Below are 57,671 nucleotides of genomic sequence, written 5' to 3' on the forward strand. Positions count from 1 at the left end.
CCGGTCCCCGGTCCCCGGTCCCCGGTCCCCGGTCCCCGATCCCCGATCCCCGATCCCCGATCCCCAGTCCCCGGTCCCCGGTCCCTGGTCCCTGGTCCCGAGTCCCGAGTCCCGAGTCCCGATACATTGCATTGCCCCCACCCCGCCCCCATAGTGATCGGCTGGGCCATCCGGCCCACCCCTCCCCCTCCCAGCCTCAAGGTGACCCGCCGTGGATGTCATGGACCGCATCAAGCAGACCGTCGAATCGCAGCCGATCGTGCTGTTCATGAAGGGCACGCCGCAGTTCCCGATGTGCGGCTTCTCCAGCCGCGTCGTCCAGGCGCTGAAGGCGGTGGGTGCGGAGTTCGGATCGGTCAACGTCCTGGAGGACCCGGAAGTCCGGGCCAGCCTGCCGCGCTATTCGGACTGGCCGACCTTCCCGCAGCTGTTCATCAATGGCGAGCTGATCGGGGGTTGCGACATCACCATCGAGCTCTATGAGAAGGGCGAGCTGGCGCAGATGGTCGCCGAGGTCGCGCGCAGTTGAGCGGTCCCGGCCTTCCCGGGCTGGCCTGCCCGGCCGGGCTGGGCGAACCGGCGCCGGACCTGTCCGGCAAGGTGGTGCTGCTGGTCGGTGCCGGCGGCGGCCTCGGCCAGGTGCTCGCCCGGAAGCTGTCGGCTGCGGGCGCTGAGGTGGTCCTGCTCGGCCGTCGCGTCGCACTGCTGGAGCGGCTGTTCGACGCCATCGAGGCCGAGGGCGGCAAGGCCGCGATCTATCCGTTCAACCTGGCCGGTGCCGGTCCGGACGACTACGCCCAGCTGGCTGCCACGCTGCACGAAAAGTGCGGTGGACTCGATGCCCTGGTGTTCGCCTCGGCGCACCTGCGTGGCCTGAGCCCGGTGGACCACACGCCGCCGGACGACTGGCTCACCGCCCTGCACGTCAATCTGGGCGCGCCGTTCCTGCTGGCGCAGGCCTGCCTGCCCTTGCTGCGTGAGCGTCCCGGCTCGGCGCTGCTGTTCACCGTGAACGGTCCACAGACCGTGGCGCGCGCCTACTGGGGTGGCTATGGCGTGGCCCAGGCCGGCCTGGCGCAGCTTGCGGCGGTGCTGGCCGATGAGCTCGAGCAGGGCCCGGTCCGCGTGTTCGCCCTGGATCCCGGGCCGATGCGCACGCCCCTGCGGCAGAAGGTCTGGTTTTCCGAGGATCCGTCCGCCGTGCCGTCGCCGGAGGCCGCCGCCACGGCGATCACCGGACTGCTCGGTCCGCAGGGCGCGGCGCTGGCCGGTCACCTGCTGCGGCTGCACGACGCCTGATCCGGGTGCCGCCCTGGCGCGGCGCCCGGCGGATACGCCGTGGTCCGCGCCCCGTCATCGGGCTGCGGCACGGTGAGGAGATCGCCGGCCAGGGTGGCGGCCTCAAGGATCATCCCGGCTAGACTGCCGGCCATGGATGTCCTGTCGGCCGCCCTGCTGCTGTTCCTGATCATGGATCCGCTGGGCAACATCCCGGTGTTCCTGGGTCTGTTGCGGCCGCTGCCGCCGCGCCGGCGGCTGTTCGTCCTGGCCCGCGAGCTGGTGATCGCCCTGGCGATCCTGTTCGCGGTGCTGCTGGCCGGCCAGTGGGTGCTTGCGGCGCTGCACCTGCGCCAGGAATCGATCAGCATCGGTGGCGGCATCGTGCTGTTCCTGATCGGACTGAAGATGATCTTCCCGCCGGCCAACGGCCTGTTCGGGGAGATCCCCGAGGGCGAGCCGCTGGTGGTGCCGATGGCGGTGCCGCTGATCGCCGGGCCGTCGACCATGGCGGCCCTGCTGCTGCTGGCCAACCAGGATCCCGCCCGGACCGTCGACTGGAGCCTGGCCCTGCTGCTGGCCTGGATCGCCAGCGCGGTGATCCTGTTCTCGGCGACTTCGCTGTACCGCTGGCTGGGTCCGCGCGCGCTGGGGGCGCTCGAGCGCCTGATGGGCATGCTGCTGGTGGCGCTGTCCGTGCAGATGGTGCTGGACGGCGTGGCCGCCTATCTGCGCGGGATGAACTAGTTCGATGCGCCTCGTGCTGGCGGCGATCGGACAGCGCATGCCGGCCTGGGTCGAGGCCGGCTTCGGCGAGTACGTGCGACGCATGCCGCCGCACCTGCGCCTGGAACTGGTCGAGCGTCCGGCATCGCCATGGGCGGCACGCGGCGACGCCGAGCGTGGCCGTCGCGAAGAGGCGCTGTCGTTGCGCGCAGCCGTGCCTGCCGGCGCCCGGCTGGTGGCGCTGGACGAACGCGGCAGCGCCTGGTCGACCCGCGAGCTGGCCGACCAGCTGGAGCGCTGGCAGTCCGACGGCCGCGATGTCGCCCTGCTGGTCGGCGGGCCGGACGGCCTCGAGCCGGACCTGCGCGCGCACGCCGACCAGCGCTGGTCGCTGTCGCCGTTGACCCTGCCGCATCCGCTGGTGCGGGTGGTAGTCGTGGAGCAGCTCTACCGGGCCCACACCCTGCTGGTCGGTCACCCCTACCACCGGTCGGGCTGAGTTGGCGGGCCGCCGGTCCTCCGGAGCCGGCGGCCGACGCCTCTGCGGCGCTATTCTTGGCCGATGCCGGAAAACCCCCCGCAGCCCCGCCTGTTCCTCGCCTCGCGATCGCCGCGCAGGGCCGAGTTGCTGACCCGCCTCGGCGTGCCGTTCGAACTGCTCGATGTCGAACTGGCGGAATCGCCCGGACCGGGGGAGGCAGCGGCCGACTATGTCCGGCGCCTGGCCCGCGAGAAGGCCGGGGCCGGATTGCTGCAGGTGGCGGCGGTGCCGGGCGTGGTGGTGCTGGGGTCCGATACCGAGGTCGAGCTGGATGGCCAGGTGTTCGGCAAGCCCGCCGGTCCGGCCCAGGCGGTGGCGATGCTGCGGCGCCTGGCCGGCCGCAGCCACCGGGTTCTCACCGCCGTGTGCCTGGTCAGCGCCGGCCGCGAGGCCGAGGCGCTGTCGGTGTCGGAACTGCGCTTCGCGCCGCTGGACGAGGCGCAGATCGCCGCCTACGTGGCCACCGGGGAGCCGTTCGGCAAGGCCGGCGGCTATGCCCTGCAGGGGCGTGCGGGCGCCTTCGTCCAGCATCTCTCGGGCAGCAGCTCCGGCGTGATCGGGCTGCCCCTGTACGAGACCTCCCGCCTGCTGGCCGAATTCGGCATCGCGCCCGGCCCCGCCTGAGGCGGCGATCCCGGTCGCGCGCAGCGTGCGGTGCGATGGACCCGCCCGGTCCGTCCGCCGGACGTCGACCACCGAAGGCGCGGCCCCGGCCAGGTCGTGTTCGGATCGGGCACAATCCCGCACGAACGCGAGGAATTCCTGTGTCCGAAGAGCTGTTGATCAATGTCACGCCGCGCGAGACCCGGGTCGCCCTGGTCGAGAACGGCATGCTCCAGGAAGTGCTCGTCGAGCGCAGTGCCCGACGCGGCTGGTACGGCAATGTCTACAAGGGCAAGGTCGTGCGTGTGTTGCCGGGAATGCAGGCGGCCTTCATCGAGATAGGTCTGGAGCGCACCGCGTTCCTGCACGCCTCCGACATCGTGCGGACGGCGCCTGTGGAGCCGGAGCCCGAGCCGGACGACGGGCCCGCCGCGCCGGTGGCGCCGGCACCGGCGCCCACGCCACCGATAGGCGAGCTGGTCCGCGAGGGCCAGGAGCTGGTCGTCCAGGTCATCAAGGATCCGATCGGCAGCAAGGGCGCACGACTGACCACGCAGATCAGCCTGCCCTCGCGCTACCTGGTGCTGATGCCGCGCAGCCGCACCCTGGGCGTGTCGGCGCGCATCGAGGACGAGACCGAGCGCGGCCGCCTCAAGACGATCATCCAGGGTCATGCCGAGCGCACCGGCTGCGGCTACATCGTCCGGACCAATGCCGAGGGCCAGCCCGCCGAGGCCCTGGACGAGGACGTCGCCTATCTGGCCAAGGCCTGGGCCGAATTGCAGGCGGCGGCGCCCAGCGCCAGGGTGGGCGCCCGCCTCTACGAGGACCTGGGGCTGCCGCTGCGTGCGCTGCGCGACCTGATGCGGGCGAACATCGAGAAGGTGCGGATCGATTCCCGGGAAACCTGGGAGAAGGCCCTTGCATTCGCCCGCATCTACATGCCAGGTCAGGTCGAGCACATCGAGCATTACCCCGGAGAACGACCGCTGTTCGATCTGTACGGCATCGAGGACGAGATCCAGAAGGCCCTGCACAAGAACGTGCCGCTGAAGTCCGGGGGGCACCTGGTGTTCGACCAGACCGAGGCGATGACCACGGTCGACGTCAACACCGGCGGCTACCTGGGCCATCGCAACCTCGAGGAGACCGTGTTCCGGACCAACCTCGAGGCGGCCCAGACGGTCGCCCGTCAGCTTCGCCTGCGTAATCTTGGCGGCATCATCATCATCGACTTCATCGACATGGAGGACGATGAGCACAAGCGCCAGGTGCTGAGAACCCTCGAGAAGGGCCTGGCCCGCGACCACGCCAAGACCACGGTATACGCCATGAGCCCGCTGGGCCTGGTCGAGATGACCCGCAAGCGCACCACCGAGAGCCTGGCCCGGCAACTGACCGAGCCCTGTCCCGCCTGCGAGGGCAGGGGGGTGGTCAAGACCGCCGAGACCGTCTGCTACGAGGTGTTCCGCGAGATCACCCGGGCGGTCCGCCAGTTCGAGGCCGACGCCCTGCTGGTGCTGGCCAGTCCGCGCATCGTCAACCGCATCACCGAGGAGGAATCGGCGGCGGTGGCCGAACTGGAGGAGTTCCTGGGCAAGAGCATCCGCTTCCAGGCCGAGGAGCAGTACGGACCCGAGCAGTACGATGTCGTGCTGCTCTGATCCCCGGCTGCGCGGCCGCAGCGGCATTCAGGCCTGCGGTAGCGTCCGGGCCGCCTGATGGCCTGGCGTCGCCGCCTGAGGCGCACCGTGCTGTTCGCGGTGGCCGGACTGCTGATCGGCCTCGCCGTGCTGGTCGGCCTGGTGCAGTTGGCGCTGCCCTGGTGGGCCTCCGACCCGGACCGGGTCGCCCGGCTGTTGTCCTCGCGGCTGGCCACGCCGGTCCGGATCGACGCGGTGCAGCCGGTCTGGAGCGGGCGCGGCCCCCGCATCGTGCTCGATGGCGTGCGCCTGGGCACCGGCGATGCGGAGGTGGTGCTCGGCCGCGCCGAATGGGCGATCGACCTGGCCGGGGCCCTCCTGCCCGGACGGCACCTGAGCGAATTCCGGCTTGATGGCCTCGATCTGGTCCTGGAGCAGAGTGCCGACGGCACCTGGGAGGTGCTGGGCCTGCCCGAGTTGTTCAAGGGACCGACCCGCCCCTTGCGGCAGATCCTCGACACCTTGCCGGCCTTCGCCCTCTACGACAGCCGGCTGACGGTGCGCGGCCCGGACTCGGGCGCCGCGATGGTGGTCGAGCTGGCCTCGCTGCGCCGGTTGCCCGGCAGCGGCCCGGTGCGCTGGCGGGGCCGCGTGCTGTCCGGGGAGGCCGGGGCCGCGCAGGGCGAAGGCCTGACCCTGGCGCTCGACCTGCAGGGTACGCGCGGCCTGCTGCACGTCAGGGGAGAGCGCCTGTCCCTGTCCGACTGGCTGGCGCCCTTGCCGATGGCGGGGCTGCGTCCCGCGGACGGCCAACTCGCCGTGGATGCCTGGCTGCGCCTGGAGGGTTCGGGCATCGAGTCGATCCGGCTCTCGGTTCGCTCCCGTGGCAGCCGCTGGACCTCGCGCACGCCGGTCATGGGCCCCGACGACGGCACGCCGGCCGGCGTCAGCCTGCCGGCACTCCGCCTCGACACGCACTGGTGGCGCAGCGGCGCGGGCGGCGAGCTTGCCGGCGAACTGGTGCTGGGCGAGGGTCCACCCGCCAGACTGGCCGGCAGGACGGCGGAAGGCCTGCGAAGCCTGCATGTCCGCGACCTGCCCCTGTCCGCGTGGCTGCCGGTCCTCGCCCAGGTCGATGCGCTGCCACCGCTGATGCGCCAGTGGCTTCGCGAGAGCGGGGCCGATGCCCGCATCGACGGCGTCGATCTGCATTTCGAGGGTCCGGCGATCCGGCAGTACGCCGTGCGTGTGACCGGACTCAGGGCGGCACCGGCTGCCGGCCTGCCGGGCCTGGACGGCCTGGGACTGCGGATGCGTGGCGACCCAGCGGGCCTGGTCGCCTGGCTGGAGCCGGATCCTGTTGTCATCGCCTGGCCGGGCGTGTTTGCCGCGCCGGTCCAGCTGGTGGCCGGCCCAGGCGTTCTGGCCGGATGGCAGCATCCCGAGGGCGGCTGGACGTTCGGCAGCGACGGCCTGGTGTTGCGCCTGGGCGAGGGGGAGGTGGAGCTGGCGGGGGCGGTGGATCTGCACGCGGGGCAGGCACCCCTGGTCGATGCCGGTGCGCGGGTTTCGGCGACTTCCCTGCAGTCGGTCAAACCGTTCTGGCCACTGAACCGCATCCCCAACACCGCGGCCTTCCTGAACCGGGCGCTGACCGCCGGCGAGTTGAGCGGCGGGCGGGTCTGGCTGCGTGGACCGGTGGACCGCTTTCCGTTCGCCGGCAACGAGGGTCGCCTGGATGCCTCGGCCTCGGTGCGCGGCGCCGGTCTCGACTACCACCCGGACTGGCCGGCCCTGTCGGGCATCGACGCCGACCTGCAATTCGAGAACCTGGTGCTGGACATCCAGGGTCGCCGCGCCCAGGTGATGGGCATGCGACTGGCACGGGCCAGCGCGCGCGTCGACGACCTGCGCGATGCGGTTTTCAGGATCCAGGCCCAGGGCCAGGGCAGCGGCGAGGCCTTGATGGCAGTGTTGCGCGCCACGCCGGTGCAGTCGCTCTACGGCGACCAGATCGCCGGCATGGCGCTGGCCGGCGAACCCCGGGTGGACCTTGAGGTCGCCGTGCCCAGCAAGCCGGAGCTGGGCAGGACCGAAGTCGATGGCCGGGTCGTGTTCAGCGGAAGCGAACGCTACACGGACAGTGTTCGGGGCCTGGTCTTCGGGGATCTGCGCGGCAGCCTGGCCTTCACCCGCACCGGCCTGTCCGCCGAGCAGCTGGCGCTCAGCCTGGCTGGCGAGCCGGCGCAACTCGCCCTGCGCATCGGCAGCCCGACCGTGGATCCGGAGGCCGCCGTGGAAGCCGAGCTGACCGGGCGGGTGTCGGCATCAGCGCTGTTCGCCCGGGTCCCCGGACTTGCGCCATTGCTGACCGCGGCGCGCGGTAGGGCCGATTGGCGGGTGCGCCTGCACGTGCCCGACGAGGGCGATGGCTGGCTGCGCGCGGAAAGCGACCTGCGCGGCATCGCCTTGCGCCTACCTGCGCCGCTGGCCAAGGAGGCCGACAGCGTCCTGCCGCTGCGCCTGCAGACCGGCCTGGCAGAAGTCGACCGGCGCATCGACCTTCGCCTGGGACCGCTGCTGCGCCTGCGGGCGCGCCTGCCGGGGCCGGGTCAGCCGCTGGCCGGCGCACTGGCACTGGGCGGGGCCGAACCCGAGCAGATTCCCGACAGCGGCTTCGTGGTGACCGGCCAGGTGCCTGCGCTCGATCTCAGCGGCTGGTTGGCCTTCGAGGAGGCCAGCGGCCCACCGCCTGCGCCCGTTGGCACCGGGGACGATGCCGACGCGGACGCCGGCCCCGTCGTCACCCGGTCGCCGCCGGAGGACGCCGTGCCCGTCCAGTGGCCCCAGGTCATCCTGCGCGTCGGCGAACTCGGCGTACTCGGCCGCTCCTTCCGGGAGGTCGATGTGCAGATGCGTCCGGGCGAGGGCCAGGTCCGGGTCGATCTGCGCGGCCCCGACATCGATGGCCAGGTGCTCTGGTCCAAGGCGGCTGCCGGCAGGGTGGTGCGCGGGCAGCTCGCCCGCCTGCATGTCCCGGAAGGACCAGGCGGCGCGGCTGGCGGCGTGGGTGCGCCCGACGCGATGCCCGGCCTCGATCTCGCCATCGACGACCTGCGGGTCGGCGCCGTTGCCCTGGGCCAGGCCCGTCTCGAGGCGGCGGTCGCCGGTGATGCATTCGAGATCCGCCGCTTCGAGACGCGCAGCCCGGCGTTCGACATGGACGCGACAGGCAACTGGCGACGCAGCGATGGCCGCGACCTGTCGACGATGCGTATCGACCTGGCCGCAGAAGATCTTGGCCGGATGCTTGAGGTGTTCGGCTTCGCCCGGCTGGTCGAGGGCGGCAGGACGCGGATCGGCATCGAGGGAAGCTGGCGCGGATCGCCGGCCGCGTTCGCACTGGAGGTGGTCGATGGCCGCCTGACGGTCAAAGTCGAGAGCGGCCGGATCGCCGAGCTCGATCCCGGGGTGGGCCGGCTGTTCGGACTGCTCAACCTGCGCGAGATTCCGCGACGGCTGATCCTGGATTTCCGCGACTTCTTCAGCCAGGGCCTGCGCTTCAACTCCATCGAGGGCGAGTTTGCCCTCAATGTCGGCGAGGCATACACCGACAACGTGGTTCTCAAGTCCTCGTCGGCGGACATCCTGTTCACCGGTCGCACCGGCCTGATCATGCGCGACTACGACCAGATGGTCGAAGTGACGCCACGGCTGGGTGGTACCCTGCCGGTGGTCGGCGCCATCGCCGGCGGACCGGCCGGCGCGGCGGCCGGCCTGATCGCCCAGGGCATCCTGCGCGTCGACCAGGCGACCAAGGCCGTCTACCGCGTATCCGGCTCCTGGGACGAGCCGGTGATCGTCAAGCAGGAGCCGGCGCGCGAGCAGCGCGGCCGGCGCGCCGACCCCGACCCCCGGCCCGGAGCCGACCCGGGCACCGCCAGAACCGACCAGGAACGCCGTCGACCATGACCGACCCGTCTTCCGCATTGACCCGTGCCGAGCAGGCGCTGCTGGCCCCAGGCGGCCTCGACAGCGGCGACCTGGAGCGCGTCTTCGGCATCGTCATGGGCCCGGGCATCGACGATGCCGACCTGTACTTCCAGCGCAGCCGCAGCGAGTACTGGGGCCTCGAGGACGGTATCGTCAAGGAAGGCAGCCACTCGATCGAGCAGGGCGTCGGCGTGCGTGCGATCAGCGGCGACCGCACCGGCTTCGCCTATTCCGACGAGATCGTGCTGCCGGCACTGCGCGAGGCGGGCGAGGCCGCACGGGCGATCGCCCGGGATGGCCGCAGCCTGCCCGGCCGGGCGCTGACCGCCCGCCATGGGCGGGCGCTGTATGCGCCCCTCGATCCGATCGACAGCCTCGACAACGAGGCCAAGGTCAATCTGCTGCGCGAGATCGATGCCTTTGCCCGGGCCCTGGATCCGCGTGTCCGACAGGTCATCGTCAGCCTCGCCGGCAGCATCGAGACGGTGCTGGTGGCCGCAAGCGACGGCACCCTGGCCGCCGACGTCCGTCCCCTGGTTCGCTGCAACGTCCAGGTGATCGTCGAGTCAGGCGGCCGCCGCGAGCAGGGCAGCGCAGGCGGTGGCGGTCGCCACGACTACCGGCACCTGCTGGCGCAGGAACTGCCGTTCGCCTTCGCGCGCGAGGCGGTGCGCCAGGCCCTGGTCAACCTCGAGTCGGTCGATGCGCCGGCCGGCGAGATGGCGGTGGTGCTCGGGCCGGGCTGGCCGGGCGTGCTGCTGCACGAGGCGGTCGGGCATGGCCTGGAGGGCGACTTCAACCGCAAGGGGACGAGCGCCTATGCGGGCCGGATCGGCGAGCAGGTGGCCTCGCCCCTGTGCACGATCGTAGACGACGGCACCCTGGCCAGCCGTCGCGGCTCGCTCAACATCGACGACGAGGGGACGCCGACCGCCTGCACGACGCTGATCGAGAACGGCGTCCTGGTCGGCTACCTGCAGGACCGCCTGAACGCCCGGCTGATGGGACAGGCGCCGACCGGCAACGGCCGCCGCGAGTCCTTTGCCCACCTGCCGATGCCGCGCATGACCAACACCTACATGCGCGCCGGCGAAAGCGACCCCACCGAGATCATCGCCTCGGTGCGCCGGGGCCTGTATGCCGTCAACTTCGGCGGCGGCCAGGTCGACATCACCTCGGGCCGTTTCGTGTTCTCGGCGTCCGAGGCCTACCTGATCGAGGACGGCAGGGTGACCGCGCCGGTCAAGGGCGCCACCCTGGTCGGCAACGGCCCGGAGGCGATGGCGCGGATCAGCATGGTCGGCAACGACCTGGCGCTCGACGCCGGGGTCGGCGTCTGCGGCAAGGAAGGCCAGAGCGTGCCGGTCGGGGTCGGCCAGCCGACCCTGAAGATCGAGCGCATGACGGTCGGCGGCACGCGGTCGTGAGCCGGGTCGCGCGCTGGATCGCCTGCGCCGCGCTCGCCTCGGCGGGCCTGTCCGGGCAGGCCCGCGGCCAGGCGCCGATGGAGCAACGGGCGGCCGGCACCTTCGAGGTCGAGCTGACCGTCGAGCAGGACGAGGACGAAGGCAGCACGCGTCTGGGCCGGATGCGACTGGACAAGCGGTACACGGGCGGCCTCCAGGCGACTGCCGTGGGCAGCATGCTGACTGCCATGTCGCCGGTCGAGGGTTCCGCTGCGTACACCGCCATCGAGCGCGTCTACGGCATGCTGGAGGGCCGCAGCGGCAGCTTCGTCCTGGTCCACCTGGGCACCCTGGAGCGCGGTGCCGGCGAGCTCGACATCCGGATCGTTGCCGATTCCGGGACCGGCGAGCTGGAGGGAATCCGCGGACGGATGCTGATCGAGGTCGACGGCGGGCTCCATCGCTACGTGCTGGACTTCAGCTTCCCGGACATCGCCGAGTGAACGGCAGCGGGCCGGGCCCGCTGCCGGCCTGGCAGGCGAGCGCCCGCGCGGCTGCCCCGTGCCGCTACTCGAAGGGCGCGAACAGCAGGGTATCGAAGCGCGCCGCGAAGAAGTTGTCGTACAGGTTCTGGACCAGCACGTCGTAGCCGGCCGGGCGAAGGTGGAAGCAGTCCCGGCCGATCAGCAGGTTGCGCATGGACTCCAGGGGACTCGGACGATCCAGGTCGCCCGGCGGCAACAGCGTTCCGGGTGCGATGCCGGCGCCCGGGAAGCCATAGGTGTACTGCATGAGGCCGGCGTGGCGGACGTAGCTGACCCGCGGATGGGCGGCCAGTTCGGAATAGGCGGTCTCGAACTCGATCAGCGCCTCGTTGATCTGGCGTGGCGTGGGCTGGCCCAGGCTGTCGTGCAGGGGTCGGCAGAACAGCGGACCGACGATGCCGCCGAGCGTGTTGACGAAGTTCGGATAGTCGTAGAGGCTGATCACCACGACCATGTCCGGCCGGTGCGCCAGGATGAAGGCCACCACGGTCTCCAGGTCGAGCCGGATCTGCTCCTTGAGCGCCTCCACCTGGGCCGGCGTCATCTGCGTCGACCAGGCGTTCAGGAAGTCGTTGCCGCCAATGGTGACCTGCACGGTGTCGACGCCCGGGGCCGCATCGAGGGCCTGCTGGATGGCGGCCAGGCGGGCCGGTTGCGCCCACTGCGCGGCGGTCGAGCCGCTCTCCGTCGTCGCCGCCCCGAGTATCCCGACCGTGGTCGCGCCATTGGCGTCGAACACCAGCCGGTGGGAACCGTCGCCCCACTGCTGGGCCGCCCAGCTGTCGCCGACCAGCAGGACCCGCGGGACGACCTGGGCCCCGGCCGGCGCGGCCAGCGCAAGCGCCATGACGATGACGCAGGCGCATCGGTGCAGGGACATCAAGGTCATCGCGGCTCCTCCCGGGGCAAAGGATTGCAGGCTAGCAGCGCGCTTGCGCGCGGCCCAAGGACTTCACGTGTGCGCCCGCAGCACGCGGCGCGCACGACGCGACTATGCTCCTCGCTCATGGACGAGGAGAGCGATCAGACCCAGCCGGTATTCAGCGCCCGCGGGCTCACCAAGGTGTATCGGATGGGCGATGTCGAGGTCCACGCACTGCGTGGCATCGATCTCGATCTCATGGCCGGGGAGTTCGTGGTCCTGCTGGGTGCGTCCGGCAGCGGCAAGTCCACCCTGCTCAACATCCTGGGCGGACTGGACACGCCGAGCGCGGGCACGGTGACCTGCCGCGGGCACCTGCTGACCGGCGCCGACGAAGCCGGGCTCACCCGCTTCCGGCGGCGCCAGGTCGGCTTCGTCTTCCAGTTCTACAACCTGGTGCCGAGCCTCACCGCGCGCGAGAACGTCGCGCTGGTCACCGAGATCGCCAGCGACCCGATGTCCCCCGAGCAGGCGCTGGCCATGGTCGGCCTCGCCGACCGCCTCGACCACTTTCCGGCCCAGCTTTCCGGCGGCGAGCAGCAGCGCGTCGCGATCGCGCGGGCGATCGCCAAGCGGCCGTCGGTCCTGCTCTGCGACGAACCGACCGGCGCCCTGGATTCGCGGACCGGGATCCAGGTGCTTCAGGCGCTGCTGCGCAGCAACCAGGAGACCGGCGCGCTGACCGTGGTGATCACCCACAACGCGGTGATCGCCGGGATGGCCGACCGGGTCATCAACCTGAGCGACGGACGGATCAGTGCGGAGCATCGGAACGCGGTGCGCGCCGAGCCTGGGGACCTGCACTGGTAGCGGCCGGCCAGGTCCCGTGATCGCCATGCAAGGCCCGGTTTTCGGTAGAGTGCATCCGTGCACGGATCACAGGACCGGGAGGACGGGATTCGACAGCGCGATGCGGCGGGCGCCGTATCCGCGCGTCCGGCCGCGGCGGTCGCCTGGGGTCTGCTGGCGTTCCTGATCGGCGCCACGATGAGCGTCCTGGCCGGCATCTGGCATCAGCGCACGCTCGCGGAGGAGCGCAGCCAGGACCTGGTGCGGGGGGCTGAGCGCGCGATCGACGGCATCCGCCTCGAGCTGGAACTGGCCGGCCGGCTGGTGAGGTCGGTGCAGGCCGTGTTCCTGGCATCGGAGGACGTCAGCCAGGCCGAGTTCGAGCGGCTCCTCCGTGGCATAGAGACGGACGGCGGCTTTCCTTCCCTGCAGGCACTGGCCTTCGCGGAAAGGGACGTCGACGCCGGGGGCGCCACCCGCTACATCACCCGCATGGTCGCGCCGGTGCGCGGCAACGAACGGATCCTCGGTCTGGACGTCGCCAGCCAGCCGGAGAACCTCGAGGCCCTGGAGCTGTCGGGTCGGATCGATCGCCCGGTCATGTCGGCGCCCTTCCGGCTGCTGCAGTTCAGCGATGCCGAACGACGGGGCATGACCATCCGCCTGCCGGTGTTCTCGCCCGGCGAGCCGCCGGCGAACCCCGAACAGCGCCAGGCGCGCATGCTCGGCTCGCTGGCCGCATCGTTCGACCTCGACGGGCTGCTGGCCAGTGCCGTGGCCTCGGAGCTGCGCACCGTCTTCCGCATCCGCGTGCTGGACATCACCGGCGGTGGCAGCGGCGTGCTGCTTCACGATTTCCGGCCCGATGCCGGCGACCGCAGCGCCGGCGTGGCGGTCACCGAGGACATCGAGTACGGCGGCCGGCGCTGGCGGGTCGAGCTGGTCGCGGTGCCGTGGGACAGCGTGCTGTTCGGCTTCCCGCTGCTCACCATCGCGATCGGCGTGCTGGGCAGCATCCTGCTGGCGCTGCTGATCTGGTCCCTGGTCGGCACCCGCGCGCGCGCGCAGTCGCTGGCCAGCCGCATGACGGCCCGCTATCAGGCCAGCGAGGCGCGATTCCGCACCCTGAACGAGCGGCTGCCCGTCCTGGTCGCGCTGGCGCGCGCCGACGATGGCCGCATCGAGTACCTGAATGCCGCCGGACGACGGCGCCTGGGCGTCGATCCGGACCGCGGCATCGGTATCGGGCTGGAGGCGATGCTCGCCGATCCGGAATTGCGGGCGAGGGTGCTGGCAGTGGCCTCAGGCGCGCCGGCCCTGGTCGAGGAGGCCGCCCATATCGGACCGGGGCGCGGATTCTGGGCCAGCCTCTCGGTCGCGCGCGTCGCGTTGGACGGCGCGGACCGGCTGCTGATCGTGGCGAGCGACGTCACCGAGCTTCGCGAGCTGGCCGAGCGGCTGCGCTACCAGGCCAGCCACGACGAACTGACCGGGCTGCTCAACCGGCGCGGCTTCGAACAGGCGCTCGACGAGGCGATCGCCCTGGTCGATGCCGGTGGCGCGCCGCGCGCGCTCCTGTACCTGGACCTGGACCAGTTCAAGGTCGTCAACGAGAGCGTCGGGCACGCCGCGGGCGATGCCCTGCTGGTGCACCTGGCGGGCCGGCTGCAACGGTGCCTGATGCCGGGCGACCGCCTCGCACGGCTGGGCGGCGATGAGTTCGGCGTGCTGCTCGCCGACGGCCGCGAAGAGGTCGCAAGGATCGCCGCCGAGCGGATCCGGCAGGCGATCGCCGAGGTCGTCTGGAACCACGAGGACCGCAGCTACCCGGCCAGCGCCAGCCTGGGACTGGTCCTGCTCGATCGGCCCGGGCTGGGCCGCCAGGAGCTGATGTCGCTCGCCGACACGGTCTGCTTCCTGGCCAAGGAGGGCGGTCGCAACCGGCTGCGCATCTATCGTGCCGACGACGTCGAGAGCGCCGGCCGGCGCGCCGCGCTCGCCTCCGTGGGGCGCGTGCGCCAGGCGCTGGCGGACGGCCGCCTGGAGCTGCACTACCAGGAACTGATACGCATCGGCCGGGGCCACGAAGGCGGCGGGCCGCACATCGAGCTGCTGCTGCGCATGCGCGATCCGGATGGCCGGCTGGTTTCGCCGGCCGATTTCATCCCCGCCGCCGAGCGCTTCGGGCTGATGCCCCAGCTGGACCACTGGGTGGTCGATGCCGCGCTGTCCAACTTCGAACGCCTGCATCCGCAAGGGCAGGCGCTGGCCAGGTGCGCCATCAACCTGTCCGGCGCCACCATCGACGACGAGGGCTTCGCGGACTTCCTGCTTGCAGCCATCGCCCGCCACGGGGTGCCGGCGCGCAAGCTGTGCTTCGAGATCACCGAGACCACCGCGGTCGGCAACATGCCGCGTCTGCTCGCGATGATGCAACGGCTGCGTGCCGCGGGCTGCTGCTTCGCGCTGGACGACTTCGGGACGGGCACCGCCTCGTTCGGGTTCCTCCGGCAGCTCGCGGTGGATGCGGTCAAGATCGACGGCAGCTTCATCAGCCGCATCGATCGCGATCCGATGAGCCTCTCGATCGTCCGCGCGATCGTCGAGATCGGCCACCAGGCCGGACACGACGTGGTGGCCGAGTGGGTCGATTCCGACGTCATCCTGGAGCGCGTCCGCGGGCTCGGCGTCGACTGGGCCCAGGGTTTCCACCTGCACCGCCCGGAGCCGGCCGTCTTCTGCCGATGAACGCCCCGGCCGCAGCGCCGGCCCGGCCCCGGGTGGATCCGCGGTGACCACCCTGAACCGCAAGCTGTGGCGCGAGCTGCGCCAGTTGTATGGCCAGGTGCTGGCGATCTCGGCGGTGCTGGCCGCGGGCATCGCCACCATGGTGATGGCGCTGGGCAATCATGCCGCCCTGTCCGACAGCCGCGCGCTGTATTACGGGCAGCAGCACTTCGCCGATGTCTTCGCGCAGACGCGAAGGGCGCCGCTGTCGCTGATCGAGGCGGTGCAGGAGATCCCCGGCGTGCGCCAGGCCCAGGGCAGGGTGGTGGCGTTCGCCCCGCTGGAGATCGAGGGCTTCGACGAGCCGGCGACCGGCTGCTTCGTGTCCCTGCCGGCACCCGGGGATCCCGGCCTGAACGGCGTCCACTTGCGGCGCGGCAGGTTGGCGGTCGCCGATGACGAGATCGTGGTCGGCGAGGCGTTCGCCGATGCCCACGCGCTGGTGCCCGGCGACCGTCTGGTGGCTGTGCTCAACGGTCGTCGCCAGCCGCTGCACGTGGTCGGCATCGGGCTGTCCCCGGAGTTCGTCTATCCGATACGGCCCGGCGACATCTTTCCGGACTTCCGTCGTTTCGGCGTGTTCTGGATGGCGCGCGAACCGCTGGCCGGCGCCTTCGACCTCGATGGCGCCTTCAACGATCTCGCGGTCGCCCTGGACCGTGCCGGTCGCGAGGCGACGGTCATCGATCGCCTGGACGCGTTGCTGGCGCCCTATGGCGGATTCGGCGCGCACGGCCGCGATCTGCAGGTTTCGCACCGCTTCCTCGACGAGGAGCTCGACCAGCTGCGGGTCATGGCGCGGATGTTTTCCGCGATCTTCCTCGGCGTCACCGCGTTCCTGCTGAACATCGTGCTGGGCCGCCTGATCGCTGGCCAGCGCGAGCAGATCGCCGTGCTCCGGGCCTTCGGCTACGGTCGCGGCCAGGTCGCTGCGCATTACGGTCAGCTGGCACTGGCGATGGTCGCTGTCGGCATCCTGCCCGGACTGCTGCTGGGCGCCTGGATGGGCGAGGCGATGGCCGGCCTCTACACCGAGTTCTACAGTCTTCCGTACCTGCGTTGGCGGCTGCCGGCCGGGCTGGTGCTGCTGTCGCTGGGCTTTGCCGTGGCCGCCGCCGCGATCGGCACCGCCGCCGCTCTGGTGCGTGTGTTCGCGCTGACGCCGGCCGAGGCGATGCGTCCGGAGGCGCCGGCGCGGTTCCGGCGGGGCCTGGTGGAACGGCTCGGCCTGGGCCGGCTGTTCGGTCCGGCCGGGCGCATGATCATGCGCAACCTGGCCCGCCGGCCGCTGCGTTCGCTGATGTCGGTCACCGGCATCGCCCTGGCCGGCGGCATCCTGGTGATGGCGCGCTTCCAGGCCGGAGCCATCGACCACATGATCGAGGTGCAGTTCGGCCTGGCGCAGCGCGACGATATCACGGTCGGGTTCGTCGAGCCGACCAGCGGCCGTGCCGCACTCGACCTGGCATCGATGCCGGGCGTCACTCGGGTCGAGGCATTCCGCACCGCCGCGGTCAATCTGCGTCATGGACACCGCAGCCATCGCACCGCCCTGCTGGGGCTTCCGCAAGGGGAGGGTGCCGGGCTGAAGCGCGTGCTCGACAGCAGTCTTCGGCCCATGCCGGTGCCGGCGGAGGGCGTGGTGCTGACCGACCATCTGGCCCGCATGCTCGCGATCCGACCCGGGCAGTCGATCGAGGTCGACTTCCTGGAGGGCCATCGGCGCACGGCGCGCGTTGAGGTGGTGGGCGAGGTGGCCGAGTACCTGGGGGTCGGTGTCTACGCCAGTCGTGCCACGGTGAACCGGCTGCTCGACGAGGGCGATGCGATCAGCGGGGCCTGGCTTGCGCTGGACGAGGACGCGCGGCAGCGGGTCGTGCAGCGCCTGCGCGAATCGCCACGGGTCGCCTTCATCGGCGACCGCCAGGCAACCCTCCAGGGGTTCCGGTCGACCATGGCCCGCGGCATCCTGACCTTCACCCTGATCGCCACCCTGATGGCGGGATGCATCTGCGTCGGGGTGATCTACAACGCTGCGCGTCTGACCCTGGCCGAGCGCGGCAGGGAGCTGGCCAGCCTGCGGGTGTTGGGCTACACGCGGGGCGAGGTCCGCACCCTGCTGGCCGGTGAGCTGTTCGCGCTGGCATTCCTGGCCATCCTCCCCTCCGCCCTGGCCGGGGCCGGGATGGCGGCCCTGCTGGTGCAGGCGTTCCAGTCGGACCTGTACCGCATACCGCTGGTGCTTCCGGTCGCCGGCTTCGCCTTCGCCGCATTGGCGGTGCTGGCCTCGACCGCGCTGTCGACCCTGCTGGTGCAGGCACGTCTGGATGCCATCGATCTGGTCGCCGCATTGAAGTCCGGGGAATAGGCGAGGTGGGCCGGACCGACCGCATGGGCAATGCGTGTCGGCCGCGCTTGCGGCATGCTGGTCGCAACCGGAGGTCCCCATGGCGGCACTGAAATCCCCCCGGGTCTGGCTCGCGCTGACCGCGGTGGCCATCCTGCTGGTCGTTGCGGCCTGGCCCGCCGCGCGCCTGGTCGATGGCGTGGAGGTCGACGTCGGCGAGGTCGCGTCCACCGTTGAGGCGGAAGGGCGAACCCGCCTGGTGGACCGCTACCTGATCGCCGCACCGGTGCCGGCGATCGCCCGCCGCCTGGTACTGGCGCCGGGTGATGCGGTGCGCGCTGGCGATCCGCTCGTCGCACTCGACCCGCTGGCCTCGGCGCCGCTCGATCCGCGCAGTCGCAGCGCGGCCCTGGCCACCCTGGCCGCCGCCCGATCGCGGCTGGCCGCGGCCGAGCAGCAACAGCGGGCCGCAGAGGCTGCGGCCCGGCAGGCCCGCGCGGATGCCGAGCGCCAGCAATCGATGGCGACCCGAGGACTGGTCCCCCAGGAGGCGGCCGAGCGCGCCGCCACGGCACGGGAACTGGCCGACCGGTCCTGGGCGAGCGCCCGCTTCGGCCGCGCCACGGCAGCGCACGAGCTGGAGCTGGCCGAAGCCGCCCTGCAGTCCGGACCGGCCGGCGGCAACGGCGAGGGTCTGGTGCTCAGCGCGCCGGTCGACGGCGTGCTGCTGCGCCGGCACTTCGAGAGCGCGCGCCCGGTGCAGGCCGGCGAGCCGCTGGTGGAGATCGGCGACCCCGCCCATCTGGAGGTCGAGGTCGACGTTCTTTCCGCCGACGCCGTGCGCCTGCGCGAAGGGATGGCGGTGGCGCTGTCGCGCTGGGGCGAGACCGAACCGCTGGCCGGCAGGGTGCGCCGGGTCGAGCCGGCCGGCTTCACCAAGGTGTCGGCGCTGGGCGTGGAGGAACAGCGGGTCTGGGTGATGGTGACGCTGACCAGTCCACCGGACCGCTGGCAGCGCCTCGGCGACGCCTACCGCGTGAATGCCCGGTTCGAGCTGGAGCGTGTCGAGGAGGTCGTGCGGGTGCCGGGCAGTGCGCTGTTCCGCCATGGCGATGGCCACGCGGTGTTCCGGATCCAGCGCGGTCGCGCGCGCCTGGTGCCGGTGGACGCCGGGCTGCAGGGCGGCGGCTACCGGCAGGTGCTGGCGGGCCTGGTGGCCGGGGATGTCGTGGTGGTGCACCCCGACCGCAGCCTTGCCGACGGCGATCGGATCCGTCTGCCCTGAGGACATCCCGCCCGCCCGGCCGGGGACGCAGGGCCGCGGGTCGGGACACGACACGGCCTTGCGTGTGGCGCGCGCCCCGGCATCGCCGGTGGCCTGCGCCGGGACGACCCGGATCGACCGGCCGAAGAGGTCGGCGATGCAGATCACGGCCTCGCCTGGTTCGCGGGTGCCATCCATGGGCGAGAGCAGTCCGCTGGCGTCGCCGCCCAGGATGGCGCCTGCCAGGCGCCGCTCTCAGTCGCAGCGGATCTCGCCGACCAGGCGGTCCCCCGCGCGTGGCCGGCTGACCGACACGGTCACCGGCCTGCCTGCCAGGGGCGCGCCGTGGCTGGCCCGTACCAGACTGCACAGGTGGTCACGGGCCTGATTCAGGGGTCCCGGATCGACGTCGACCAGCAGGTGCGCGCGCTGCGGTCCGACCGCCACGCCGACAGCGCGTACCGACTCGATTCGCGCCTGGACCGCAGCAGCATCGCGCTGGGCGGCCGCGTGGGCGCGCTCGCGTTCCAGACGCTCCAGGGTGCCGGCCGTGGCTTCGGTTGCGCTCCTCCACAGCGCATGGGCGAGCTGCTGGCGCACCTCGGGCACCGCCAGCAATCCCGCAACGACCAGGACGACGACCAGCAGCACCCAGGGCCAGCGCGGCCACCGGGGTCGCCGGGTGGTCCGTCCGTCGAAGGCAGGGCCGGAGAGTGAGCGGTCGCTGCGCATGGCGTCAGTCTACCCCGCAATCCCGCGGCCCTCCTGACCGGAAGCCAGCGACTCCGCGGGCGGGTGGGCGGTAGCGGAACAGGCGCAGCCCGAAATTCGGCGGGCTCCAGCGCCCGGCCGCCATGGCGGCCACCGTGAGCACGCGTCGAGAGGCGCCTCCCCGTTGCCTGCCGCTTGCAAGGCCTGGTCTGCGTCGGTGCCGTGCTCGGCTGCGCATGGCGGGTCGGCGAGGGCGCCCTCGAACCGGGTCGGGCGCCGCCCTTGCGGGGTCGCACGGATGGCCGGCGTGGCTCGCGTCCAGGTCTGGCCACGCCGATGCGCAGCCACGCGCCGGCCGTCGGCGCCTGCCCCGAGGGTGGCGATCCGCGCAGCCGCGATGCGACACCCGGCGCACGGTTGCAGAATGCATGGCCAACGACGCGCAGCTGCCGGATCTGCACGATGGTCCCCGGCGTCCCGCCCCCGGGCAAGGGGATGGATGGGCTGGCATGGCGCTTGCGCAGGCTCAGGACCATTTCCCCGATCGCAGCGAGGTCCGTCATGAGCAACCCCCTCAATCCCGCCCTCGGCCCCGATGGCCGTCCCGTCGGGTCGCCGCCGGTGGCCGCGACCACTGTAGTCGCCACCGTCGCCGATGGTTCCGCCGTCTCCTGGGCCGCGATCCTCGCCGGCGCGGTGGCCGCAGCGGCGCTGTCCCTGATCCTGGTGATGCTGGGCAGCGGACTGGGGCTGTCGTCGGTGTCGCCGTGGGCCTACGAGGGCGTCTCTGCCGAAGCGCTGGGCTGGGCGACCATCGTGTGGATCGGCTTCACCGCGGTGGCGGCGTCGGGGCTCGGCGGTTACCTGGCCGGGCGGCTGCGCCGGCGCTGGACCGGCGTCCACGGCGATGAGACCTACTTCCGCGACACCGCCCACGGCCTGCTGTCGTGGGCGGTGGCGACCCTGCTGACCGCCGCCTTCCTGACCACCAGCATCGCCACCATCCTCGGGACCGGCGCGCGCGCAGCCGCCGGCCTGGGCGGTGCGACGATGACGTCCGTGGCCGCCGGCGGCGCGGCCGGCAGCGAGGTCTCCCCCGATGGCCCTCGAGCCCGTCTGCTGGCCTACCACGTCGATGCCTTGCTGCGCGGTGGCGAAGGCAGCACGGGCGCCACGCCGGTGTCGCCTGCCGGCGTGCTTCCGGGCATGGGCGAGGACGCCACGACGGTCGATGGCGCGCCGGTCCGCGGCCGCCCTGTCCGGATGGCTGCCGCGCCCGGCGAGCGCGACGAGATCGCCCGCATCCTGGATCACGGCCTGCGCGGCGAGGGCCTGGACGACGACGATCTGGACTACCTGTCGCAGCGGGTGGCCCTGCGTACCGGCATGGACAACCGCAGCGCCCGCGCCCGGGTCGAGGCCGTGCAGACGCGCCTGAGCGGCGCCCTGGAGTCCGCCGAGACCGAAGCCAGGGAACTGGCCGACGAGGCGCGCAAGGTCGCGGCCCGGGCATCGCTGTGGCTGTTCATCACCCTGTTGATGGGTGCCTTCTCCGGTGCCCTGTTCGCGACCTTCGGCGGGCGCCAGCGTGATCTGTGAGCGCTCGGTCCGGCTGGGTGAGCCAGCGCGTCCCGTCGGCCGGCGTGTCCTGCGGCCGGCGGGCCGTCCGTTCGCCGGTTGGCGCCGAGCCCGGACCTCGCCACTGAAATCCGATTCCCTGTCCAACCACGGAGCAACCCCATGAAATACATCCTGTTGTGGCTGCTGGGCATTCCCATCCCCCTGCTGATCCTGTTCGCCCTGCTGTTCTGATCGGGGCGAGCCCGTCGGCCCGGCGCGACCACGCGTCGGGCCGGCGCGCGATCGCCGGCGGCACGACCTGTGGCACGGGCAACGGCGGGCGACCGCCGCTAGCGTCGGCTGGCCCACATGCCGTGGCCGCCGCCGGGAGCCCGAAATGACCCTCAACCGCCGATCCCTGATCCGCCTGGGCGCCGCCAGCGCCGCGGCACTGGCCGCGCTCCCGCTGATCGGCCAGTCCGGTCGCCCCGCCGCCGTCGGTCGCGCCTCCCGGCCCTTGAAGATCCTCATCCTGGGCGGCACCGGCTTCACCGGCCCGCACCAGGTCCGCTACGCCCTGGCCCGTGGCCACCAGATCACCTTGTTCAACCGCGGACGCAGGCCGCAGGACTGGCCTGCCGAGGTCGAGGAACTCACCGGCGACCGCGAGACCGGCGATCTGGAGGCGCTGCGCGGCCGGGAATGGGATGTCTGCATCGACAATCCGACCAGCGTGCCGCACTGGGTGCGCGACGTAGCCGATGTGCTGGAGGGCAAGGTCGGCCAGTACATCTTCATCTCGACCCTGTCGGCCTACGCCGGCAACGCCACCCCCGGGCAGGACGAGGACGCACCGCGTGCCACCTACACCGGCGAGGATGTGATGCGCGAGACCCGCGCCTCGCTGATCGCCGACATGTCGCTGTACGGGCCACTCAAGGCCGAGTGCGAGCGCGAGGCCGAGCGCCGGTTTCCGGGCATCGCCACCCTGGTCCGGCCGGGCCTGATCGTCGGACCCGGGGACGAGACCGACCGCTTCACCTACTGGCCGGTGCGCCTGGCACGCGGCGGCGATGTGCTGGCCCCGGGCGACGGCAGCGATCCGGTGATGTACATCGACGCCCGCGACCTGGCGGAGTGGACCATCCGCCTGGCCGAGCAGCGATCGTTCGGCGCCTTCAACGCGATCGGTCCGGACTACCCGCTGAGCATGGCTGCGATGCTGTACGGCATCCGGGCCACCGGCAACGCAGGTGCGCGGCTGCACTGGGCCGCCACAGACTGGCTGGAGGCGAATGGCGTGCGGCCCTGGGCCGACCTGCCGGTGTGGATCCCCGGTCGCGGCGACACCGCCGGCTTCCACACCCGCAGCATCGCCCGCTCCCTGGCTGCGGGGCTGTCGTTCCGGCCGCTGGCCCAGACCGCCGTGGACACGCTTGAATGGTTCCGAAGCCAGCCCGCCGAACGCCAGGCGCAACTGCGGGCCGGGCTCAGCCCGCAGCGGGAGACGGAGCTGCTCGCCCTGCTGGCGGCCGGGCCCGGCGCGGCCGCGTCCTGAACCAACCGCGGCGATCCGCGCCAGCCCTCCGCGGACGGTGCGGTCGCCGCACTCAAAGCGCAGGCATCGGCAGCCTGCCGTCCACCTCGAACTGCCGGCGGCTGTAGCGGTAGACCTCGCCACCGTGGCGGCGCAGGGCCACTTCCTCGCCATCGGTCTGCACCAGCCAGGGTTCCAGGCGATCGGGACGCCGTCCAGCCAGCGCCGCCGGGGAGAACAGGCCGACATTGTTGCCGCCGGTGGGATCGCGCGCCGAGGGGAACTCGAAGGCCAGCACGCCGGCGGCGCGCATGGCAGAGCCCAGCGCCTGGGTGGCGCGATAGTCGGCGGGATCGGCGAGAACGCGTCGCCAGGTTGCGAAGGCCTGTGTCTGCAGCCGCAGCCCCAGGTCGCTGCGGTAGCGCACCGAGAACACGGCGTGCTGGGTGGTCAGGCGGCCAGGCGGCGGCGTCGCCATGCCGGACCAGAACACCAGGCGGTAGTACGCGGCCTCCGCCAGCAGGGCATCCTGGCCGAGCGCGCCGTAGAGCAGGGCGGGCTCGTGGCGGCCCCCGAAGCGCGAGCCATGGCGCAACGGCGGATAGCGGAACGGCGTTGCCAACAGGTAGTGCAGCTTCTCGGTGCCGGGTCGCTGGGGCGGCTTGCTGGCGTCCAGCAGGGTCTCCAGCACGGCCTGCTTGTCCAGACGGTCGACCAGGCCGGAGGTGGCGACCTGGGCCTGGCTTTCCACCATGCGCAACAGCGTGCCGCCGACCGGACCCACCTGGCCGGCGGCGCCGGTCGCCCGCCACAGGTCCGGCGTCTCCGACCCGCTGCCCGGGCGGGTCACGACCGGCCGCGCAGCGCGTCGAGATAGGCGACGACCTCGACCAGTCCCTGCGCCGTGGCGATCTGGCGGGCCGGCACGCCGCCGGTATGCAGGTTCTCCGTGCGAAGCCAGTGCCGCATCGCGCCGGTATCGCCGCCGACCAGCACGTACAGGGACCGGTACAGCCGGATCAGCAACAGGGCGAGTTCGCCGGCCTTTCCGGCCGGGTCGATCCGGCCACGGCTGATCGCGCTGCGGTCCTTGCCGACCACGCGCCCCAGTTCGACCTGGCTCAGGCCCAGTTCGCGCCCGGCGTTGACCAGGGCCTCGGCGAGCACGGCGCCGGCTTCGGGTTGTTGGGCGAGGGCACTGCGCATGGCCGTCTCCTGTCTGTGCTGTGTGCACAGCTTAGGGGTATCCGGTGCGTATTGCACGCAGGGGGCGCGCCGCCTGGAGGTCGGGTCCTGCGCTGTTGGGCGCTTCAACCGGCCGGCCTGGCTGCCGCGACGTCCCTGGTGTGGACCGGAGACTGCGCCCCGCCGGGGGGGGCGGTGCTACAGCACCGCCAGATTGCCCTTGCGCTCCAGCCAGGCCTTGCGGTCGCTGGCGCGCTTCTTGGCCAGCAGCATGTCCATGAGCTGGCGGGTCTCGCCGGCATCGTCGATGTCGAGCCGCAACAGGCGGCGGGTGTCCGGATGCAGGGCCGATTCCCGGAGCTGGCCGGGGTTCATCTCGCCCAGCCCCTTGAAGCGGGTCACGGTGACCTGGCCGCGCACCTTGTCGCGGGCGATCCGCGCCAGCAGGTCGTTCTTCTCGGCCTCGTCCAGCGCGTAGTGGACCTGCTTGCCGACGTCGACGCGGAACAGCGGCGGCATCGCCACGAACACGTGGCCGGCCTCGACCAGGGCCGGGAAGTGGCGCAGGAACAGGGCGCACAGCAGGGTGGCGATGTGCAGGCCGTCGGAGTCGGCATCGGCCAGGATGATCACCTTGCCGTAGCGGAGCCCGGCGAGATCCGGCTTGCCCGGGTCGACGCCCGCCGCGACCGCCAGGTCGTGCACCTCGGTGCTGGCCAGCACCGAGCCGGATTCCACTTCCCAGGTATTGAGGATCTTGCCGCGCAGCGGCAGGATCGCCTGGAAGTCCTTGTCGCGGGCCTGCTTGGCGCTGCCGCCGGCGGAATCGCCTTCGACCAGGAACAGCTCGGTGCGCGAGAGGTCCTGGCTGATGCAGTCGGCCAGCTTGCCGGGCAGCGCCGGACCCTGGCTGACTTTCTTGCGGACCACCTGCTTCTCGGATTTCAGCCGCGACTGCGCGCGCTCGATGGCCAGCTGGGCGATCGCCTCGCCGACCGCGACGTGCTGGTTCAGCCACAACGAGAAGGCGTCATGCACGGCGTTCTCGACCAGGGCGGCGGCGGTGCGCGAGCTGAGCCGCTCCTTGGTCTGCCCGGAGAACTGCGGATCGGCGATCTTCACCGACAGGATGAAGCACAGCCGGTCCCAGACATCCTCGGGCGCCAGCTTGACGCCGCGCGGCAGCAGGTTGCGGAAATCGCAGAACTCGCGCAGCGCGTCGGTCAGGCCGCTGCGCAGTCCGTTCACGTGGGTGCCGCCCTGGGCGGTCGGGATCAGGTTGACGTAGCTCTCCTGCACCAGTTCGCCCTCGGGCAGCCAGGCCAGCGCCCACTCGCAGACGTCGGTCTCGCGCTCGACGGCGCCCAGGAACAGCTCGGCCGGCAGCACCTGCTGGTCGACCAGCAGCCCGCGCAGGTAGTCGCGCAGGCCGTCGGCGTAGCACCACTCCTCGCGCTCGCCGCTGGCCTCGTCGAACAGGCGCACCACCAGGCCCGGGCAGAGCACCGCCTTGGCGCGCAGGATGTGGCGCAACGGCCTGAGCGAGATCCGGGGGCTGTCGAAGTACTTGGGGTCGGGCCAGAACTGCACGCGGGTGCCAGTGTTGCGCTTGCCGACGCTGCCGACCACCGCCAGCGGTTCGACCGGCTCGCCGTCCGCGAACGCCATCTTGTACTCGCTGCCGCCGCGGCGGACGTGGACCTCCAGGCGCTGCGACAGGGCGTTGACCACGGACACGCCGACGCCGTGCAGGCCGCCGGAGAAACGGTAGTTGCGGTTCGAGAACTTGCCGCCGGCATGCAGGCGCGTGAGGATCAGCTCGACGCCGGGGATGCCCTCTTCGGGGTGGATGTCGACCGGCATGCCGCGGCCATCGTCGGCGACCTCGACCGAACCGTCCTTGTAGACGCTGACCTCGATGGTGCGCGCGTGGCCGGCGAGGGCCTCGTCCACCGAGTTGTCGATCACCTCCTGCGCCAGGTGGTTGGGCCGGGTGGTGTCGGTGTACATGCCCGGGCGGCGCTTGACCGGATCCAGGCCGGAGAGGACTTCGATGTCGGCGGCGTCGTAACGGCTCATTCCGGGGCGGATTCTGGCGAAGCGGGAGGCCGGGCAGCATGCGCCCTGGGCCGGCGGCGCGCAATCTTGCGCCCGGCAGGGTGCTTTGCTATCCCCGTGTCGGGTGATTCAGGGCCGCTGCGGTGCGGCCAGGTAGTGCACCGAGAACCAGCGCCGCGGATCGGTCCAGACCTTGCACGGCAGGAAGCCGGCACGACGGGCCAGGTCCTGGAAGCCCTCGATGCTGAACTTGTGCGAGCTTTCCGTGTGGATGGACTCGCCGGCGCGGAATTCGAAGCGGTGGCCGCCGACCCGCACCACGTGCGCCCGGCGCGCCACCAGGTGCATCTCGACCCGGCTGGCGGTTTCGTCGAAGAACGCCCGGTGCGCGAAGGCATCCGGGTCGAGGTCGGTGTCCAGGCGCCGCGCGATGTGCACGAGCATGTTGCGGTTGAACGCCGCGGTGACGCCGGCGGCGTCGTTGTACGCGGCGTCCAGCACCGCCGTGTCCTTGACCAGGTCGACGCCGACCAGCATGCCGCCCGGCGCCAGACGCTCCGCCCAACCGGCCAGGAAGGCCACCGCCTCGTCCGGGGTCATGTTGCCGATCGTCGAGCCCGGGAAGAAGCCCACCAGCGGACCGTCGCCGGCCAGCTCGGCCAGCGGCAGGGCGCCATCGTCGCCGAAATCGGCGCAGATGCCGGCCACCGACAGTCCCGGGAAGGCGCGCGCAAGCGCCGTCGTGGCGGTCCGCAGCTGCGCGGCGGAGACATCGATGCCGATGTAGCCGTCCGGGGCGCGCAGCAGGCGCAGCAGCACCTTGGCCTTGCGCTCGGAGCCCGAGCCCAGCTCGACCAGGGTGCAGCCTTCGCCCAGGGTCGCGGCGATGTCGGGCCCGTGCTCGCGCAGGATGGCCAGCTCGGTGCGCGTCGGGTAGTACTCGGGTTGCTCGCAGATCGCTTCGAACAGGCGCGATCCCTCGGCGTCGTAGAACAGCCAGGCCGGCAGGCGCCTGGGCTCGGCGCCCAGCCCCTCGAGCACCGCCTGCTCGACGCTGGCCAGGTCGGGCTTGAGGTCGATCAGGGTCGGCTGCGGGGTGTCCATGGCGGCGTCGGCGGGTGCGTTCACAGGTCGCGGGCCAGGCGCAGGCCGCTGAACTGCCAACGCGCGGCGGGCGGGAAGAAGTTGCGATAGCTCGTCCGCAGATGGTCGCGCGGACTGGCGCAGGAGCCGCCGCGCAGCACCCGCTGGCCGGACATGAACTTGCCGTTGTACTCGCCGGCGGCGCCGGGCAGCGGACGGAAGCCGGGGTAGGGCGCGTAGGCGCTGGCCGTCCACTCCCAGACCTCGCCGCCCAGCGACGGGCCGTGCAGGGGCGCGGGGTGCAGGCGGCCGGCGTCGGCGAAGCCGCCGTCCAGTCCCTGGCGGGCCGCGATCGCCTCCCACTCGGCCTCGCTGGGCAGGCGCGCACCGGCCCAGCGCGCGTAGGCGTCCGCCTCGTAGCAGGAAAGGTGGCAGACCGGCTCGGCAGGGTCGAGGTCGCGCCAGCCCCAGACGGTGAACTGCCGCCAGGGCGCATCGGGCGCCGGACGGTGCCAGTACAGCGGTGCCTGCCAGTCGCCGGCCTGCACCGCGGCCCAGCCGTCGGCCAGCCACAAGGCAGGGTCGCTATAGCCGCCATCGTCGATGAAGGCCAGCCATTCGCCCGTGCTGACCGGCCGGTCGGCGAGCTCGAACGGGCGCAGCCAGACGGTGTGGCGGGGACGCTCGTTGTCGAACGCGAAACCGTCCTGGCCGGCACCGACCGCCGCCGGGCCTTCCGCATCGTGGCGGTGCCAGCCGGTCATCGGTGCCTGGTTGCCACCGATCGGCGGCGCCGGACCCCGCCAGCAGGGCGCCAGCGCGTTCTGCGCGAACAGGTGCTTGAGGTCGGTCACCAGCAGCTCCTGGTGCTGCTGCTCGTGCTGGCAGCCCAGCGCCAGCAGTTCCGCAGCCCCGGGCGGCGGACCGGCCGCCAGCAGGGCCAGTACCCGGTCCTCGACATCGGCCCGCCAGGCCAGCACCTCGGCCAGCGACGGCCGGGTCAGCAGGCCGCGCTGCGGACGCGGCTGCCGGGGCCCGAGCGCCTCGTAATAGGAGTTGAACAGGTAGTGCCAGCGCCGGTCCGCGGGTGGCTGGCCGGCCAGCGGCATCAGCACCATAGCCTCGAAGAACCAGGTGGTATGCGCAAGGTGCCACTTGCCGGGGCTGGCGTCCGGCATCGACTGTGGCACCAGGTCCTCGGCATCGAGACCGGCCACAAGGGCGGTGCTGGCGGCGCGAATGGCGCGAAAGCGCGCCGCCAGCGCCACGGCGTCGAGTTCCGGGGCGGGCGGCTGGCCGGTGTGGACAGTCATGGCCGGACCTTAGCACCGCGCTCCGTGGAGGCGATGGCATGGCCGTCGCCCCGGCCTGCTAGAATTCACCTTTCACGGTGCGACCACCATGACCCCACTGATTTTCGTGACCGGCGGCGTCGTGTCCTCGCTGGGCAAGGGCATTTCCGCGGCGTCCCTGGCTGCCATCCTGGAGTCTCGCGGCCTGCGCGTGACGCTGATGAAGCTGGACCCCTACATCAACGTCGACCCGGGCACGATGAGCCCCTACCAGCACGGCGAGGTGTTCGTGCTGGACGACGGCGCCGAGACCGACCTCGACCTGGGCCATTACGAGCGCTTCGTGCGTACCCGGCTGACCCGGCGCAATGCGGTCACCACCGGGCGCATCTACGAGAACGTCCTGCGCAAGGAACGCCGCGGCGACTACCTGGGCGCGACCGTGCAGGTGATCCCTCACGTCACCGACGAGATCAAGCGCTGCATAGACGAGGCCACCGCCGGCTTCGACGTCGGCCTGGTCGAGATCGGCGGCACGGTCGGCGACATCGAGTCGCTGCCGTTCCTGGAGGCGATCCGCCAGCTGCGCATCGAGCGCGGCACCGACAAGACCCTGTTCATGCACCTGACCCTGGTGCCGTACATCAAGGCCGCCGGCGAGCTGAAGACCAAGCCGACCCAGCATTCCGTCAAGGAACTGCGCACCATCGGCATCCAGCCCGACGTCCTGCTGTGCCGCTCCGAGCAGCCGCTGCCGGACAGCGAGCGCCGCAAGATCGCGCTGTTCACCAATGTCCCCGAGAAGGCGGTGATCAACGCCGTCGACCTGCCCAGCATCTACCGCATCCCGCTGTGGCTGCACGCCCAGGGCCTGGACGCCATCGTCGTCGACCGCCTGGGGCTGGCCGGCAAGGCCCACGAGGCCGACCTGTCGGAATGGGAGCGGGCGGTCGATGCCTACGAGAATCCGCGGCAGTCGGTCAGCATCGCCATCGTCGGCAAGTACGTCGAGCACAAGGACGCCTACAAGTCGATCGGCGAGGCGCTGATCCACGGTGGCCTGCGCCAGGCGGTGCGCGTCGACCTGCGCTGGATCGAGGCCGACGACATCGAGCGCCAGGGCACCGGCCTGCTGGCCGGCGCCGACGGCATCCTGGTGCCCGGCGGCTTCGGCAAGCGCGGCTTCGAGGGCAAGGTGCTGGCCGCGCAGTACGCGCGCGAGCGCGGCATCCCGTATTTCGGCATCTGCTACGGCATGCATGCGGCGGTGGTCGACTTCGCCCGCCACGTCGCCGGCCTGGAGGGCGCCAACAGCAGCGAGAACGACCGCACCAGCCCGCATCCGGTGATCGCCCTGATCACCGAGTGGCGCACCGAGACCGGCGCGGTCGAGCAGCGCGACGAGGCCTCGGACAAGGGCGGCACCATGCGCCTGGGCGCCCAGCCATGCCGGATCGCTCCGGGCACGCTGGCGCATCGTCTGTACGGCAGCGACGAGGCGCGCGAGCGCCACCGCCACCGCTACGAGTTCAACGACCGCTACCGGGCGATCCTGGAACAGCACGGCATGGTGATGAGCGCTGTCTCCCTGGACGGCTCCCTGGTGGAGATGGTCGAGCTGCGCGACCACCCCTGGTTCCTGGCCTGCCAGGCGCACCCCGAGTTCACCTCGACGCCGCGCGACGGCCACCCGCTGTTCTCGGGCTTCGTCAAGGCGGCCCTGGCCGAGCGCTCCCGTCGGCACCAGGCCGAGGGCGCGCTCGCCACCGCATGATCCCGCATTTCCTATCCACCGCAGCCCCCCACGGCAGACATCGATGAATCTGTGCGGTTTCGAGGTCGGCAACGACCGCCCGTTCTTCCTGATCGCTGGTCCCTGCGTGGTCGAGTCCGAGCAGTTGCAGGTGGACACCGCCGGCACGCTCAAGGAGATCACCGGCCGGCTCGGCATCCCCTTCATCTTCAAGAGCAGCTTCGACAAGGCGAACCGCTCCTCGGCGGGCAGCTTCCGCGGCCCGGGCATGGCCGAGGGCCTGCGCGTGCTGGCCGAGGTCAAGCGCCAGCTCGCCCTGCCCCTGCTCACCGACGTCCACGAATACACGCCGATGGCCGAGGTCGCCGACGTCGTCGACGTGCTGCAGACGCCGGCCTTCCTGTGCCGGCAGACCGACTTCATCCAGAACGTCGCCCGCGCCGGCCGGCCGGTGAACATCAAGAAGGGCCAGTTCCTGGCGCCCTGGGACATGAAGCACGTGGTCGAGAAGGCGCGCGCCACCGGCAACGACCAGCTCATGGTCTGCGAGCGCGGCGCCAGCTTCGGCTACAACAACCTGGTCTCGGACATGCGCTCCCTTGTGGTGATGCGCGAGACCGGCTGCCCGGTGGTGTTCGACGCCACCCATTCGGTCCAGCTGCCTGGCGGCCAGGGCGCCAGCTCCGGCGGCCAGCGCGAGTTCGTGCCGGCCCTGTCGCGGGCCGCCGTGGCGGTCGGCATCGCCGGCCTGTTCATGGAAACCCATCCCGACCCCGACAAGGCCCTGTCCGACGGTCCCAACGCCTGGCCGCTCGGCCAGATGGGGCCCTTGCTGGAAACCCTCCTGGAGCTGGATCGGGTCGGCAAGCGGCGACCCTGACTGCGCCGACGCCTTCCGCCAGCACCACCCTATCGTCCGGAGTCGCAATGCCCACCATCACCCGCATCCACGCCCGCGAGATCCTCGATTCCCGCGGCAATCCCACGCTCGAGGCAGAGGTCCAGGTCGAAGGCGGCCATGTCGGTCGCGCGGCGGTGCCGTCGGGTGCGTCGACCGGCGCCCGCGAGGCGATCGAGCTGCGCGACGGCGACAAGGCGCGCTATCTGGGCAAGGGCGTGAGCCGGGCGGTGGCCAACGTCAACGGCCGCATCGCCGAGGTCCTGGAGGGCTTCGATGCCGCCGACCAGCGCGGTCTGGACGAGCAGCTGATCGCGCTCGACGGCACCGACAACAAGGGCAACCTCGGCGCCAACGCCCTGCTCGGGGTGTCGATGGCGGCCGCGCACGCCGCCGCCGCGGCGGCCGGCAAGCCGCTGTGGGAGAACCTGCTCGGCGGCCGCGAGGGCATCCTGCCGGTGCCGATGATGAACATCATCAACGGCGGCGCCCATGCCGACAACAACGTCGACATGCAGGAGTTCATGATCCTGCCGGTCGGCTTCGACCGCTTCTCCGAGGCGCTGCGCTGCGGCGTCGAGGTGTTCCACGCGCTCAAGGCGGTGCTGCGCGGCCGCGGCCTGGCCACGGCGGTCGGCGACGAGGGCGGCTTCGCGCCGGACCTGAAGTCCAACGAGGAAGCCATCGAGGTGATCCTGAAGGCGGTCGCCGACGCCGGCTACCGGGCCGGCAGCCAGGTGCTGCTCGGCCTCGACGTCGCCAGCTCGGAATTCCATCGCGAAGGCCGCTACCACCTCGAGGGCGAAGGCCGCAGCCTCGATGCCGAGGGCTTCACCGGGCTGCTCGCCGACTGGTGCGACCGCTACCCGATCGTCAGCATCGAGGACGGCATGGCCGAGGACGACTGGGCTGGCTGGCGCCTGCTCAGCGAACGACTGGGCCGGCGCGTCCAGCTGGTCGGCGACGACCTGTTCGTCACCAACCCGGCCATCCTGCGCCAGGGCATCGAGAAGGGCATCGGCAACGCCATCCTGATCAAGGTCAACCAGATCGGCACGCTCAGCGAGACCTTCGATGCCATCGCGATGGCCGAGAAGGCCCGCTATGCGCAGGTGATCTCGCACCGTTCCGGCGAGACCGAGGACACCACCATCGCCGACCTGGCGGTAGCGACCAGCGCCACCCAGATCAAGACCGGTTCGCTGTGCCGGTCCGACCGGGTCGCCAAGTACAACCAGTTGCTGCGCATCGAGGAGGCGCTGGGCGACCGGGCCCGCTATGCCGGCCGGCGCGCTTTCCCCAACCTGGACCGTCTGCCAGGCTAGTCGCGACAGGACCGGCCAGCGTACCGGCCGCCGATCGCCGTCGACTGCTGCCGGCGCGGAGGCCGGGTGCGGCACTGGGCCGGTCGCCTGGCGACGGGCGTTTGTCCGCGACCTTGAGCCATGTCCGGGCTAGACTGTCGGCGCGCCAGCCCTGCCCGGTCCGGCCGCCGCCATCCAAGCCTCCCGGAATGCCATGCAGCGTGTGCTGACCCTTGTGCTGCTGCTGTTGATCGTGGTCCTGCAGCTGCGACTGTGGGGGGCCGAGGGACGCCGCAAGGTCGAAGGGCTCGAGCAGTCGATCGCCGCGCAGCGCCAGGAGAACGAGCGCCTGCGCACGCGCAATGCCGCCCTGGCCGCCGAGGTCCGCAACCTGAAGGAAGGTCGCGAGGCGATCGAGGAGCGCGCGCGAGCCGAGCTGGGTCTGGTGGCGCCGGGCGAGGTGTTCCACCAGGTGATCGGCGCCGATCCGACGCAGGGCGCGCCCCACGCGTCCGAGGAACGGCGCCGGTGACCTGGGTGGTGGTGCCGGCGGCGGGTTGCGGCAGCCGTGCCGGACTGGCCTTGCCCAAGCAGTACGCCGACCTCGCCGGGCGACCGATGCTCGCCTGGACCCTGGAGAGCCTGCTCGAGCACCCACGGATCGCTGGTGCCCTGGTGGTGCTGGCGGCCGAGGACCCGCATTGGCCCGGATGGACGCGGGTCGCGGGCAAGCCGGTGCATACCGCCGTGGGGGGCGAGGAACGTTGCGATTCGGTGCTGGCCGGGTTGCAGGCGCTGCCTGCGGAAGTCGATGCCGATGACTGGGTCCTGGTGCACGACGCCGCGCGGCCGTGCCTGAGCCACGCCGAGATCGACGCGCTGCTGGCCGTTCGCGATCATCCTGTCGGGGCGCTGCTGGCCGTGCCGGTCGCCGACACGCTGAAGCGCGCGGATGCGCAGGGCGATGCCTGCGCCACGATCGATCGCGCGGACGCCTGGCGGGCGTTGACCCCGCAGATGTTCCGTCGCGAGCCGCTGCGGCGTGCGCTCGCCGAGGCCGTCGTGGCCGGCGCCAGACCGACCGACGAAGCCGCAGCGATGGAGCGGCTGGGATGCTTTCCCCGTCTGGTTCCCGGTCGCGCCTCCAACCTCAAGGTGACCACCGGCGAGGACCTTGCGCTGGCCGCCTGGTGGCTTGGACGGCAGCAGCGCTGAGCGAAATCCGCCGGACGCTGTGCTTCGGCCGAACGGGAAGGGATGCGGTGCAGTCGGGTGCCGGTGCCGGCGCGAGCCTGCCTGACCAGCCTGGGCACGCAGCCGGTCGCCCCCCCCCCGGATCGGACACCTGCGTGCCCGATCCGGGGACCGTCACCGGGACAGGCCGGCCGCGTTTCGCCGTCCTCAGAGCCTGCCGGTCAGCAGCAGGATCAGCACGACCAGCAGCACGACGCCGAGGATGCCGCTGGGCGCATAGCCCCAGCCGCGGCTGTACGGCCATGCCGGCACCGCGCCGACCAGCAGGATGATGACGATGATCAGCAGGAGGAGGGAAAGGGACATGAGACGCTCCTTCGGGCAAGCGGACCCCGGCGGGATCCATCGCCGGGCGGATCCGCACGTGCCGTGCCAACCCGACGCCGGACTCTGCTGCCGGTGGGCGCGGTGCCGGTCCGCGGCTGGCCGCCGGTGCGCAGACGCCTGATTCTGCTGCTGGCGACAGGGGTCCGCCGACAGCCGGGCAGCCGCGACCGGCAGTCGGCGCGAGGCATCTGGGCCTGAACATCGTTGCCGGCGCGGGCGGGCGTTCGTGCAGCTTGCAGTGACCGGCTTGCGTTGCGCCCTGGCCCGGCGGGTTCATCGGACGCGTGGCGAGGCCGCCGAGATCGCGCCACGGCGCGCAGTTCGGCGTTCACACAGCGGCCTGGGCGAGTGTCCTGGCCCAATGCGCGGGCCAGCCTCGCCGCCGACGGCGGGACGCTGCGGCGCTGCGCCGTCATCCGGCCTTGCTGGTCCCTGTCCGGCGACGGACCGGCCACAGTTTCAGAGCATCGGCGAGACCAGGTTCGCCGCGCGGCAACGCAGGCGGTGCCAGTAGCGGGCGTTCCGGAACTCGTCCTGCGAGACCCTGGGCGCCCGTTGGAAATCCCGCTCGAGCATGGCCGCGACCTCGGCGACCAGCGGGGCGTGCACGCACAGCGCGGTGATCTCGAAGTTGATGAACATCGAGCGGTTGTCGAGGTTGGCGGTGCCGACCATGGTCAGGCAGTCGTCTGCCAGCAGGACCTTCTGGTGCATGAAGCCGCGCGGCCAGCGGTGGACGTGGGCACCGCAGCCGGCCAGGTCCGCCAGGTGCACCTGGCTGGCCCAGCCGACCACGCGGTTGTCGTTCCAGCCAGGCACCAGGATGCGGACATCGACGCCGCGCAGCAGCGCGAGCCGCAGCGCCTGCAGCACCGCTTCCGGCGGCACGAAATAGGGGGTCGCCAGCCACAGGCGCTGGCGTGCCGTGCCGATCGCGGCCAGGTGGGCCATCAGGCATTCCGGCTGCGGGTCGGCCGGACCGGTCGGCCAGACCAGCACCTCGGCCGAGCCGCCTTCAGCGGGCCGGACGTGGAAGGGCACGTCGGGCGCGGCATCGCAGGCCCAGAACCAGTCCTTGAAGAACGCCACCTGTGCCTGGGCCGCGGCTGGGCCCTCGATGCGCAGATGGGTGTCGCGCCACTGGCCGACGCGCGGATGCAGGCCCAGATAATCGTCGCCGATGTTGTGGCCGCCGATGAAGGCAACCGTGCCGTCGACCACCAGCACCTTGCGGTGGTTCCGGAAGTTGATCTGCAACCGGCTGCCCTTGCGGCCAGGGTCGAACGGATGGCAGTGCACGCCGGCCCGCCGCAACCCGGCCAGATAGGCGCGTCCCAGGCTCGAGCCGACCTCGTCGTAGAGGAAATGCACCTTCACGCCCGCCGCGGCGCGTTCGGCGAGGGCGTCGTGCAGGCGCTGGCCGATGCCGTCGTCGCGGACGATGTAGAACTGCACCAGCACGAACTCGCGCGCCGCGGCGATCGCGGCCAGCATCGACGCGTAGGTGGCCTCGCCGTCGATCAGAATTTCGACGCGGTTGCCGCCCGTGAATCCGTAGACGCCGAGTCGGCGGGCCAGGCCGTCGATGTCGTCCAGGGGCGCTGGCGGGGCGTGCCGATGGCGCGCCATCTCGTCGTCCAGTTTCAGGACATCGCTGGCACGCGCCATCACCTTGCGGCGTCGGATCACGTAGCCGCTGAACTTGGTGCGCCCCAGTACCCAGTAGAAGGGCAGGGTGAGCGGCGCCATCAGCAGCAGGGCGAGCACCCAGGCGGCGGCGCCCTGGGCGGTGCGGGTGTGCATGATCGCCCGGGCGGCACTGGGCAGGGCGGCCAGCCAGGCCATCAGCAGCAACAGGCCGAGCAGGCTCAGGCCGGTCCATTCCACCATCACGCCATTCCCCCTCGGCCTTGCCGGCAGCGTACCAGCCGGGTGCCTGCGCCGCAGGCTGGCTGCGGGTGAAGGCGGGACCTGTGGGCTCTGGTCCGTCTTTCGGATCTGATTGGCGTCGCGTCTCAGCCCACGGCCAGGCGGCCTCTCGCCGGTGCGACGGCACCGCACTCCTCCCCTATCCCCCGCTTGCGGGGGAGGGAGAGGGCCGCCCGGGCCAGGGCGGCGCCGCTGGGCCGGCAACGATGCGGATCATGGCAAGCCCCGACCTTCTCCCCCGGCCCCTCTCCCACAGGCCTGATCAGCGTCGTGTCCCAGCCCGCTCCCAGGCGGCGTGTCGCCGGTGCGATGGCACCGCACTTCTCCCCTCCCCCGCCTGCGGGGGAGGGGCGGGGGAGAGGGCTGCCCTGAGCAGCGCGCGCCGCTGGGCCGGCAAAGATGCAGATCATGGCAAGCCCCGGCCCTCTCCCCCGGCCCCTCTCCCTCAGGGAGAGGGGAGCACAGCGCGTTCCGCACACCGATCGCCGGGTCCTGGCCCTTGGCCCCGATCCTGAGCTGAGACACGACGCTAATCGGGTCAGGGAGAGGGGAGCGCAGCGCGCTCTGCTCAGCGAAGTCCGACCAGCGCTTCCCGACCGTTGGGTGAGACGCGACGACCCTCCGGTTCCATCGATGCGTCCGGCGTCGTCGGTCCGCGGCCTGCCGTCGTACCGCGTGGGCGAACGCCTGGCTGCACAGGTGCGAGCATCGCGTCGCCGCCGGCCCGTGCTGGCATGATTGCGGATATGGACGAAACCGCAGGCAAGCACGGCAGCGCCTGGCATGCGCAGTCCGCCGAACAGGCGCTGGCTGCCTTCGGCAGCCGTCGCGAGGGCCTGTCCGCGGACGAGGTCGGACGCGCGCGTGCCCGGCATGGCGCCAATCGCATCGAGGTGGCCGCAGGCCGCCCGGCCTGGCGCCGCCTGCTCGCCCAGATGGACAACCTGTTCTCCTGGGTGCTGCTGGTCGCGGCGGCCGGTGCCCTGTTGCTCGACCATGCCCTGGACGCCGTGGTGATCGCCGCCGTCGTGGTGGTCAACGTCGCGGTCGGCTTCATCCAGGAGGGCCGCGCCGAACAGGCGCTGGCGGCGGTGCGCGGCATGCTCTCGTCGCGGGCCACGGTGCGTCGCGAGGGTCGGCGCGCGGGAATCGATGCCGTCGAGGTGGTGCCGGGCGACATCGTGCTGCTCCAGGCTGGTGACCGGGTACCGGCCGACCTGCGCCTGCTTCGGGCCAGCAACCTGCGCATCGAGGAATCGGCGCTGACCGGCGAGTCGGTGGCGGTCGGCAAGGACGATGCGCCCGTGCCGGCGGGCGCCCAGCTGGGCGACCGCGCCAGCATGGCCTGGTCGGGCACCCTGGTCGCGGCAGGCAGCGGCGAGGGCGTGGTGGTGGCCACCGGCCCGGCCACCGAGCTGGGCCGGATCAGCCACCTGCTGGCCGGCGTCAGTGCCCCGCAGACACCCTTGCTGCGCCAGATGAACGTGTTCGCCTCGCGGCTGACGGTGGTCATCCTGGTGGTCTCCGTTATCGCCCTCCTGGCGGCCTGGAAACTGGCCGGCTATGCGCTGGACGAGGCCTTCATGACCGCGGTGGGCATCGCCGTTGCGGCGATTCCCGAGGGCCTGCCGGTGATCGTCACCATCACCCTGGCCCTGGGCGTGCAGCGGATGGCAGGGCGCAACGCCATCGTCCGCCAGCTGCCGGCCGTGGAGACCCTGGGCTCGGTCAGCGTCATCTGTTCCGACAAGACCGGCACCCTCACCCGCAACGAGATGACCGTTGCGCGGGTGGTGACGGCCGCCGGCGACTGGCAGGTGGAAGGGGTCGGCTACCAACCTACGGGAACGCTTCGGGCCCTCACCGCATCGGCCGTCCCGCCGGATGACCTGGCGCGGGCGGCTGCGCTCTGCAACGACGCCGCCCTGCACGAACGCGACGGCGCCTGGGGCGTCGACGGCGATCCCATGGAGGGCGCCCTGCTGGTCCTGGCGGCCCGCACCGGCATCGACCTGTCCGACCTGGCCTCGGAATGGCCGCGTACCGATGAGGTGCCCTTCGACGCCGCGCACCGCTACATGGCCACCGTGCACCCGCATCCGGACGGCGGCGCCCTGCTTGCGGTGAAGGGCGCCCCGGAGCAGGTCCTTGCGCTGTGCGAAGGCCGCACCGGCGGGCGCGAGCCGCAGTGGTGGCACGACCAGGTCGAGTCCCTGGGGCGCGACGGCCAGCGCGTGCTTGCCCTGGCCGGCGCGGTGCTGCCGTCGCTGCCGGACCGGCTGACCGCGGACAGCCTGCACGGCGTGCTGCAGCTGCACGGCCTGGTCGGACTGATCGACCCGCCGCGCGCCGAGGCGATCGCCGCGGTCGCCGAGTGCCGGCAGGCCGGCATCGAGGTGAAGATGATCACCGGCGACCATGCGGTGACCGCCGCGGCGATCGCCGCCGAGCTCGGCCTGGCCCACGCCGGCGACGTGGTGACCGGCGCCGACCTGGAGCATCGCGACGATGCGCAGCTGCGTCGCCTGGCCCTGGCCACGGGCGTGTTCGCGCGTACCAGCCCGGAGCACAAGCTGCGCCTGGTGCAGGCCCTGCAGGCCGATGGCGCCGTGGTGGCGATGACCGGCGACGGCGTCAACGACGCGCCGGCGCTCAAGCGCGCGGATGTCGGTGTGGCCATGGGCCGCACCGGCACGGACGTCGCCAAGGAAGCCGCCAAGGTCGTGCTTGTCGACGACAATTTCGCCTCGATCGTGGCGGCGGTGCGCGAGGGCCGCACCATCTACGACAACATCAAGAAGAGCGTCGCCTGGGCGCTGCCGACCAACGGCGGCGAGGCGCTGGTCATCCTCGCGGCGCTGGCGATGGGACTGACCCTGCCGATCACGCCAGTGCAGATCCTCTGGATCAACATGGTCACCGCAGTCACCCTGGGCCTGACCTTCGCATTCGAGCCGGGCGAGCCCGACGTCATGCGCAGGCCCCCCAGGCCGTCGCGCGAGAACCTGCTGTCGGCGTTCCTGCTGTGGCGCGTGGTGCTGGTCAGCGTGCTGTTCGCCCTGTGCGCCTTCGCGGTGTTCGCCTGGGCAAAGCAGACCGGGGCCGGCCTGGAGGCCGCACGCACCCTGGTGGTCTCGACCGTGGTCTCGCTCGAGGTCTTCTACCTGTTCAGCATCCGCTTCCTGCATCGCAGCTCGCTGGACTGGCCGGGGGTGCTCGGCACGCCGGCCGTGCTGCTCGCGGTCGCGGCGGTGACCGTGCTGCAGCTGGCCTTCGTCTACCTGCCGCCCATGCAGTGGCTGTTCGACACCCGGCCGCTCAGTCTCGGCCAGCTGCTGGTGCCCGTGCTCGCGGGCATCGCGCTGCTCACCGTGCTGGAGATCGAGAAGTGGCTGTCCCGCCTGCTGCGCGGGCGCCGCGGTGCCTGACGGGAGCAGGGCAGGACGGGCACCCCGCGTCGGTGGGTAGCGCAGACTAGACGGTGAGGCGGTCGCCGTAGTCGGGCAGGCCGGCGACGACGCCCAGCCGCTCGCGCAACGCGGTGGCAAGGCCTTCTCGGCCGCGCTTCTCGCCATGCACCAGCTGCACCGGAGGACGGCCGCCGATCGCCTGGTACCAGGCCAGCAGGCCGTCCTGGCCGGCATGCGCCGACAGGCCGCCGACCGTATGCACGGTGGCGGCCACGCGCACGTCCTCGCCGTAGATGCGCACGAACTGGCTGCCGTCGACCAGCTTGCGCCCGAGCGTGCCGGCGCTCTGGTAGCCGATGATCATCACATGGCACTCGCGGCGCCAGAGGTTGTGGCGCAGGTGATGCAGGATGCGGCCGCCATTGCACATGCCGCTGCCGGCGATGATCAGGGCGCCGCGCTTGACCGCGTTGAGCCGGATCGATTGCTCGGCACGTTCGGTCAGGTGCAGGTTGGGCAGCAGGTCGGGCAGGTCGCGATGGTCGAGCAGGCGCCGCGCGGACTCGCTGAACAGACCGGTGTGGCGGTCGTGCACACGGGTCGCCTCGATCGCCATCGGGCTGTCCAGGAAGATCCGCCAGCGGTCCAGCCGCCAGCGCTGGAAATTGGCTGCGAACAGCATCAGCAGCTCCTGGGCGCGACCGATCGCGAAGGAGGGCACCAGCAGGTTGCCTCCGCCCTGCCAGGCCAGGTCGAGCACCTCCTCGATCTCGTCCAGGGTGGCCTCGCGCGAGCGGTGGCTGCGATCTCCATAGGTGCTTTCCATCAGCACCAGGTCGGCGGCCGCCGGCGGCTCCGGGTCGGGCAGCAGGCCGCTGCCGTCCGATCCGATGTCGCCGCTGTAGACCAGTCTGCGGCGGCGGCTGCCTTCGCCCAGGTCCAGCGCCAGGCTGGCCGCGCCCAGGATGTGCCCGGCGCCATGCAGCGTCAGCGCGATGCCCGGCACGATCTCGCTGGGCTCGCCGAACATCAGGGGCCGCATCAGGTCGAGGACCTGCTCCACATCGGCCAGTTCGAACAACGGCTTCACGGGGCGGTCGCCGCGACGCGCGCGCCTGCGGTTTTCGCGTTCGGTATCGGCCTGCTGCAGGTGCGCGGCATCGCGCAGCAGGATCCGCACCAGGTCGATGCTGGCCGGATGGCTGTATATCGGTCCGCGGAAACCGCCTCGCCACAGCATCGGAAGGCGACCGCAGTGATCCAGATGGGCATGGCTGAGCAGGACGGCATCGATCGCCCGTGGATCGAACGGGAAGCCGACCGCATTGCGCAGCTCGTCCTCGCGCCCGCCCTGGTACAGGCCGCAGTCGAGCAGGACCTGCCGGTTGCCGACCCGAAGGTGGTGGCAGGAGCCGGTGACCTCGCCGGCGGCGCCGCAGAAGGTGAGTTCCATGGCGACGAGCATAGCGTGCCGGCCCGGAGCGGCGCGGAGTCCGGCGGCAGCCGGGGTCCGGGCGTGTCGCGCGCCCGAACTGCCGGTTGCGCATCGCGGCTCCTGTCGCGCCAGGCACCGGCTGCGCCGGCCAGGATCGCCCGGGCCCGCTTGCGGTCGAGCGTCGGCCGGCAGGCTGCGGCGATGGAGGTCCGCAGGGCCTGGCGGCTTCCGCATGCGGTCGACATGCCGGGGTTGCAGCCAGCCAAGGCGCGGGGGGTCTCCAACTGCGGCCGGATCGGTCGTCCTTCGGCGGGCTGCTAGCCTTGCCGCGGGCCGGTCCCTGTCGCCGGCAACCGGACACCGCATGCGCCAGCTCCCGCCCCTGCGTCGTCAGCATCCCGGAGACCTGCCGCCGGTGCGGCGCCGCGAGTTGCTGGCCTGGGCCAGCTACGACTTCGCCAACTCCGGCTACACCACGGTGGTGATCACCGCGGTGTTCAATGCCTGGTTCGTGGCCACCATCGCTGCCGGCGCCGACTGGGCCACCCTGGCCTGGACCGTGTCGCTGTCGCTGTCCTACCTGCTGGTGATGCTGACCGCGCCCGTGCTGGGCGTATGGGTCGACCTGCGTGCCGGCAAACGCCCCGTGCTGGTGGCGAGCACCCTGGTCTGCGTGATGGCCACGGCCGGGCTGGCTGCCTGCGGCCCCGGCGACATCGCCCTGGCGGTCGCCCTGGTGGTGCTGTCCAACTACGCCTACAGCATCGGCGAGGGGGTGGTCGCAGCCTTCCTGCCGGAGCTGGCCACGGACCAGGGCATGGGCCGCCTGTCCGGCTACGGCTGGGCGTTCGGCTATGTCGGCGGGCTGCTGGTGCTGGCGGTCTGCCTGTGGTGGATCCAGTCCGCGCCGCAGCGCGGCGTCAGCCTGGCCACGGCCGTTCCGCAGACCTTGCTGATCACCGCCGCAATGTTCGGCCTGGCCGCCCTGCCGACCCTGCTGCTGTTGCGCGAGCGGGCGCGCCCGCAGCCGCCGGGCCAGGGTCGCGGTCTGCTGGCCGAGGCCGGGCACCGGCTGCGCCAGGCCCTGGCCGGAAGCCGGGGCCTGGTCGACCTGCGCAGATTGCTGGTGTGCATCGTCGTCTACCAGTCCGGGGTCGCCACGGTGATTACCGTGGCGGCGATCTTCACCACCCAGGCGCTGGGCTTCAGCCAGGCGCAGAGCATCACCCTGATCCTGGTCGTGAACGTCAGCGCGGCGGTCGGCGCCTTCGCGTTCGGCGCCCTGCAGGACCGCGTCGGCCACCGTGCCGCCCTGGCCGCGAGCCTGCTCGGCTGGCTGCTGGCGGTGGGCCTGTTCTCCGCGACCCAGGCGAGCTGGGCGGTCTGGACCGCGGCGAACATCGCAGGCCTGTGCATGGGCGCATCGCAGTCGGTGGGACGCGCCCTGGTCGGCTACCTGTGCCCGCCCGAGCGCGAGGGCGAGGTGTTCGGACTGTGGAGCCTGGCGGTGCGCCTGGCGATGATCCTGGGGCCGGTCGGCTACGGCGTGGTGAGCTGGACCAGCGGCGGCAACCACCGGCTGGCGATGATCGCGACCGGTGCGTATTTCCTTCTCGGGCTGGTATTGCTGGCGCGCGTCGATCCGCAACGCGGCCATCGTGCCGCCCGTCAGCCGGCCTGAAGCGCGCACAGGCGCGCGCGGCAAAAAAAGGGCGGCCCGGGGGGTGGCCGCCCTGCAATCCGACTCAGAGCGTGTGCTCGAAGTCCCTCACGAGTGATTCCGCCTCCTCGCGGCTGTAGCCGTAGCACGCCTGGACCTTGGCGACCACGTAGTCGCGATTGCCGTTTTCGACGGCGAGGTCGTCCTCGGTCAGCCGGCCCCAGGTATCGCGGAGCCGGCCGCGGAGGTCCTGCCATTGCCCGGCGATGCGGTCGGGCGCTGTCATGTCGGCGTCCTCAGGCGTCCATCGCCTTCTTGAGGTCGCGCATCTCGTCGTGGCAGGCGCGCACCTTGGGCAGGTGCTGGGCCAGCGCCGCGCGCACCTCCGGCGAGTCGGTCTTGGTGAGCGCGTCCTCGAAATGCTCGAGGATGCGGTCCTCGGTCTCTTCGAGCTGGCCGACGTAGACCTTGTCGTCATTGCTGCTGAAGGTGGCGCGGACATCGGCGTAGGCCTTGCGCAGGGTGCCGGCGACGGTGCCGCCGTCGGCCGGGGTCTCGCCCAGGTTGATGACCTTGGCGGACAGCGCGCCGATCAGGCCGGCCTTGGCCCCGGCCATGCGGGTGAACACGTCGCGCAGGCGGGGGTCGGTGGTCTCCCGGGCGACGTCCTCGTAGAACTCCTTGCTGTCGCGGGTCACCTGGACCAGGTCGTTGAGCAGGTTGGCGTTGTCGGTCATGACGTTCTCCTAGGGTGGCAATGAAAACGGCGCGCACGGGGGTGCGCGCCGAAGGGGAGGGGTGCGTGGCGCCTCAACCTCGTCGCAGGCCGCCGAACAGCAGCGAGGCGACGAACAGGACCAGGAACACGAAGAACAGGATCTTGGCGATGCCGGCGGCGGCGCCGGCCAGGCCACCGAAGCCGAGGGCGGCGGCGATCAGGGCGACCACGAGGAACACGAGGGCGTAATGAAGCATGGCAGCTCTCCTTGGTTGGGCCGGATCGGCGGTGGCCATCCGTGCAGGGCAGGTTCGGCAAGTGCCGTGCCAGCTTCGCCTGGATCGGCCGAACTCCTTGGCGCGCCTGGCTTTCCGGGCAACTGTGCGACTGCCGCGCGGCGCGCAGGGACGCGCGATCGGGGCAGAATGCAAGACGGGCGAGGTCGCGTCTTGCAGCCTGCAGCCAGGGCGGTCCCCGGATTCGCGCCGCGCTGGCGGCATCGGCCATGCCTGGTGGCGACACGGGTGGCCGTGGCGGATCGTGTCCCGCGGAAGTGAGGCAGCCGACGCAGTTCCTGTTTTTCCAGAAAACGGCTATCGTTCCGCGGTCTTTCCGCACTGTCCCTGCGGGCAGCCCACCCCGCATCCGGCCGGGGTGATCGCAGGGGCGGCCGGACCAGCCAGGGACCTGCGAAGACCATGACGAGGCTGCAACGATTGACCCGCGGAGGCTGGCCGCTGCTGATGCAGTTGCTCGCCGTCGCCGCCGTGGTGGTGGTGCCCTGGTGGCTCAACCAGCGGCTGCTCTCGGAGACCCTGGTCGCGGTCGACTGGGTATCGCATTCCTCGACGGTCAGCGGACGGATCGCCGAGGTGGCTTCGGCGGTCCGGGATTCCGACCGGGCGCTGGTCTGGCTCACCATCAACCCCGAGCGCAACGAACTGCGCGAGCAGATCGCCGAGGCCCGACGGCAGCAGTTCGAGGGAATCGCCGATCTGCAAGCGCTGGTCAGCGACAACCCCGAACAGTCCGCCCGGGTGGCCGAGATCCGGGTGCTGCTGGAATCCCGGCGCGCGGATGCCAACCGCGTCCTCGACTACGTGGGTAGCGGCGATCTGCACATGGCCCGTGAGCTGCTGGCTTCCACTGCCGGGATGGTGCAGCTGCGTGGCCTGATGGAGCAGCTCACGAATGCCGAAGCGGCGGTGATGGTGCAGCGGCAGAAGGTCTCCGATCGTCGCCGCGACCGATTCACCTGGTCGATCAGCGGCTTTGCCGCGTTGCAGCTGCTGTTCCTGAGCCTGGTGGTCGGCCTGGCGGCTCGCCAGCGCAGCCAACGCACGGAGCTCGAGCAGCAGTCGCGCGACGCCCAGCGGCGTGCCGAGCTGGTGTTCAACACCATCCGCAAGCCGATCGCCCTGCTCGATGGCGAACTGCGCGTGCTCCAGCACAACCCGGCCTTCGCCATGGTCTACGCGCCGTCCGGCGGCGATCTCCTGGGCAGACCGCTGGCCGAGATCGGCGATGGCGCCTGGGACGAGGCAGGCCTTCTGCAGAAACTTCGCGACGTGCGTTACCTGGGCCGCGAGCTCTGGGACCACGAGATGCACCAGAAAACCCCCTCCGGCGAGCGCGACGTCCTGGTCAACGCCAGCCGGGTGACTGGCGTGGCCGGCAACGATGTCAACCTGTTGCTCACCGCTGCCGACGTCAGCGCTGTGCGCCAGGCCGAGCGCCAGATCCGCGAGCTCAACGAGCGCCTGGAGTCCCAGGTGGCGGATGTCACCGAAAGCAACCGTGAACTGGAGGCCTTCAGCTACTCGGTATCGCACGACCTGCGCGCGCCGCTGCGCCACATCGGCGCCTTCGCCGACAAGCTGGAGAAGGCCCTCGACCTGCCCGAGGGCGACCGGGCGCGCCATTACATGCGGGTGATCACCGACTCGGCCGCGCGCATGGGCCGCCTGATCGACGACCTGCTGGTCTACTCGCGCCTGGGCCGGACCCGGATCGGCGCCGAGCCGGTCGACATGGACGCCCTGGTCGCGGAAGTGCGGGGCATGCTGGCCCCGGAACAGGCCGGGCGGCGGATCGCCTGGCAGGTGATGCCGCTCGGCCGGGTTCAGGGTGATTCAGGAATGCTCCGCCTGGTCTGGCAGAATCTGCTCGGCAACGCCCTGAAGTACACGGCCAAGGAGGACCAGGCGCGCATCCGCGTCTCGCACGCCTTCGATGCCGCCGCCGCCGAGCACGTGTTCACGGTCGCCGACAACGGCGTCGGTTTCGACATGGCCTACGTCGACAAGCTGTTCGGCGTGTTCCAGCGCCTGCACCCGGCCGAGCAGTTCGAGGGTACCGGCATCGGACTGGCCAACGTGCGGCGGATCGTCAACCGCCACGGCGGACGGGTCTGGGCGGAGTCCAGCGCCGGCGCCGGCGCCACCTTTCATTTCAGCCTGCCGGAGCGACCGGCAGTCGACACCGGAGAAGCGACGCCGTGAGCAGCAAGATCAGGACCATCCTCCTCGCCGAGGACAACCCGCTGGACGCGGAGCTGGCGCTCGACGCCCTGCGCGAGGCGCGCCTGGCGAACCCGGTCGCGCACGCCGTGGATGGCGCCGACGCCCTGGACTGGTTGCGCCGCGAGGGTGCCTACGCCGGGCGCCCCAAGGGTGATCCGGCGGTGGTTCTGCTGGATATCAAGATGCCGCGCATGGACGGCCTGGAGGTGTTGCGGGCGATGCGCGAGGACGAGAAGCTGCGCCACATCCCGGTGGTGATCCTGTCCTCCTCCCGCGAGGAGAGCGACCTGGTGCGCAGCTGGGACCTGGGCGTGAACGCCTACGTGGTCAAGCCCGTCGACGTGCGCCAGTTCTTCGAAGCCGTGCAGACCCTCGGTCACTTCTGGGCGGTGCTCAATGAACCAGCCATCGCTGACTGAGCGGGAGACCGGCGAACGACAGCCTGGCGTCGACGCCATCCGCGTGCTGGTGGTCGAGGACGATCCGCTCGACGCCGAGCTGGTCCTGGACCGGCTGGCCGAGGATGGCCTGAGCGTGAGCGCCCAGGTGGTCGACCAGCGCGAAGCCTACCAGGCGGCGCTGGACGGTTTCGGGCCGGACATCGTGCTGTCCGATCTCAGCCTGCCGGGGTTCTCCGGTCACGAGGCACTGGCGCTGCTGCGGGCCCGCGACCAGCGCACGCCCTTCGTGTTCGTATCCGGCACGCTCGGCGAGGATGTGGCGATCGAGGCCCTGCGCGGCGGCGCCACCGACTACATCCTCAAGCATGCGATGGCACGCCTGGCGGCGGCGGTACGCCGTGCCGTCGCCGAGGCCGCGGAGCGGCGCGCCCGCGACCAGGCCGAAGCCGAACTGGTCCGCGCGCAACGCTTCGAGACGCTGGCGATCCTGGCCGGCAGCCTGGGTCACGACCTGCGCAACACCCTGCAGCCGGTCCTGCTGGCGGTCGACCTGATCGAGGGCCGGGTCACCGAGCCCGAGGCGGTGCGCATGTGCGCTCTGGTTCGTGACTGCGCCTGGCAGGGTCTGGAGATGGTCGGCCGGATGATGGACCTGGCGCGCGGCGGCGAGCGTGCCGGCGACGGCGGCCAGGCGCGCACCATCAACGTGCCCGCCATGCTCGATGCCGTGGCGATGCTGTTGCGACCGTCGTTGCCGACCCGCGTCGAACTCTCGGTGCAGAGCGACGACCCCGGCCTGGCCCTGGCCGGCAACAGCGTCGAGTTGCAGCAGTGCCTGCTCAACCTGGCGCTCAACGCGGTCCAGGCGATGCCCGAGGGCGGACGCCTGACCCTGGCGGCCCGCCGCTTCCAGCCTTCGCCGGGCTTCTTCGACGATGCCGCCCCGACGGCCGGCGCCTGGTTGCACCTTTCGGTCGCCGACACCGGGACCGGCATGGATGCCGATACCGTCGCCCGCCTGTTCACGCCCTTCTTCACCACCAAGCCCACCGGCAACGGTCTGGGACTGGTGTCCTGTCGCCGATTCGTCGACAGCCATCAGGGTCACATCCGGGTCGACAGCCGGCCGGGCGGCGGCACCCGCTTCGATCTCTACCTGCCGCTGCAGCGCGATACCGGCAGCACCGCGCAAGACGCGTCGACCGGTGCCCACGACGCCGTCGGCGGCCGGGTCGTGATCGCCTGCAGCGACGAGGACCTGTGCCGCGACCTCACCGATATCCTCGAGCTGTTCGGCTACCAGGCGGTGCCGCCTGAGCAGGGCGAGGGCGCTGTGGCGGCGATGATCGAGCACGATGCCGGGGTGGTCGAGCGGGTAGACAGCCTGCGTTCGGCCTTTCCCGACCTGCCTCTGGTATTGCTTGCCGGCAGCAGCCGGGTGGTTGCCGATCCGGCCCTGGGCAAGGTCGCCGCGGTGCTGGGCGCGCCACTCACTGCCGGTGCCGTGGTGCGCGCGTTGAGCGCGGCCGGCGTGGCGCCCACCGAGCCGGGCGCACCGCCGGCGCGAAACAAGGAGAACAGATGAGTCAGGCGAAATCGAGCGCGGCGGGACAGCGCACCCGGATCCTGCTGGTCGACGATGACCGCAACGTGCTGCGCGGATTCCGCATGACGCTGGAGGACGCCGGCTACCGGGTCGCCACCGCGACCGATCCGGCGGCGGCCGAGCGCAAGCTGGCCGAGGGCGTGTTCGACCTGTGCTTCCTGGACCAGAACATCGGCACCGAGAGCGGCCTGGACCTGCTGCCGCGTCTGCGCCAGCAGGCACCCTGGATGCGCGTGGTCATGGTCACCGGCGAGGACGCCGTGCCCCTGGTGGTCAAGGCCATGCAACTGGGCGCCAGCGACTACCTGATCAAGCCCTGTCCGGCCGAGCTGCTGCTCGGCAGCGCCGCCCGCCAGGCCGAAGCCAGTGCCCTGGCGCGCCGGGTCGCCGCCCTGGAGCAGTCGGGTGCAGGCGGCGCCGGAGAGATCGAGCCGGCCAGTGTTGCGCCGGCCATGCAGCGCGTGCTGGAGCTGGCCCGCCAGGTCGCCGACACCGACGCCTCGGTGCTGATCCTGGGCGAGAGCGGCACCGGCAAGGGCGTGCTGGCGCGTGCCATCCATGGCTGGAGCCGGCGCAGCGACGAGGCCTTCGTGACCATCAACTGCCCCGGCCTGTCCGGCGAGCTGATCGCCAGCGAGCTGTTCGGCCACGTCCGCGGCGCCTTCACCGGCGCCAGCGAGAACAAGCTGGGCCGGGTCGACCAGGCCGACGGCGGCACCTTGTTCTTCGACGAGATCGGCGACTTTCCACTGGCCCTGCAACCCCGCCTGCTGCGCTTCATCCAGGACCGCGAGTTCGAGCGGGTCGGCGATCCGGTCACCCGCAAGGCCGATGTCCGGATGCTGGCGGCCACCAATCGCGACCTCAAGGCGATGGTCGCCGAGGGCAGCTTCCGCGAGGACCTGCTCTACCGGCTCAACGTGATCACCGTCGAGCTGCCGCCGCTGCGCGAGCATGCCGAGGATGTCGAGCCGCTGGCGCAGCGCTTCCTGGCGCGTTTCGCCGCTGAATACCGCAGGCCGGCCCGCGGCTTCTCGCAGGCGGCCACGCGCGCGCTGCGCGCCTATCCCTGGCCGGGCAACATCCGGGAGCTGCAGAACGTCATCGAGCGCGCCTCGATCCTGGCGCGTGGCGAGGAGGTCGAGGTCGGCGACCTGGGCCTGGCCGAAGCCGCGGGCGGCGGCGCCGGCGATGCGGTCCGGCCGCGCGCGGGCGATCAGGTGACCCTGGAGCAGCTCGAGCAGGCGCACATCGAGGCGGTGCTGGGGACCAGCGAGTCGCTGGAGGCCGCTTCGCGCACCCTGGGCATCGACAGCTCCACGCTGTACCGCAAGCGCAAGCGCTGGGGCCTGTAAGTCAGCCCCGCCGGGGCCCGAACTCCAATGCGACCCAGACGGCCTTCGCCAAGCGTCGTCAGCAGAGATGCTGCCCCAGCCAGTCCTGACCGAGTCAGCCTTTTCGCCAGCCAGGGAAGGTCGGCGCGCCCAGGTAAACGCGCAAGCGATCGGTTCGGCGGAGCCGCGTCCGGCCCCGTGCCGGACGCGCGCCAGTCCGTTCAAGCCGGCAGTGGCTTGATCCGGCTTCCCCCTAGAACAATGCCTTGACGCCCATCAGCAACAGGATGAAGGCGATCACGGCCAGGGCGATGAACAGGAAGAAGATGAGCTTGGCGATGCCCATCGAAGCGCCGGCAACGCCGGTGAAGCCGAGGGCGCCGGCGATCAGGGCGACGAGCAGGAAGAACAGGGCAGCTTTCAACATGGCGGGACCTGCAGGGCAGTGATGGAATCCCGTGTTGCAGCGCAACTGCCATGCCAAGCAGCGGTCACGCCAGAGGATACGCTAAGTCCCTGTGAGTACGGGTCTTGCCGGGATCGGGTCCGGTCGAAATGGCGGCTCGGGCGGCGCAGAATGCACCGCACGTCGTGCAGACTGCACCGGCATCATGCTGCGGCTCACAGTGCTTTCTGCCCGCCCCAGCGCTGCCAGGCCTTTTCGTGGAAATGGAACGCCAGGGTGTTGGCCAGCGGCTCGATCAGCGCCAGTGCCCCTCCGAGAACCAGACTCCCGGTCAGCAGCCAGCCCACCGTGAAGGCCACCAGGAAGTGCACGACAGCGAATGACAGGGTCTTGCGCATGAAAGGAATGATAACCATTCGCATTCATGCGTCAAGAGGGTGACTGGGGCAGGGCAGGAAGCAAGCCGGGGTCGGCCGACAGGCGTGGTGTCGGCAGGCGGACGCTGGGCGAGCGGAACGCGCTTCAGGCTGCTCTCCCCCGGACTTGAGCTGCTCCGCAGAAGTGCGGTGTCGTCGCGCCGGGGGCATGCATCTGGCGGCGGGCGGGCCTGGCTGCGGCGGTGGCTGAGAGACGACGCCAATCCGGTTCCGGAGGGAGAAGCAAACAGATCGCGCTCCGCTTCCCGAACCCCAAGCCCCAAGCCGCAAACCCCGAACCCCGAACGCCGCTCCATGAACGCCTGTCCCCGGTCCCCCGTCCCCGTTCCCGTTCCCGTTCCCGTTCCGATTCCGGTTCCGGTTCCGGTTCCCCGTGGCCGGTCCCGTACCCGGTCCCGGTCCCGGTCCCCGTCCCGGTCGCCGTTCCCGGTCCCCGTTCCCGGTCCCCGTTCCCGAGTCCCGAGTCCCAAGTCCCGAGTCCCAAGTCCCGAGTCCCAAGTCCCGAGTCCCAAGTCCCCGGTCCCCGGTCCCCGGTCCCCGGTCCCCGCGCATCGCGCATCGCGCCCGGCGATAGGCCGCTCGCCCGGGCTACAGGCGGACAGCTAGCGTCCCAGCGGCCGCCGGACCAGTTGCAGGCGATCGCGCCAGTAGGGGGCATCCAGGCGGTCCAGACGCACCGTGCCGCCGCTGCTCGGCGCATGCACGAAGCGGCCCTCGCCCACGTAGATGCCGGCATGGTCGGGCCGCCGTCGGGAGGTCGAGAAGAACACCAGGTCGCCGCTGCGCATCCGTCGGGCAGGGACTTCAGGTCCCGCCGACTCGGCCAGACCGGCCACCGTCCGCGGCAGCGCCAGGCCGGCACCCTCCCGGTAGACATGGCCGATCAGTCCACTGCAATCGAAACCCCCGGCTGGCGTGTTGCCGCCGTAACGGTAAGGCGTCCCGACCAGGCCCAGGGCGCCGATGGTGACGCTCTGGGCCAGGCGCTCGGCATCGCCTCGGGCAAGGCCCACCGGCATTCCGGGGGCGTCGCGCACCGGCGCGCGGCCGCAGGCGGCGAGCAGGGCGAGCATCAGCAGTGCCAGGATCCGGGCGGCGGTCATCGCCGGCGAGCATCGGCGCCGGCCGCCGCCCGGTCAAGCCGGTCCGGTGTTCAGAACAGGCCGGCCTGGTAGTCCGCGACGGCCTGGCGCAGCTCCTCATCGGTGTTCATCACGAACGGGCCGTAGTGCGCCACCGGCTCGCGCAGCGGCCGACCGGCGATGACCAGCGCACGGGCCCCGGCCTGGGCATCGGCGCGGATCAGCACGTCGCCCTCTCCGGTCAGCACGGCAAGCCGGCGCGCCGGCATCGCCTGCGCTTCGCCGCCCAGCGCGAACTGGCCGCTGACGCCGTGCACCAGCACCGTATGGCCGGCCGGCGGCGTCCAGCGCAGCGCCTCGCCCGGGGGAAGGCTGATGTCCAGGTACACCGGCTGCGTCGGCCGCGCGCCGACCGGCCCTTCGGTTTCGCCGAAGCGGCCAGCCAGCACCCTGACCCGACCGCCGCCCTGCAGCGCCACCTCCGGAATGCGTTCGGCGGCGATGTCCTGGTAGCCGGGCTCGGCCATCTTCTCGCTGGCCGGCAGGTTGACCCAGAGCTGGTAGCCCCACATCAGGCCGTCCTCCTGCTGCGGCATCTCCTCGTGGACGATGCCGCGCGCCGCGGTCATCCACTGCAGGCTGCCCGGCCCCAGGTCGCCGGTGTTGCCCTTGTTGTCGCCGTGGCGCATGCGTCCGGCCAGCATGTAGGTGACCGTTTCGAAGCCACGATGCGGATGCGGCGGGAAGCCGGCGATCCAGTCGGCCGCGTCGTCCGAGCGGAACTCGTCGAACAGCAGGAAGGGATCGGTCAGCCGCGCGGTGCGCGGATCCAGCACGCGGGTCAGCTTGACGCCGCCGCCATCCTCGGCGGCGCGGCCGTCCATGACGTAGCCGATGCGGCGAAGCGGGGCGGTCGAAGGGGTCATTCGCGGATCTCCTGTCGGGGGGGGGGCGAGGCCTTGTCTGGCCCTCGCCCCGGGTGGGTACCGCGATGATAGGTCTATTCACTTCATTGAAAAGTGCGTATATCTGGCCTTTATGATCGAACCCATGGATAAATCGCCATGCGAGTGAGCCTGGATCACTGGCGCACCCTGATCGCCGTGGTGGATGCCGGGGGCCACGCCCAGGCCGCGACCCGACTGCATCGCAGCCAGTCCGCGGTGACCCATGCGATCGGCCAGATGCAGCGCCTGCTGGGCGTCGAGCTGTTCCGCACGGAGGGCCGTCGCGCCCGGCTGACCCCGGCTGGCGATGCCCTGCTGCGTCGCGCCCGGCGGATCGTCGCCGAGGCCGACGCCGCCCAGGCGCTGGCTGGCGATCTCGCCCGCGGCTGGGAGCCGGAGGTGCGGCTGGCGGTCGACGCGGCCTTTCCGGCCGACTGGCTGGTGCAGGCGCTGGCGCGCTTCGCAGGGAGCTGCCAGGGCACCCGCCTGGTGCTCGAGGAGGTGGTCCTGTCCGGCGCCGACGAGGCCCTGGTCGAGGCCCGCGCCGACCTGGCGATCGCCACCGTGGTGCCGCCCGGCTTCGTCGGCGAGCGTCTGCTCGCGGTCGAGTTCGTCGCCGTGGTCGGTGCCGGGCACCCGTTGGCGGAACGGGATGCCCTGGGCCTGGAGCACCTCCGCGCCGAGCGCCAGGTGGTGATCGCCGACTCCGGCCGCCGGCTGCGCCGGGATGCCGGCTGGCTGGGCGCCGACCAGCGCTTCACGGTGTCGCAGCCGGGCACGGCGGCGCGTCTGGTGCACGCCGGGCTGGGCTTCGCCTGGTTGCCGCGCGCGCTGGTCGCCGGCGACCTGGCCGCTGGCCGCCTGACCGAGATCCCGCTCGCGCAGGGACGCACCCGGGAGGTGCCGTTGCATCTGGTCCTGGCGCGCGGCGAGGACACCGGGCCAGCCGCGCAGGCGCTGGCCGAACAGTTCCGGCAGGTGGTGGCCGACGCCGCCGCGCGGTCGCTGGCGCTACCATGACGGGCCCAGATTGCGAGCATCCCATGCAGGTCGAGAACAATCGCGTCGTCCGCTTCCACTACACGCTCACCGCCGCCGACGGCCAGCTCATCGAGAGCTCGAAGGGCGGCACCCCGATGGCCGCCCTGTGGGGCGTCGGCGGCCTGATCCCCGGCGTCGAGCGGGCGCTGGCCGGCCGCAGCGCGGGCGATTCCGTCGAGGCGCAGGTCGCGCCCGAGGACGGCTACGGCGTGCGCCAGCCCGACCTGGTGCAGCGGGTCCCCAAGAAGTATTTCCGCGATGCCGCGCGCCTGAAGCCCGGCATGGTCGTCGAACTTGGCACGAAGCAGGGGCCGCGCGCGGTCACCGTGCTCAAGGTCGGCATGTCGGTGGTCGACGTCGACGGCAACCATCCGCTCGCCGGCCAGACGCTGAACTTCGCCCTCGAGATCGTCGATGTCCGCGAGGCCACGCCCGAGGAGATCGCGCACGGCCACGTGCACGGCGAGGGCGGCGTGCACCACTGACGCGCTGGCTGCTCCCCAGCGCACCGCGCTTTTCCTGTCCCGACCTACGGAGCTTTTCGATGGCAAAGTCCCTCAACCCCTGGGTGGCGCTGGCGATCTCGCTGGCGCTGGTCGCCGCGGCGGCGGTGTTCGGCAGCCAGTTCGCGCCCGGCGCCTGGTATGCCGGCCTCGCAAAGCCGTCCTGGACGCCGCCGAACTGGCTGTTCGGACCGGCCTGGACCACGCTCTACCTGTTGATGGCGCTGGCCGCCTGGAAGGTCTGGATCGCGGTGCGCCGCGTCGACGCCGCGCTCGTGCTGTACCTCGTGCAGCTGGTGCTCAATGCCTTGTGGTCGTGGCTGTTCTTCGGCCTGCGCCGGCCCGACCTGGCGCTGGCGGAGATCGTCGTGCTGTGGCTGCTGATCCTGGCCACCATCGTGCTGTTCTGGCGGCGCGATCGCCTGGCCGGCCTGCTGATGCTGCCCTACCTGGCCTGGGTCGGCTTCGCCACCGCGCTCAACCTGGCGATCTGGCGACTCAATGGCTGATCGCGCCGCCGACGTCGCGCCCGCACAGGCCGACGTCGTCATCGTCGGCGCCGGCATCGTCGGCCTGGCCTGCGCCTGGCACCTGCTGGCCGCCGGGCGCGAAGTGCTGCTGGTCGATGCCGGGGCAGCGGCGGGCGGTGCCTCGCACGGCAACTGCGGCACCATCACGCCCTCGCATGCGCCGCCGCTGGCCGAGCCCGGCCTGCCCTGGCAGGTGCTGCGCTGGATGACCCGTGCCGATGCGCCGTTCTACCTGCGGCCGCGCTGGGACCCCGCCCTGTGGCGCTGGCTGCTGATGGCGCTGCGCCGCTGCAACCGCGACGACTTCGAGCGCACCGCGCAGATCCGCGGCGCCCTGCTGCTGGAATCGCGCGACCGCCTGGCCGGGCTGATCGATGCGGCAGCCATCGACTGCGGCTATGAGCGGCGCGGCACCCTGTGCGTGATGCGCACGCGCGCCGCGTTCGACTCGATGGCCGGCCATGCGCGCCTGCTGGAGCGTCTGGGCATGCCGATCGAGCCGCTCCACGGGCCGGCGCTGCACGCGCTGGAACCGGCATTGAACGAGGACGTCCGGCATGGCTGGCTGCAGCCGCAGGACGGCCACCTGCGACCGGATCGCCTGGCTGCCGGCCTGCTGGCGGCGGTGCGTGCGCGCGGCGCGCAGGTGCTCGAGCACCTCGCGGTCGATGAATTCCTGCTCGAGCAGGGCCGTATCGCCGGCGTCGTCCACGCCGGCGGCCGAACCCGCGCGCAGGCGGTGGTGCTGGCCGCCGGCGCCTGGTCGCCGCTGCTGGCGCGACGGCTCGGCCTGCGCGTTCCCGTGCAGCCCGGCAAGGGCTATTCGCTCACCTACGATCGCCCTGTGCGCGCGCCGAACATCCCCCTGGTGCTCGAGGAGCGCAGCGTCTGCGTGACCGCCTGGGCGGACGGCTACCGGCTGGGCAGCACCATGGAGTTCTCCGGTTACGACGACCGCCTCAACCGGCTGCGCCTGGACGCCCTGCGCCGGGCAGCCGCCGAGTACCTGCGCGAACCCGAAGGTCCGCATCTGCGCGAGGAATGGTACGGCTGGCGGCCGATGACGCCCGACGACCTGCCGCTGGTCGGTCCGGTGCGACGACATCCGGGGCTGTGGCTGGCCACCGGTCATGGCATGCTGGGCGTCAGCCTGGCGGCGGTCACCGGCGCCATCGTCGCCGACCAGGTCCAGGGGCGCGTGCCGGCCGTCCATGCCGCCGCGCTGTCGCCGGAACGCTTCGGCTGAGCCGCCATGACCCGAGCCCTCTACGACGTCGCCCAGGTGCGTGCCTTCGAGGCGATCCTCGCCACCCGGCACGGCATCGACGCCAGGACCTTGATGGAAAGGGCCGGGGCCGCCGCGGCGCGCGTGCTGCGCGTGCATTGGCCGCAGGCGCGCCGGGTGCTCGTGGCGGCCGGGCCGGGCAACAACGGCGGCGACGGCTACGTGCTGGCCCGCCTGCTGCGCGCGGCCGGCACCGAGGTGACCGTGCTGGCGCCGCGCCCGCCGGGCGGCGCACTGGCCAGAGCGGCCGCCATCAGCCTGGTCGAGGCCGGCGGCACGATCCTGGACTGGGCGCCGGGACAACCGGTGCCGGAGGCCGATCTGGTGGTCGATGCGCTGTTCGGCGTCGGCCTGACGCGGGCGCCGGAAGGTCCGCTGGCCGCGCTGATCGAGGTGCTGGCCGAGCGCCCTGGACCGGTGTTCGCCCTGGACCTGCCCAGCGGCCTGAACGGCGATACCGGGGCGGTTGCCGGGGCCGTGCTGCCGGCCACCCGTACCCTGGCCCTGCTGGCCGACAAGCCTGGGCTGCACACCGGTCGCGGCCTGGTGCTGGCCGGTGTCGTCCAGGTCGACGACCTGGACTGTTCTGGCCTGCATGCCGGCGACACCGCCTGCCGCCTGCTGGAAGCCGGCGACCTGGCCCAGCTGGTGCCCTCCCGGCGCCGCGACGCCCACAAGGGCGATTGCGGCCACCTGCTGGTGGTCGGCGGCGACACCGGGATGTCCGGCGCGGTGCGCCTGGCCGGGCTCGGCGCGCTGCGTGCCGGTGCCGGCCGGGTCACCATCGCCACCCGCGCCGAGCATCTGCCGGTGGTTGGCGCGGATCGCCCTGAACTGATGGTGCATGCGGTGGAGTCGGTGGCGGCCCTGCGCGCCCTGCTGGAGCGCTGCGATGGCGTGGTGGCCGGACCCGGCATGGGCCAGGGCCCGTGGGCACGCACCCTGCTGCCGGTGCTGCTGGCCTGCGGACGGCCGCTGCTGCTCGATGCCGACGCCCTGAACCTGGTCGCCGACCGCGGCCTGGCCGTGCCGCCCGGCAGCGTGCTGACGCCGCACCCGGGCGAGGCCGCACGCCTGCTGGCGGTCGGCGTGTCGCGCATCCAGGCCGATCGCCCCGGCGCTGCGCGGGCACTGGCCAACCGGCACGAATCGGTGGTGGTGCTCAAGGGCGCCGGCACCGTGATCGATGACGGCAGTTCGCGCCACCTGTGCAGCGCCGGCAACCCAGGCATGGCCACGGCCGGCGCCGGCGACGTCCTGGCCGGCGTCATCGGCGCCTTGCAGGGCCAGGGCCTGACGGCCAACGACGCGGCCTGCGCGGGCGTCCTGGCGCACGCCCTGGCCGGCGACCGCGCCGCCCTGGCCGGCCAGCGCGGCCTGCTCGCCGCCGACATCGCGCACGCCCTGCCAGCGGTGCTTCCGGCTTGAGCACCGCGGTGTCGCTGGCGCTGCCCGATGCCGGGGCGACCCGGGCGCTGGGCGCGCGGCTGGCACCGCTGCTGGCCGGCGGCGGCCTGGTCACCCTGCGCGGCGACCTCGGTGCCGGCAAGACCAGCCTGGCGCGTGCCGTGCTCCAGTCGCTTGGTCACCCGGGCGCGGTTCGCAGCCCCACCTATGCGCTGGCCGAGCCCTACACGATCGGCGAACTGCAGGCCTGGCATCTGGATCTGTACCGGATCGCCGATCCCGGGGAACTGGAATTCCTGGGCCTGCGCGAGTGGCTGCGCCCGGGCGTACTGGTCCTGGTCGAGTGGCCCGAACGCGCCGCCGGCTGGTTGCCGCCGGCCGATCTCGACGTGGTGCTCGAGCACGACGGCGAGGGCCGCCGGGTTCGACTCTCCGGGCCGCTGGCTGCGACGCTTTCGTCGACGCCGGTCTGACCCGGCGCCAGGTCTCATCCAGCGATGCGCGTTCTTGCCGTGGAGACTTGCGCGGGCATCCGGACCGCGCGCAAGCCCCGACGGCCACGCCGCGCGTGCGGCGGCCCACACCGCCGCACGCGGGGCAGGGGATAAGTGGCGGGGTGCGGCGGGTTCGCGGCGTCGCCTGTCGATGGCGCAGTCGTGGCCTCATGAAGGGACGCCACGGCGTCCATCGTTCGACCCCGGGGCCGACCGACGGCGAATGCCAGCCACGGTACTGAGCCGGACCCTGGATAGCTCCTTTGGGTGCGCGTCGGCGGCGCCACGGCACAGCGATTCTCCGCTCCCCCGCATCCGGCGGAGGGGAGAGGGCGATCCGGAGCGGCGCATCGGGTTCGGCAGGATCGTCTGAAGAAGGGCGTACGGACCTTCGACCAGACCCGATTAGCGTCGTGTCTCAGCCCAGGATCGGGGACCAAGGACCAGGACTCGGTGTTCGGTAAGCGGAGCGCGCTGTGCTCCCCTCTCCCCTGTGGGAGAGAGGGGCCGGAGGAAGGGTCGGGACTCCCAGCCATGATCACACCATCGTGCCAGCCAGCGGCGTGCGCTGGCCGGGGCGGCCCTCTCCCCGCCCTCCCCGCGGGCGGGAGGGAAGATGCGGTGTCGTCGCCGCTCACGTAAAGCCGCCTGGCAGCGGCTGAACACGGCGCGTGCAATCAGGTCGACCAGACGAGCGGGATGGGCGTCGGTTGCCCGC

General features: G+C 71.8%; 49 protein-coding genes. 32 read left to right on the top strand and 17 right to left on the bottom strand.

All coding sequences use genetic code 11. The features are described 5' to 3' along the window. Positions 1-211 precede the first annotated feature (211 nt). The 9 genes from grxD to KF823_03990 all read left to right on the top strand — a co-directional run bounded on the left by grxD (position 212) and on the right by KF823_03990 (position 10,693). Complete coding sequence (gene grxD / locus KF823_03950; protein ID MBX3725049.1) at positions 212-529, top strand: Grx4 family monothiol glutaredoxin; 318 nt, start codon at positions 212-214, stop codon at positions 527-529. Further along, complete coding sequence (locus KF823_03955) at positions 526-1,299, top strand: SDR family NAD(P)-dependent oxidoreductase (protein MBX3725050.1); 774 nt, start codon at positions 526-528, stop codon at positions 1,297-1,299. The genes grxD and KF823_03955 overlap by 4 nt, the downstream gene beginning before the upstream one ends. Positions 1,300-1,431: 132 nt before the next feature. Continuing rightward, a complete protein-coding gene (locus KF823_03960; GenBank protein ID MBX3725051.1) occupies positions 1,432-2,025 on the top strand; it encodes a hypothetical protein in 594 nt (197 codons plus the stop codon). 4 nt (positions 2,026-2,029) lie between these two features. Next, positions 2,030-2,503: a 23S rRNA (pseudouridine(1915)-N(3))-methyltransferase RlmH gene (rlmH, locus tag KF823_03965; protein MBX3725052.1), complete on the top strand. Its 474-nt coding sequence runs from the start codon at positions 2,030-2,032 to the stop codon at positions 2,501-2,503. Between the two features lie 63 nt (positions 2,504-2,566). Beyond that, entirely contained in the window at positions 2,567-3,169 is a 603-nt protein-coding gene (maf, locus tag KF823_03970; protein ID MBX3725053.1) for a septum formation inhibitor Maf, read from the top strand. A gap of 140 nt (positions 3,170-3,309) precedes the next feature. After that, entirely contained in the window at positions 3,310-4,812 is a 1,503-nt protein-coding gene (rng, locus tag KF823_03975; protein MBX3725054.1) for a ribonuclease G, read from the top strand. A gap of 57 nt (positions 4,813-4,869) precedes the next feature. Beyond that, positions 4,870-8,763, top strand: a complete 3,894-nt coding sequence (locus tag KF823_03980; GenBank protein MBX3725055.1) for a TIGR02099 family protein — start codon at positions 4,870-4,872, stop codon at positions 8,761-8,763. Beyond that, positions 8,760-10,211 carry a metalloprotease TldD gene (tldD, locus tag KF823_03985; GenBank protein MBX3725056.1) on the top strand — a complete coding sequence of 484 codons (1,452 nt, stop codon included), beginning with the start codon at positions 8,760-8,762 and terminating at the stop codon, positions 10,209-10,211. Before KF823_03980 ends, tldD begins: the two co-directional genes overlap by 4 nt. Then, a complete protein-coding gene (locus tag KF823_03990; protein MBX3725057.1) occupies positions 10,208-10,693 on the top strand; it encodes a DUF3224 domain-containing protein in 486 nt (161 codons plus the stop codon). Before tldD ends, KF823_03990 begins: the two co-directional genes overlap by 4 nt. Before the next feature lie 64 nt (positions 10,694-10,757). On the opposite strand, the gene KF823_03995 is transcribed toward KF823_03990, so the two are convergent. After that, positions 10,758-11,624, bottom strand: coding sequence for an SGNH/GDSL hydrolase family protein (locus KF823_03995; GenBank protein MBX3725058.1), 867 nt, complete (start codon positions 11,622-11,624; stop codon positions 10,758-10,760). Positions 11,625-11,741: 117 nt separating this feature from the next. Between KF823_03995 and KF823_04000 the strand changes: the two genes are divergently transcribed. The 4 genes from KF823_04000 to KF823_04015 all read left to right on the top strand — a co-directional run bounded on the left by KF823_04000 (position 11,742) and on the right by KF823_04015 (position 18,865). Continuing rightward, positions 11,742-12,467, top strand: coding sequence for an ABC transporter ATP-binding protein (locus KF823_04000; GenBank protein ID MBX3725059.1), 726 nt, complete (start codon positions 11,742-11,744; stop codon positions 12,465-12,467). A 57-nt stretch (positions 12,468-12,524) separates the two neighbouring features. Next, positions 12,525-15,194 (top strand): EAL domain-containing protein, encoded by a 2,670-nt coding sequence (locus KF823_04005; GenBank protein ID MBX3725060.1) that lies wholly within the window; start codon positions 12,525-12,527, stop codon positions 15,192-15,194. A gap of 43 nt (positions 15,195-15,237) precedes the next feature. Beyond that, complete coding sequence (locus KF823_04010) at positions 15,238-17,601, top strand: FtsX-like permease family protein (GenBank protein MBX3725061.1); 2,364 nt, start codon at positions 15,238-15,240, stop codon at positions 17,599-17,601. Between the two features lie 79 nt (positions 17,602-17,680). Then, on the top strand, positions 17,681-18,865 hold the full coding sequence (locus tag KF823_04015) for an efflux RND transporter periplasmic adaptor subunit (protein MBX3725062.1): 1,185 nt from the start codon (positions 17,681-17,683) through the stop codon (positions 18,863-18,865). A gap of 234 nt (positions 18,866-19,099) precedes the next feature. On the opposite strand, the gene KF823_04020 is transcribed toward KF823_04015, so the two are convergent. Continuing rightward, on the bottom strand, positions 19,100-19,576 hold the full coding sequence (locus KF823_04020) for a hypothetical protein (GenBank protein ID MBX3725063.1): 477 nt from the start codon (positions 19,574-19,576) through the stop codon (positions 19,100-19,102). Positions 19,577-20,116: 540 nt separating this feature from the next. Between KF823_04020 and KF823_04025 the strand changes: the two genes are divergently transcribed. Continuing rightward, positions 20,117-21,154, top strand: coding sequence for a hypothetical protein (locus tag KF823_04025; GenBank protein MBX3725064.1), 1,038 nt, complete (start codon positions 20,117-20,119; stop codon positions 21,152-21,154). A 358-nt stretch (positions 21,155-21,512) separates the two neighbouring features. Beyond that, on the top strand, positions 21,513-22,673 hold the full coding sequence (locus tag KF823_04030) for an epimerase (GenBank protein MBX3725065.1): 1,161 nt from the start codon (positions 21,513-21,515) through the stop codon (positions 22,671-22,673). 52 nt (positions 22,674-22,725) lie between these two features. Here KF823_04030 and KF823_04035 read toward each other — a convergent pair whose 3' ends face one another. The 5 genes from KF823_04035 to egtB form a co-directional block, all read right to left on the bottom strand. Next, the gene (locus KF823_04035; protein ID MBX3725066.1) at positions 22,726-23,502 is read right to left on the bottom strand and encodes an RES family NAD+ phosphorylase; all 777 of its coding nucleotides are present in this window, start codon (positions 23,500-23,502) and stop codon (positions 22,726-22,728) included. Further along, positions 23,499-23,858, bottom strand: coding sequence for a DUF2384 domain-containing protein (locus KF823_04040; protein ID MBX3725067.1), 360 nt, complete (start codon positions 23,856-23,858; stop codon positions 23,499-23,501). Before KF823_04040 ends, KF823_04035 begins: the two co-directional genes overlap by 4 nt. Positions 23,859-24,035: 177 nt before the next feature. Beyond that, on the bottom strand, positions 24,036-25,916 hold the full coding sequence (parE, locus tag KF823_04045; GenBank protein ID MBX3725068.1) for a DNA topoisomerase IV subunit B: 1,881 nt from the start codon (positions 25,914-25,916) through the stop codon (positions 24,036-24,038). A 108-nt stretch (positions 25,917-26,024) separates the two neighbouring features. Then, positions 26,025-26,999, bottom strand: a complete 975-nt coding sequence (gene egtD / locus KF823_04050; GenBank protein MBX3725069.1) for an L-histidine N(alpha)-methyltransferase — start codon at positions 26,997-26,999, stop codon at positions 26,025-26,027. Between the two features lie 20 nt (positions 27,000-27,019). Continuing rightward, positions 27,020-28,291, bottom strand: a complete 1,272-nt coding sequence (gene egtB, locus KF823_04055) for an ergothioneine biosynthesis protein EgtB (GenBank protein ID MBX3725070.1) — start codon at positions 28,289-28,291, stop codon at positions 27,020-27,022. A gap of 88 nt (positions 28,292-28,379) precedes the next feature. Here egtB and KF823_04060 point away from each other — a divergent pair, with 88 nt between their 5' ends. From KF823_04060 to ispD, 5 genes are all read left to right on the top strand, one after another. Continuing rightward, a complete protein-coding gene (locus tag KF823_04060; GenBank protein ID MBX3725071.1) occupies positions 28,380-30,044 on the top strand; it encodes a CTP synthase in 1,665 nt (554 codons plus the stop codon). A 43-nt stretch (positions 30,045-30,087) separates the two neighbouring features. Then, complete coding sequence (gene kdsA / locus KF823_04065) at positions 30,088-30,903, top strand: 3-deoxy-8-phosphooctulonate synthase (GenBank protein ID MBX3725072.1); 816 nt, start codon at positions 30,088-30,090, stop codon at positions 30,901-30,903. A 47-nt stretch (positions 30,904-30,950) separates the two neighbouring features. Continuing rightward, on the top strand, positions 30,951-32,246 hold the full coding sequence (gene eno / locus KF823_04070) for a phosphopyruvate hydratase (GenBank protein ID MBX3725073.1): 1,296 nt from the start codon (positions 30,951-30,953) through the stop codon (positions 32,244-32,246). 205 nt (positions 32,247-32,451) lie between these two features. Next, positions 32,452-32,757: a cell division protein FtsB gene (gene ftsB, locus KF823_04075; GenBank protein ID MBX3725074.1), complete on the top strand. Its 306-nt coding sequence runs from the start codon at positions 32,452-32,454 to the stop codon at positions 32,755-32,757. Next, a complete protein-coding gene (ispD, locus tag KF823_04080) occupies positions 32,754-33,440 on the top strand; it encodes a 2-C-methyl-D-erythritol 4-phosphate cytidylyltransferase (GenBank protein MBX3725075.1) in 687 nt (228 codons plus the stop codon). Before ftsB ends, ispD begins: the two co-directional genes overlap by 4 nt. Before the next feature lie 186 nt (positions 33,441-33,626). Here ispD and KF823_04085 read toward each other — a convergent pair whose 3' ends face one another. Then, positions 33,627-33,785 (bottom strand): DUF3309 domain-containing protein, encoded by a 159-nt coding sequence (locus KF823_04085; protein ID MBX3725076.1) that lies wholly within the window; start codon positions 33,783-33,785, stop codon positions 33,627-33,629. Positions 33,786-34,265: 480 nt separating this feature from the next. Further along, positions 34,266-35,699, bottom strand: a complete 1,434-nt coding sequence (gene cls / locus KF823_04090) for a cardiolipin synthase (protein ID MBX3725077.1) — start codon at positions 35,697-35,699, stop codon at positions 34,266-34,268. A gap of 782 nt (positions 35,700-36,481) precedes the next feature. On the opposite strand from cls, the gene KF823_04095 reads away from it, so the two are divergent. Further along, entirely contained in the window at positions 36,482-39,163 is a 2,682-nt protein-coding gene (locus KF823_04095; GenBank protein MBX3725078.1) for an HAD-IC family P-type ATPase, read from the top strand. 46 nt (positions 39,164-39,209) lie between these two features. Here the strand turns inward: KF823_04095 and KF823_04100 are convergent, their stop codons facing one another. Then, entirely contained in the window at positions 39,210-40,598 is a 1,389-nt protein-coding gene (locus KF823_04100; protein MBX3725079.1) for an MBL fold metallo-hydrolase, read from the bottom strand. Between the two features lie 346 nt (positions 40,599-40,944). On the opposite strand from KF823_04100, the gene KF823_04105 reads away from it, so the two are divergent. After that, positions 40,945-42,261 carry an MFS transporter gene (locus KF823_04105; protein MBX3725080.1) on the top strand — a complete coding sequence of 439 codons (1,317 nt, stop codon included), beginning with the start codon at positions 40,945-40,947 and terminating at the stop codon, positions 42,259-42,261. A gap of 64 nt (positions 42,262-42,325) precedes the next feature. Here the strand turns inward: KF823_04105 and KF823_04110 are convergent, their stop codons facing one another. The 3 genes from KF823_04110 to KF823_04120 all read right to left on the bottom strand — a co-directional run bounded on the left by KF823_04110 (position 42,326) and on the right by KF823_04120 (position 43,215). Beyond that, complete coding sequence (locus KF823_04110; protein MBX3725081.1) at positions 42,326-42,526, bottom strand: CsbD family protein; 201 nt, start codon at positions 42,524-42,526, stop codon at positions 42,326-42,328. 10 nt (positions 42,527-42,536) lie between these two features. After that, the gene (locus KF823_04115; protein MBX3725082.1) at positions 42,537-42,977 is read right to left on the bottom strand and encodes a PA2169 family four-helix-bundle protein; all 441 of its coding nucleotides are present in this window, start codon (positions 42,975-42,977) and stop codon (positions 42,537-42,539) included. A 73-nt stretch (positions 42,978-43,050) separates the two neighbouring features. After that, positions 43,051-43,215 carry a DUF1328 domain-containing protein gene (locus KF823_04120; GenBank protein ID MBX3725083.1) on the bottom strand — a complete coding sequence of 55 codons (165 nt, stop codon included), beginning with the start codon at positions 43,213-43,215 and terminating at the stop codon, positions 43,051-43,053. Positions 43,216-43,656: 441 nt separating this feature from the next. Here KF823_04120 and KF823_04125 point away from each other — a divergent pair, with 441 nt between their 5' ends. From KF823_04125 to KF823_04140, 4 genes are read left to right on the top strand one after another with little or no spacing between them, the layout of a single operon-like run. Continuing rightward, entirely contained in the window at positions 43,657-45,459 is a 1,803-nt protein-coding gene (locus KF823_04125; GenBank protein ID MBX3725084.1) for a CHASE3 domain-containing protein, read from the top strand. Continuing rightward, positions 45,456-45,899 carry a response regulator gene (locus tag KF823_04130; GenBank protein ID MBX3725085.1) on the top strand — a complete coding sequence of 148 codons (444 nt, stop codon included), beginning with the start codon at positions 45,456-45,458 and terminating at the stop codon, positions 45,897-45,899. Before KF823_04125 ends, KF823_04130 begins: the two co-directional genes overlap by 4 nt. Next, positions 45,877-47,466, top strand: a complete 1,590-nt coding sequence (locus KF823_04135; GenBank protein ID MBX3725086.1) for a response regulator — start codon at positions 45,877-45,879, stop codon at positions 47,464-47,466. The genes KF823_04130 and KF823_04135 overlap by 23 nt, the downstream gene beginning before the upstream one ends. Continuing rightward, complete coding sequence (locus KF823_04140) at positions 47,463-48,842, top strand: sigma-54-dependent Fis family transcriptional regulator (GenBank protein MBX3725087.1); 1,380 nt, start codon at positions 47,463-47,465, stop codon at positions 48,840-48,842. The genes KF823_04135 and KF823_04140 overlap by 4 nt, the downstream gene beginning before the upstream one ends. A gap of 232 nt (positions 48,843-49,074) precedes the next feature. Here the strand turns inward: KF823_04140 and KF823_04145 are convergent, their stop codons facing one another. The 4 genes from KF823_04145 to KF823_04160 form a co-directional block, all read right to left on the bottom strand. Next, positions 49,075-49,248 carry a DUF1328 domain-containing protein gene (locus KF823_04145; protein MBX3725088.1) on the bottom strand — a complete coding sequence of 58 codons (174 nt, stop codon included), beginning with the start codon at positions 49,246-49,248 and terminating at the stop codon, positions 49,075-49,077. 194 nt (positions 49,249-49,442) lie between these two features. Continuing rightward, entirely contained in the window at positions 49,443-49,625 is a 183-nt protein-coding gene (locus tag KF823_04150) for a DUF2061 domain-containing protein (GenBank protein ID MBX3725089.1), read from the bottom strand. A 641-nt stretch (positions 49,626-50,266) separates the two neighbouring features. Continuing rightward, positions 50,267-50,767, bottom strand: a complete 501-nt coding sequence (locus KF823_04155; protein MBX3725090.1) for a C40 family peptidase — start codon at positions 50,765-50,767, stop codon at positions 50,267-50,269. 50 nt (positions 50,768-50,817) lie between these two features. Continuing rightward, the gene (locus KF823_04160) at positions 50,818-51,672 is read right to left on the bottom strand and encodes a pirin family protein (protein MBX3725091.1); all 855 of its coding nucleotides are present in this window, start codon (positions 51,670-51,672) and stop codon (positions 50,818-50,820) included. 138 nt (positions 51,673-51,810) lie between these two features. Here KF823_04160 and KF823_04165 point away from each other — a divergent pair, with 138 nt between their 5' ends. From KF823_04165 to tsaE, 6 genes are read left to right on the top strand one after another with little or no spacing between them, the layout of a single operon-like run. Then, a complete protein-coding gene (locus KF823_04165) occupies positions 51,811-52,713 on the top strand; it encodes a LysR family transcriptional regulator (GenBank protein MBX3725092.1) in 903 nt (300 codons plus the stop codon). A 23-nt stretch (positions 52,714-52,736) separates the two neighbouring features. Then, entirely contained in the window at positions 52,737-53,219 is a 483-nt protein-coding gene (locus KF823_04170) for a peptidylprolyl isomerase (GenBank protein MBX3725093.1), read from the top strand. A gap of 59 nt (positions 53,220-53,278) precedes the next feature. Next, positions 53,279-53,746, top strand: coding sequence for a tryptophan-rich sensory protein (locus tag KF823_04175; protein ID MBX3725094.1), 468 nt, complete (start codon positions 53,279-53,281; stop codon positions 53,744-53,746). Continuing rightward, positions 53,739-55,013 carry an FAD-dependent oxidoreductase gene (locus KF823_04180; GenBank protein ID MBX3725095.1) on the top strand — a complete coding sequence of 425 codons (1,275 nt, stop codon included), beginning with the start codon at positions 53,739-53,741 and terminating at the stop codon, positions 55,011-55,013. Before KF823_04175 ends, KF823_04180 begins: the two co-directional genes overlap by 8 nt. Positions 55,014-55,019: 6 nt before the next feature. Beyond that, a complete protein-coding gene (locus tag KF823_04185; GenBank protein MBX3725096.1) occupies positions 55,020-56,480 on the top strand; it encodes an NAD(P)H-hydrate dehydratase in 1,461 nt (486 codons plus the stop codon). An 8-nt stretch (positions 56,481-56,488) separates the two neighbouring features. Then, positions 56,489-56,932 carry a tRNA (adenosine(37)-N6)-threonylcarbamoyltransferase complex ATPase subunit type 1 TsaE gene (gene tsaE / locus KF823_04190; protein ID MBX3725097.1) on the top strand — a complete coding sequence of 148 codons (444 nt, stop codon included), beginning with the start codon at positions 56,489-56,491 and terminating at the stop codon, positions 56,930-56,932. The last annotated feature ends 739 nt before the right edge of the window (positions 56,933-57,671 follow it).

It is taken from the genome of Lysobacterales bacterium, assembly GCA_019634735.1.
Lineage (GTDB): Bacteria > Pseudomonadota > Gammaproteobacteria > Xanthomonadales > UBA2363 > Pseudofulvimonas.

Excerpts from the sequence above, each read along its gene's own strand:
- KF823_04155 (MBX3725090.1), bottom strand. The coding sequence starts at position 50,767 with ATGACCGCCGCCCGGATCCTGGCACTGCTGATGCTCGCCCTGCTCGCC.
- KF823_04020 (MBX3725063.1), bottom strand. The coding sequence starts at position 19,576 with ATGCGCAGCGACCGCTCACTCTCCGGCCCTGCCTTCGACGGACGGACC.
- KF823_04175 (MBX3725094.1), top strand. The coding sequence starts at position 53,279 with ATGGCAAAGTCCCTCAACCCCTGGGTGGCGCTGGCGATCTCGCTGGCG.
- KF823_04180 (MBX3725095.1), top strand. The coding sequence starts at position 53,739 with ATGGCTGATCGCGCCGCCGACGTCGCGCCCGCACAGGCCGACGTCGTC.
- KF823_04160 (MBX3725091.1), bottom strand. The coding sequence starts at position 51,672 with ATGACCCCTTCGACCGCCCCGCTTCGCCGCATCGGCTACGTCATGGAC.
- KF823_04140 (MBX3725087.1), top strand. The coding sequence starts at position 47,463 with ATGAGTCAGGCGAAATCGAGCGCGGCGGGACAGCGCACCCGGATCCTG.
- tldD (MBX3725056.1), top strand. The coding sequence starts at position 8,760 with ATGACCGACCCGTCTTCCGCATTGACCCGTGCCGAGCAGGCGCTGCTG.
- KF823_04145 (MBX3725088.1), bottom strand. The coding sequence starts at position 49,248 with ATGTTGAAAGCTGCCCTGTTCTTCCTGCTCGTCGCCCTGATCGCCGGC.
- KF823_04060 (MBX3725071.1), top strand. The coding sequence starts at position 28,380 with ATGACCCCACTGATTTTCGTGACCGGCGGCGTCGTGTCCTCGCTGGGC.
- KF823_04000 (MBX3725059.1), top strand. The coding sequence starts at position 11,742 with ATGGACGAGGAGAGCGATCAGACCCAGCCGGTATTCAGCGCCCGCGGG.
- KF823_04100 (MBX3725079.1), bottom strand. The coding sequence starts at position 40,598 with ATGGAACTCACCTTCTGCGGCGCCGCCGGCGAGGTCACCGGCTCCTGC.
- eno (MBX3725073.1), top strand. The coding sequence starts at position 30,951 with ATGCCCACCATCACCCGCATCCACGCCCGCGAGATCCTCGATTCCCGC.
- KF823_04170 (MBX3725093.1), top strand. The coding sequence starts at position 52,737 with ATGCAGGTCGAGAACAATCGCGTCGTCCGCTTCCACTACACGCTCACC.
- maf (MBX3725053.1), top strand. The coding sequence starts at position 2,567 with ATGCCGGAAAACCCCCCGCAGCCCCGCCTGTTCCTCGCCTCGCGATCG.
- KF823_04125 (MBX3725084.1), top strand. The coding sequence starts at position 43,657 with ATGACGAGGCTGCAACGATTGACCCGCGGAGGCTGGCCGCTGCTGATG.
- KF823_04105 (MBX3725080.1), top strand. The coding sequence starts at position 40,945 with ATGCGCCAGCTCCCGCCCCTGCGTCGTCAGCATCCCGGAGACCTGCCG.
- kdsA (MBX3725072.1), top strand. The coding sequence starts at position 30,088 with ATGAATCTGTGCGGTTTCGAGGTCGGCAACGACCGCCCGTTCTTCCTG.
- KF823_04110 (MBX3725081.1), bottom strand. The coding sequence starts at position 42,526 with ATGACAGCGCCCGACCGCATCGCCGGGCAATGGCAGGACCTCCGCGGC.
- egtD (MBX3725069.1), bottom strand. The coding sequence starts at position 26,999 with ATGGACACCCCGCAGCCGACCCTGATCGACCTCAAGCCCGACCTGGCC.
- KF823_04095 (MBX3725078.1), top strand. The coding sequence starts at position 36,482 with ATGGACGAAACCGCAGGCAAGCACGGCAGCGCCTGGCATGCGCAGTCC.
- rlmH (MBX3725052.1), top strand. The coding sequence starts at position 2,030 with ATGCGCCTCGTGCTGGCGGCGATCGGACAGCGCATGCCGGCCTGGGTC.
- KF823_04040 (MBX3725067.1), bottom strand. The coding sequence starts at position 23,858 with ATGCGCAGTGCCCTCGCCCAACAACCCGAAGCCGGCGCCGTGCTCGCC.
- KF823_03960 (MBX3725051.1), top strand. The coding sequence starts at position 1,432 with ATGGATGTCCTGTCGGCCGCCCTGCTGCTGTTCCTGATCATGGATCCG.
- KF823_03980 (MBX3725055.1), top strand. The coding sequence starts at position 4,870 with ATGGCCTGGCGTCGCCGCCTGAGGCGCACCGTGCTGTTCGCGGTGGCC.
- KF823_04025 (MBX3725064.1), top strand. The coding sequence starts at position 20,117 with ATGAGCAACCCCCTCAATCCCGCCCTCGGCCCCGATGGCCGTCCCGTC.
- KF823_04115 (MBX3725082.1), bottom strand. The coding sequence starts at position 42,977 with ATGACCGACAACGCCAACCTGCTCAACGACCTGGTCCAGGTGACCCGC.
- KF823_04015 (MBX3725062.1), top strand. The coding sequence starts at position 17,681 with ATGGCGGCACTGAAATCCCCCCGGGTCTGGCTCGCGCTGACCGCGGTG.
- KF823_04135 (MBX3725086.1), top strand. The coding sequence starts at position 45,877 with ATGAACCAGCCATCGCTGACTGAGCGGGAGACCGGCGAACGACAGCCT.
- parE (MBX3725068.1), bottom strand. The coding sequence starts at position 25,916 with ATGAGCCGTTACGACGCCGCCGACATCGAAGTCCTCTCCGGCCTGGAT.
- KF823_04150 (MBX3725089.1), bottom strand. The coding sequence starts at position 49,625 with ATGCGCAAGACCCTGTCATTCGCTGTCGTGCACTTCCTGGTGGCCTTC.
- egtB (MBX3725070.1), bottom strand. The coding sequence starts at position 28,291 with ATGACTGTCCACACCGGCCAGCCGCCCGCCCCGGAACTCGACGCCGTG.
- KF823_04185 (MBX3725096.1), top strand. The coding sequence starts at position 55,020 with ATGACCCGAGCCCTCTACGACGTCGCCCAGGTGCGTGCCTTCGAGGCG.
- KF823_04120 (MBX3725083.1), bottom strand. The coding sequence starts at position 43,215 with ATGCTTCATTACGCCCTCGTGTTCCTCGTGGTCGCCCTGATCGCCGCC.
- KF823_04085 (MBX3725076.1), bottom strand. The coding sequence starts at position 33,785 with ATGTCCCTTTCCCTCCTCCTGCTGATCATCGTCATCATCCTGCTGGTC.
- KF823_04165 (MBX3725092.1), top strand. The coding sequence starts at position 51,811 with ATGCGAGTGAGCCTGGATCACTGGCGCACCCTGATCGCCGTGGTGGAT.
- KF823_03995 (MBX3725058.1), bottom strand. The coding sequence starts at position 11,624 with ATGACCTTGATGTCCCTGCACCGATGCGCCTGCGTCATCGTCATGGCG.
- KF823_04030 (MBX3725065.1), top strand. The coding sequence starts at position 21,513 with ATGACCCTCAACCGCCGATCCCTGATCCGCCTGGGCGCCGCCAGCGCC.